This window comes from Actinoplanes sp. KI2 (assembly GCF_025630775.1).
Lineage (GTDB): Bacteria > Actinomycetota > Actinomycetes > Mycobacteriales > Micromonosporaceae > Actinoplanes.
In genome coordinates this window covers 113,031-170,554 of the sequence record NZ_JAOSZE010000001.1, presented here as the reverse complement: position 1 = coordinate 170,554, position 57,524 = coordinate 113,031, and the positions used below count along the sequence as shown (strand labels likewise).

The following is a 57,524-nucleotide window of genomic DNA, read 5'->3' as shown; positions in this document are numbered from 1 at the left end:
ACTATGCGTACGAGCGGGACATCGCGGTCGCCGCCCGGGAGGCGTTCCGGCACGACCACACGGCGCCGCTGGTCACCCTGGCCGGGGCGCTGCGCGCGTGCAGCCCGCCGGCCGCCGAGTTCGGCTGGCTGTCCGAACCGGGCGCGCCCGGCGGCAACTACGCGAAGATCGACCGGCTGCGCGACTGCCTGGAGCGGTACGCGAGCCGGCGGCCGCTGCTGGTGGTGATCGACGACGCGCACTGGATGGACGAGCTCAGCGCCCTCGCCGTACGGGAACTGGTTCCTGCTCTTGCTTCTTCGCCGGTTCGCTGGCTGTTCGCCGGCCGCGAGCAGCCGGCCGAGCTCGACGCCCCGGGGCGGCAGACGCTGGACTGGCTCGTCGAGCGGGCCACCACGATCCGCCTGGACGTGCTCGACGACGAGGCGACCGCGCAGCTGTGCGAGGACCGGATCGGCGCCGCCGTGGACAACACCGTGCTGGCCCTGGCGGCCGGCTGCGGCGGTCACCCGCTGCGCCTGGAGAAGCTGCTGTCCGCGCTGCTCAGCACCGATCAGATCATGGTCGCCGACCGGGTCGCGACGGTGGTCGGCGAGGACCTGCCGTCGAGCTTCGTCGCCACCGTACGCGAGATCATGGGCACCCTCCCGCCGGAGGCGCAGTGGCTGCTGCGGGCGACGTCGGTGCTGGACCGTCCGTTCACCATCGAGGCCGCGGCCCGGCTGATGGGCCGCGAGCCGGTCGCCCTGTTCGGCCTGATCGACCAGGTGACCGCGGCCGGCCTGCTGGTCGAGGACGCCGACGGCCTGGTCTTCCAGCACGATCTCGTGCATCAGGCGGTGCGCAGCACGCTGAGCGGCTCGGTGGCCCGGCACCTGCATCGGGAGGCCGCCGAGATGTCCCGCGAGCAGGGCCTGCCGCCCGCGGAGATCGCCGAACACCTCTTGCGTACGGGCCCGGCCGGTACCCGGGCCGCGGTGGACATGCTGCGCGACACCGCCGCGACGGTCGCCGTGACCGCCCCGGGCGCGGCCGCCGACCTGATGCTGCAGGCGCTGGCCGCGGTCGGCGAGCACGATCCGGCCCGGCCCGCGATGGTCGCCGAGGCGGTCGGCCTGCTCGCCTCGGCCGCGCGGGTTTCCCTGGCGCAGCAGCTGGGCGAGGAGGCGCTGCGCACCGGCCTCGCCCCGCAGACCCGCACGGCGCTGCAGCTGGGCCTCGCCGAGGCGTCCAAACACGCCGGCCAGAACGCCAGGGCCGCCGCGTACGCCGACGACGGCCTGAGCGAACCGGCCGCGCCGATGCCGACCCGGGCCAAGCTGCATGCGGTTCGCGCGCACGCCGCCTTCTATCTGGACGACTACCCGGGCGCGGACGCGGCCGGTGCGGAAGCGGCCCGGATCGGCCGGGTGCATGATCCCGGCGCGGCCGTCTTCGGGCTCACCGCGCGCAGCCTGGTCGCGCAGGCCGACGGGCGGATGGCCGACGCGCTCGCGCACGCGGCCGCCGCCACCGAGCTGGCCGACACGACCGGCGGCGAGGCGCTGCACCGGCATCCGCGAATCTGGCTGGCCAACGCGCTGACCTCGCTGGACCGCTTCGACGAGGCCGAGCAGACGCTGCGCCGCGGACGGCGGGAGGCCGAGAGCCTGGGCACCGGGTGGGCGCGCCCGCTGCTGCACTACTACGCGGCGGCGTTGCTGACGCTGCGCGGCCGGCTGGACGAGGCGGTGGCCGAGGCGGACGCCGGGGTGACCGTCGCCGAGCAGGTCACCGCGTACGCGTTGACCGTGCCGCTGCTGGGCATCCTGGCCAAGCTCGCCGTGCTGCGCGGCGAGCTGGACCAAGCGCGCTGGTGCCTGGACCGGATGACCGGCCTGCTCGGCACCGGGATCACCGCGCCGCCCGAGGACGTGGCGTGGCCCCGGGCCAAGCTGCTGATCGCCGAGGGCTCGCTCGAGGAGGCCTTCGCGCTGCTCACCCAGGTGTACGAGCGGCCGACGCTGGTCGCGCTGGAGCCGCGGGCCGCCGCCACCCTGGTCGGCCTGGCCGTGCAGGTCGGCGACCGGGACCGGGCGGCCGCGGTGGTCGAGGCGGCGTCCCGGCTGGCGCAGCGCAATCCGGGCCTGCACGCGGCGGCGGGGGCGGCCGCGCACGCCGCCGGCGTCCTGCATCGGGATCCACAGCAGCTGTGCGCCGCGGTGGACGAGTTCCGGCGGGCCCGCCGGCCGCTCGCGCTGGCCTCGGCGCTGGAGGACGCGGCGCTGCTCGCCCGCGACCACACCGATCAGGCCGCCGTACGGGCCTGGTACGACGAGGCGATGGAGTTGTTCACGGCGGCCGGCGCGCACGGCGCCCGGCGGCAGCTGGAGGACGGGCTCGGCGCCTGGCGCGGCGCGGCGCCCGCCCCGGTCGAGGAGGCCGTGCCCTGCCTGCCGCAGCTGTCCCCGGGCGAGCGGGCGGTCGCGCTGCTGGTCGGGCAGGGCCTGACCAACATCCTGGTGGGCCGGCGGCTGCACCTGTCGCCGCACACCGTGGACAGTCACCTCCGCAAGATCTTCCGGAAGCTGGACCTGCACAGCCGGGTCGAGCTGGCGGCGGTGGTCGCCCGCGAGTGTCTCCACAATCCCGTGGTCACGTGATACCGCGACCGGCCCGTCCACCCCGAGCATGGCGTCATGCCGGATTTTCGTACCCGCGTGCTCGTGGTCGGGGCCGGCCAGTCCGGCTGTGTGCTGGCCCTGGAGCTGGCCCGCAACGGCGTGCCGAGCGTGCTGCTGGAACGGGCCGCCCGCCCGCCCCGGCGCCCGGAGCTCGCCGTGCTGCGCGCCGCCGTGCGCGACTGTCCACTGATCGACCTGCGGGCCGGCTGGACCTTCACCGGCCTGCGGCTCGACCCGGACCGCACGGTGGCGACGGTGATCGACCGGGGGACCCGCGGGCGGCACGTGATCGAGGCCGAGTACCTGGCGGGCTGCGACGGCGGGCAGAGCACCGTACGCCGCAGCCTTGCCGTTGATCTTGAAGACGCGCTTCCGCTCGACGTGTCGCGGATCCTCGAGGTCACGCCGTGGGACGGCGCGCTCGGCATCGCCCGCACCTACCGGCGCGGCACCGCGTTCCTGGTGGGCGAGTCGGCACACCGCTTCCATCCGCCCTCGTCCTCCCCGGACCTGTGCCTCGGGGACGCGGCCGACCTCGGCACGAAGCTCGCGGCCGTGCTGACCGGCGGTGGCTCACCGGGCCTGCTCGACAGCTACGAGGGCGAGCGCCGCCCGCGCGCGGTGCTCGAACGGGAGGCGCTGGTGCGCACGCTCGCCCCCAGGACCACGTGAACACGTGATGCGCGGGGCGCCACCGACCAGCCACGCTCTGTCGGGCAACGACGGGGACAAACGTTAGGGATCGCGATGACGACGGCACCGACGGCACCGGCCGCTACCGAACGCTTCCAGCACACCGTCGTGGCTGGATGGATGAGGCGGCTCTCCGAGAATCCGTCGCCGCGCCGCAACCACTGGCACACCAAGCTGATCTACTACCGGGCCGCCGCCGAGGTGCTCGCGTCGCCGCCCCGCTCCCCGCTGAACTGGCGTTGCATCGTCGATGCGGTCGGTTCGCGCGGCTGCCGCAGCACGTTCTACGAGGTCGCCGGCGCGCACGCCCGGCACCGGATGGTCGACGAGCTGATCAACGACGGGAGCTCGGACTCGATCCAGATCGCGCTGCGCTACCTGCGGTCCGACCCGGTCGAGCAACTCATCGACGAGACCAAGGTGTGGCTGTTCTGGCCGTACCGGCAACGGCTTCTGCCCGCCCTGGCGACGCTGCCGGCGGACGAGGCGGAGGCACGGTTGGGCGAGGCGCTGACCGCCTGGTCGGACCGGTACCCGGCGGTGGCCCGGGCGGTCGAGCACACGCCGCCGGCCTGCGCGGTGGAGGACCTCACGGTGATCCACGAAGGACGGCTCTCCGGCACCCAGGCCACCCAGCGCCTGACCGGCCGACTGAGCAGGTGCTGAGCCCTAGGCGGCCAGCAGGGCCATGTCGGTCTTGAGGCGCTGCTCGTCGGCCGGGCCGACGCCGTACGCGCGCAGCGCCGTGGAGACTCGCCGAGCCACGGCGGCGGCCTCGTCGATCGGGCACCGGGCGGACAGCTCCAGCAGGTACGAGCCGTCCGGGTAGTGCCAGCGCTCGGCACGCATCCCGTGCTGGAGACCGCGCAACTTGACGCTCTGGCAGCGCACGTTGATCGGCCCGTAGACGACGAGGTGGCCGAGGCTGACGGCGGGCGCGTACTGGGCGAGCAGTCTGCGCTGGCCGGGCGAGAGCAGCCTGGTCAGCGGCCGGCCCGCGGCGATCGTCTTGGCCACGGCGCCCCGGCCGAGCCGCTCCTTGAGCGCGCCCGAGCAGACCGCATGCCCCGGCAGGGCGTCGATCTCCATCTGGAACCGGTCGGCCTGCCGCAGCCAGCGCGGCACCCGGCCGGGCACGACCGGCCGGAGCTTCACCGCGGCATCGTCCCGGCGGTCCTTCCGGTCCCGGAATCGGATGATCACGCCGTGCCGGTAGAGGTCGAGGCCGGGAGTGTCGAGGAAGTAGACGCGCCGAGCCGGGCCGGGCGACCGGTCGAGGCCCAGCGAGCTGCCGTCGTGCGTGGGCACGACCAGCTTGAGCTCGACCTGGTCGGCCTGCCGCGCCAGGGCCAGCAGCGGGTCAGGCTGCCAGAATCCCGTCTTCACTTTCCTCGCGCCTCTCCGCCTCATGCGGGAGCCGCTTACCCCCGTACACCAGCCGTTAACCTTACGGCAACCACATGGTCGCTCCAAGGATCGCGATCGGACGCGCGCCAGTTGTGGCAGCTGAACGACGGCGAGCAGACCCGGGCTCACCAGGTCGATCACCGCACACGCCGATACCGGCCGGGACCCGAACGTGAGTTCGATTACCGGCCGGTACCCGGGCGGTTCGCTACGGCTGGATCGGCAGGATGGCGCAGGTGGAGATCGCCGGGACACCGGCCAGCCGCAGGGCCAGCCAGTCGATCGCCGTGCCCTGGTCGGCGAGCAGCGGTCCGGCGTGGTTCAGCAGCGGGTCGCCCGCGTCCGGCAGGACGATCGGGGCATACACGACGTCGCCGTCGCGCTTGCACCACTCGGCGGCCATCGTGCGGGCCTGGGCGTGCGGCACCAGGTTGTCGCTGATGCCGGTGGCCACCCGGACGACCCCGGCCGGCTTCCGGGTGCCGATCAGCTGATCGCCGAGGAACGCCCGGAGATTCGGCTCGGCCTGGATGACGTCGGTGACCGACTGGCCGGTCGTCGTCCACGCGGAACTGTGCTTGCCGAAGTAGCCCAGGATCGCGTCGCCGGCGCACATCGTGGACAGGTCCTTGAACGCGGCCCGGCCGGCGTCGTTGAGGTACTTGTCGAGCAGCGGTTGCAACGCCGGCCTCGACTGGACGAAACCGTTGACCGACCAGGCCAGCGCGCCGATCAGTTCGGTGCCGTCGATCGCGGCGGTGACCGCGGCGAGGTCGGCGGGCGGCGCGCCCGCGTAGGTGGCCGTCAGGTTGACGTCGGGCGCGTAGGTCGGCTGGAGCTCGGCCGCCGAGGCGGTCGCGCCGCCGCCCTGGCTGTAGCCGTAGAGGCCGACCGGGGAGTCCGCGGTGATCGAGGTGTTCGGGAGCGCCTTGGCCGCGCGGGCGGCGTCCAGCACGGCATGCCCCTCGTCCAGGCGATTGACGTACGTGTGCAGCCGGTCGGTCGTGCCCAGGCCCACGTAGTCGGTCTCGACGACGGCGATGCCCTTCAGGAGCATCCGATACATGGCCAGGACCTCGTACCCGATCGAGACGGTGGTCTGGTTGTCCTCCGTCCCGACGATGAGGCCGCGCTGCAGGGCGAGCGAGGTGGAGCACTGGTCGCCCTGGCCCATCGTGCCGGGCGCGAGGACCACCAGCGGCCGCGGGCCGAACCCGGCCCACGGCACGGCCGGCTCGAGGTAGGCGCCGGTCACGGCGACCGGGCCGCCGTTCGAGTCGGTGGACTTGTACATGATCCGGGTCGCGGTCCCCGGAAGGGTGGAGTCGATGCCCGGCAGGGACAGCGCGAGCGGAAGTGCCTCGCTGCGGATCAGCGCGCCGTCGGCCGCCGGCAGCGTGGCCGGCGGGGTGTAGAAGGCGGGGATGGTGATGCCACGGGAGGTGACCGTGGCGTGCGCGGGGAGCGGGGCGAAACCCACCGCGACCGCGGCGGCGAGCAGGACGACGGGGATTCGGGTACGCAGGGACATGTACGGCCTCCAAAGGGGCTCTGCCTGCGCTTATGCCCGCCGGTGTCTGCGGGCCGGCGCAGTTACCGGACGGTAACCACGCGAAACGAGACGTTCCAGAGGCCGGAACTCTCACTCCGGCCGATCAACCGCCTGCCCACAGGGGCACCTTCGCCGTGCGTACGGGAAGCAACTCATTTACACGGATGAATTTATCTTTTAACATCCCGTACGAAAGGGCTCGCACATTTTCGATCAAAAGTGCACGCAGGAGGTCTCCGTGGATCGTCGTACGCTCCTGGCCTCGGCGGCCGTCGTGGCAGCCACCGCTCCCTTCGCCGGCGCCGGTCGTGCACTGGCCGCCACCCCCGGATACGTCACCAACCGCGCGCCCCTGCGGCCCGACGCCTTCCTGCGGCTGCCACCGGGCGCCACCAAGGCGGGCGGTTGGCTGGCCACTCAGCTCGGCTACCAGCTGAACGGGATCAACGGGCGGATGACCGAGATCTCGCACTTCCTCCAGTACGACACCACCGGCTGGATCCACCCCGATCTCGTCGGATGGGAGGAACTCCCGTACTGGCTGAAGGGGTTTTCGAGTCTCGGCTACGTCACCGGCGACGCACGGGTGCAGACCGAGACCGCGAAGTGGGTCAACGGCGTGCTCGCGACGCAGGCGAGCGACGGCTTCTTCGGCCCGGCCGGGCTGCGCACCAGCCTGAACGGCGGGCCGGATTTCTGGCCGCACATGCCGATGCTGCACGCGCTGCGGACGTACGGGGAATTCACCGCCGACGCCCGCATCGTGCCGTTCTTCACGCGGTTCTTCCAGTTCGTGAACGCGCAGGGCCCGAGCGCCTTCAACCAGAGCTGGGGCAGCCAGCGCTGGGCCGACACGCTCGAGGTGGTGTTCTGGACGTACAACCGGACCGGCGACGCGTTCCTGCTCGACCTGGCCCGGAAGATCCACACCAACTCGGCGAACTACCTCGACAACCTGCCGTCGCTGCACAACGTCAACCTGGCGCAAGGGTTCCGCGAGCCGGCCGTGTACTCGGTGCTCAGCGGCGACGCTTCGCACCGCCAGGCGAGCTATCACGACTACAACACCATCATTTCCTCGTACGGGCAGTTCGCCGGCGGCGGATTCGCGGGTGACGAGAACGCCCGCCCCGGGTTCGGCGACCCGCGCCAGGGGTTCGAGACCTGCGGAATCGTCGAGTTCATGGCGAGTCACGAGATCCTCACCCGGATCACCGGCGACCCGGTCTGGGGCGACCGCACCGAGAACCTGGCGTTCAACTCGCTGCCCGCGGCGCTCGACCCGCAGCAGCGCGGCATCCACTACATCACCAGTGCCAACAGCATCGCGCTGCTGGATCGGCCGGGGCACGCCGGGCAGTTCCAGAACGGGTTCGCGATGCAGGCGTACATGCTCGGCATCGACAACTACCGGTGCTGCCCGCACAACTACGGCATGGGCTGGCCCTACTACGTCGAGGAGATGTGGGTGGCCACCCCGGACGGCGGGCTCGCGGCGACCCTGCACGGGCCGGCCACGGTGACCGCGAAGGTCGGGGCCGGCACCACGGTGTCGATCAGGGCGGACACGACCTACCCGTTCGGGGACACCATCACGTACGCCGTGACGACGCCCGCGCCGACGGCGTTTCCGCTGTACCTGCGTGTGCCGGGATGGTGTGCGAACCCGGCGCTCACGGTGAACGGCGTCTCCTACCCGGCGGCGGCCGGTCCCGCGTACGCGAAGATCAGCCGAACCTGGTCGACCGGCGACAAGATCGTCCTGAGGTTGCCCATGCAGGCGCGGACCCGCACGTGGACCGCCAACCACAGGTCGGTGTCGGTGGACTTCGGCGCGCTCACCTTCGCCCTGGCGATCACCGAGAACTGGTCGCAGACGGGCGGCTCGGCGACCTGGCCGACCCGCGAGGTGCGGCCCGGATCGGCGTGGAACTACGGGCTCGACGGCGCGACCCAGTTCGCGGTGACGACCGGCCTCGGCAACGTCAACGACCCGTTCACCCCCGCGTCCGCGCCCATCAAGATCACGACGCCGGCCCGGAAGATACCCGCCTGGCAGGCGGACGCCGACACGATCGTCACGCCGTTGCAGGACAGTCCGACGCCGTCCAGCGAGCCGGTCGAGCAGATCACGCTGATCCCGATGGGCGCGGCCCGGCTGCGGATCACCTCGTTCCCGACGATCGGCGCGGGCACGCCGTGGCAGACCGCCGCAGTCGCGTTCCGCATCCAGAACCAGAACAGCGGCAAGGTGCTCGGCGTCGACGGCATGTCCACCGCGAACAGCGCCCGGGTGGTGCAGTTCAGCGACAACGGCACCGCCGACCACCTCTGGCGGCTCGTCGACAACGGCGACGGCTGGGTAAAGATCCAGAACGTCAATTCGGGCAAGCTGATCGGTGTCGACGGCATGTCCACCGCCGACTCGGCCCAGGTGGTGCAGTTCGAGGACAACGGTACGGCCGACCACCTGTGGCAGGTGCTCGACAACGGCACCGGCTACGTCCGGATCAAGAACAGGAACTCCGGCCGGGTACTGGCGGTCGCCGGCATGTCGACGGCCGACTCGGCGAACGTCGTGCAGTTCGCCGACAACGGCACGGCCGATCACAACTGGCGGCTGATCCCCGACGGCGCCGTGAAGCTCCAGGCCACCCACTCGAACCAGGTGCTGGCGATCAACAACATGTCCACCGCGAACGGCGCCCAGCTCCAGCAGTACCCGCCGGTCGGCTCGGCCGACCACGTCTGGAACCTCCAGGACGCGGGCGGCGGCTACGTCAAAATCGTCAGCACCATGGACGGCAAGTGCGTCGACATCTCCGGCCAGTCCACGGCGGATGGCGCGAAGGCCGTCCAGTGGGACTACCTGGGCGGCACCAACCAGCAATGGCGGCTGGCCTGGTCGGCACCGAACGTCTTCGCTCTGGTGGCCCGGCACAGCGGCAAGGTCCTCGAGGTGCAGGGCCAGTCGACGGCCAACAGCGCCGACGTCGGCCAGTGGTCCGACCTGGGCCTGGCCAATCAGCGCTGGCGCATCATCCCCGGGTAGCGCTGGCCGGTGTGAGCCAGCGGTCCAGTTCGGCGAGGACGTTCTCGATCTGTGGATAGAGCGAGTCGGCTATCTCGGCCGGGGCCTGACCGTCGCGGGCCCGGCGCCCCGACTCGCTGATGAGGATCTGGAACAGGCCGGCCAGCGCGATGCCCTGCAGCCGCGCGATCTCCGGTGCGATCGGGCTGGTTTCGCTGATGACCGTCGTCAGCGCGGCGGCCTGGCGGTCGGTCATCTCCAGGGCCAGCCGGTTGACCGCCGGGCTGATGGCCGCGAGATAGCCGAGGTTGCCGCGGGCATTCTCCGGCGGCATGTCGCGGATCGCCGAGACCGTCTGCAGGACGAAGTCACGGATCGCGACGGCCGGGCTGATGCCCGCCGGCCGGGCGCGGATCAGGTCGATCAGTTGCTGCTGTATCTGCTGTTCGCGGTCGGTGACCAGCTGTTCCTTGGTCGGGAAGTAGTTGTAGAGCGTCTGCTCCGCCACCTCGGCCGCGCGCGCGATCTCGCTGACCGTCACCTGCTCGTAGCCCCGCTCGGCGAACAATCTGGCCGCGGTCTCGGCGATGAGCCGGCGGGTGCGCGCCTTTTTGCGGTCACGAAGTCCGGGTTCAGCCACCTCGGCAGTGTATCAAGCCACAAACTTAGTGCTCACTCTAAGAATGTTGTACGCTCTAGGCATGAGCCTGATAGCTTCCGACAACTCCGCGTCGTTGCGGACGTCCTGGGTGGCCCTGGCCGGGCTGTCCGCGGTCTTCCTGTTCGAGATGCTGGACAACTCGATCCTGAACGTCGCGCTGCCCACGATCGGCCGCGAGCTGCACGCCTCGACGGTCGGCCTGCAATGGGTGACCGGCGCGTACGCGGTGGTGTTCGGCGGGCTGATGCTGGCGTTCGGCGCGATCGCCGATCGGTTCGGCCGCCGCCGCGTCATGCTCGTCGGGCTGGTGCTGCTCGGCGCCGCGAGCCTGGCGACCGCCTTCGTCACCACCGCCGAGCAACTCATCGCCGTGCGAGTGGTGACGGGCGTCGCGGCGGCGATGACCACCCCCGGCTCGATCGCGCTGGCCTTCCGCCTGTTCGCCGACGACAACCTGCGGGTACGGGCGATGACCCTGATCACCACCGTCGGCCTGGTCGGGCTCGCGATCGGACCGACCGTGGGTGGTCTCGTGCTCGCCGTCGCCCCCTGGCAGGTCCTGCTGCTGGCGAACGTGCCGATCGCCGCCCTGGCTTTCATCGGCATCCGGTCCGGCATCGCCGCCGACCAGGCCGCCGACCTCCATCGCGACCCGGTCGACATCCCCGGTGCGGTGCTGGGCACGGCGACGATCGTGCTCGCGCTCGTCGCGCCCACCCTGTTCGTGAACGAGGGCAGCGGCTCGTGGGCGCCGTGGGCGGCCACCGCCGCGGCCGTCGCGGTGGCGATCGCCTTCGTCCGGCGCGAGCGCTCGACCCGCTACCCACTGCTCGACCTGCGGCTCGTCGCCCGCCCGCTGGTCTCCGCCGGCCTGGCCTACAAGGCCGCGACCGGACTGGCGGTCGCCGGCCTGGGCTACATGGTGACCCTGCAGCTGCAACTGGACTGGGGATGGTCGCCCACCCTCGCCGCCATCGGGATGCTGCCGCAGGTCATCGTCCTGATCGCGGCCGGCCCGGTGGTCAACAGGTTCGTGGAGCTCGTCGGTCTCGAGCGGTCCGCATGGCTCAGCTCGGTCGCGGTCGTGGGCGGGCTCGCCGTCTACAGTCTGCTGGGCCGCTTCGGGTACGTCTGGGTCGCGATCTCGCTCGCGCTGGTTGCCGCCGCGATCCGCGTGGTCGGGGTCGTCGCGGGCGTCAACGTGCTGCGGGGCCTGCCGGAGAATCGGACCTCGATCGGCGCGGCCCTGGTCGACACCGCCTCCGAGGTGACCTCCGCCGTCGGCATCGCCATCACCGGCACCATCCTGGCCGCCCTGTTCACCGGCGCCATCACCGCACCGGGCTGGAGCGCATCCCAGACCGTCCAGTTCCAGAACGCGGTGACCCTCGCCGGTCTGGTGCTCACCGCCGTCGCCGCCGCGCTCGTCGGGTGGGCGATCCGCCGTACTCGAAACGCCGCCGGCAACGGGACGAGGCCGTGACCCTGGCTCGACAGGTCACGGCCTCGTGTGCCCAAATCCGCGAAGTTGCCGGCGACAACGTCCTTGTGCCGGCGCGATGTCTTGTCCTTGCGCGATGTCTTGTCCTTGCGCGATGTCTTGTCCTTGCGCGCGGTCTTGTCCTTGCGCGCGGTCTTGTCCTTGCGCGCGGTGGGGGCGGCCCGCGAAAGCGCTGCTGACGCGGGCCGGCCCCCACTCCCACACCCGCGGCTGTCAGGCCTGGGAGGAACCCCGGTGGTAGCCACCGTTCCCGGAACCGCTGCCGGGGCCGGACCCGCCGCCGGTCGGGTGGTTGGCCGGCTTGTGGTGGTGCTTCTTCGAAGGCGCGGTGACGACGATGACCTTCGTCGTCTGGACCACGGGCGGGGTGTCGTAAAGGCCGAGACCACCACCCGGGTACCCGATGCCGCCGACACCACCGTAGAACGGGCCGCCGAAGTCGCCGCCCCCGAAAAACGGGCCGCCGATGCCGCCGCCGAAGCCGCCGCCCCCGAAAAACGCGTTTCCGAAGCCCGGCCCATCGCACGGCAGGTTCTTCGGCGCCGCCTGGGCGGCCGTTACCGGCAGAAAAAGCGCACCGGCGGAAACTGCGCCGGCGAAAGCCACCTTGAGCAACGTTGACGACATGTTGCACCTCTTCTCACTCGACGAATGAACGACGATTTGCCGAATCGTCCAGCCCGCTAAACGATCACGGGTGCCGCGGAGATGCGCGACAAAATCGCGGTTGCCACCATGGTGAGGTACCGGATTCACTCATTCGAGGGTTGACGCGGAGGCCAGCAGGGCTCGGGGAGCGTGTGCGTCGTTGGGCCGTCCGTCCATATTGGTCGATTGATCCGTCGGTTGACGGGTCCTGGAGCCTGCATCGCCAAACGCGATACCGCCGGGCACGACCAATGCCCGGCGGTATCGGATGAGACCACAACGATTCTTACCGAAAGCTCGCGGCTATGTGCCTCCTGGTTTCAGGTTGTCCGCCAATGCGCGGTGACCGTCAGCGATCAGTGGTGGCCCGGACCGCCGTGACCCGGACCGCCAGGACCGCCGTGACCCGGTCCACCCGGACCGCCGTGACCCGGTCCACCCGGACCGCCGTGGCCGGGACCGCCGTGGCCCGGGAAGCCGTGGCCCGGGAAGCCGTGGCCCGGGAAGCCGTGGCCCGGGAAGCCGACACCCGGCCGGCACACGCCCGGCCAGATCGGACGGAACCGGATCGGGAATCCGTTGATGGCGCGGAACGGGATCCCGAAGCCGAGCCGGTCCCAGTTGTCGTAGCTGGCGACCTGCAGTGCCCACGCGCCGCGCCGCAGGCCGATGCGGACCGGGCTGCAGTTGTGGGCGTCCCAGTTGCCGACCCGCTCGCCGAAGTTGCCCGCGAGCTCGCAACCGCCCAGCGTCCGGTAGTAGCCGACGATCTGCTCGCCGTCGCGCCAGAAGATCTGGTGGGCGTTCGTCGACTTGCTTTCCGGAACGCTGTTCGCGGTCGCCGCGTTAGCCGGCCCGGCGCCGGTGGCCAGCGCGGCGAGCAGGCCGAAGCCGCCCATGGTCAGGATACGGGTGAGCTTCTTCATCGCGATTCCTTTCTCAGTGATTCGCGGTGCATTTCGAGGGGGAAAACCCGATTCGCACTACGTCGGTTGTCACCGGAACGACCGCTGACGAATGACCGTTCGTATGACTGCCTTGGCCGCGTTCACCCGGAGAAGGTAGTATCTGTCCGGTTATCCGAGGGCTGCTTGCGTTTAAGAGCGGTTTGCCGTTAATTCGCCGACTACTCTTTCGATGTAGTACGAACGGGTCATTCCGGCGACTGATCGCTCCGCGGGGACCGGCCCTCCGGATCGCAGCCGGCACCCGAAATTGCGCCGGCCACCGACCGAGCGATGGTCGCTTCCGGTAGTTCCTAACCCGAAATGGTGGCAGATCCGCGGTGCGCGCCATTGCATTGCGCTCGGCGCGATGATAGCGGCTCACCAAAAGCCGGAAATAGATAGCCGTGACGAGACATGCCGCTTCTGGCATGTTTAAAGCAGAGGAAAAGAGCTCCGGGGATATCCTATTAAATTCGGGTGTATTCCGGACCGGCTGGCTTGGGGCGAGGCAGGGCCGAGCCACCGGGCCAGCAGAACGCGACGAGGAATCGAACGCCATGGATGACAGCAACATCGTCATGGAACACAGCAACATCGCTCTTCCCGTTCGATGGCGAGCGGCTTACCGGGCAGCGCTGGCCATGCTGGAGAGTGACCAGCCGTACAGCGACCCGTCGGACCCCGTCGCCCGCGCCCGAGTGCAGCGTCTGCGCACCGATACCCGCAGATGGATTCGCGACCAGAAGCGGCTCGCCTCGGCCGGCCTCCTCACCCCGGTCCAGACCTTCTTCATGGCGCAGATCCCGGACAACTGGCGAGAGATCGACCTGCGCCGTCGCCATCGTCGGCGATCGTGAGCTGGACCACGACACGTCGCGGTTCCGACCCTGGAGCTATCGAGCCGCCCGGCTCTCCTCCGGAGAACCGACCGGTCCGCCGGGCATCTGCGCTTCGAGCTCCGGCACCTGATCGGCGTCGTGCCGGTCGTTCCAGAGCGCGCGCAGTTGAGCATGCATGAACGAGGCGAGCCGTTGCCGATAGTCGGCGTCGAAGATCCCTAACGCCTCGATCTGCTTGTGCAACGCCTCCCGCTTGATCTCCAGGCTCCCCACGGCGTCGTCGTAACGCTGCCGCGCCTGAAGATCCAACTGCTCGGCACGGTCGCGTCCCTCCGCCACGATCCGTTCGGCCTCGTCGCGCGCGTCGGCGAGCAGCGACGCCGCCTGCCGCCGGATCTCGGTGGCCTGCGCCTCGGCTTCGCGATGGCGAAGCTCGACGGCGGCCCGAGCCTCCTCCAGGAGCCGATCCGCCTCGCAGCGGACCTTCTCGAGGTACGAATCGGCCTCGACCCGGATCTGGTCGGCCGAGTACCTCGCTTCGGATCGGACCGTCTGCGCGTGCCGGGTTGCCGCGGTGATGTGACTCTCGGCCGTGCGCTGGGCCAGCGCCAGAACCTGAAGCGCTTCGTCGGGCGACATCACGATCTCTGCTTCGGCGGGCGTGGCCGGCGGCTCCTGCTGTGGCGGAGTCGGCACCGTCTCCGGCGTGGCTCTGGCCGAAACCTCCGGCGTGACTCGCGCCGAAACCTCCGGCGTAGCTCGCGCCGAAACCTCCGGCGTGACTCGCGGCGAAACCTCCGGCGTGGCTCTTGCCGAAACCAGGACGGCCGCACTGCCGACGGCGCTGCCGACGGTACTGCGATGGTGCGTTGCCTTGACGCGTTCGACCGTCTGATTGTCAGTCACAACAGTTCTCCATGCTCCTGGACGAGGCGGGTGCGATGATCTCCCGGTGCGGTGGCGGAACGCGCGTCACGATCCGCGTCCATCGGGCAGATAGCCGCTGTAGTAGACCGCGCCGGGCCCCGCCATCAACGGTTCGGCGGGTGCGGCGATGTGCTCCGGCCACCTGCTCCGGCCGCGCGCGCAAAGCCTGATCAGTGCGACGTACTTGATCGGAATGACGAACAGGAGGTGGTAGACCGCCTCGGCCGGCGTGAGCAGTAGCCACGTCGTGAGCTTCCGCCCGCGACTCGTCGCCGGGTCCTCGATCAGGTAGAGCGCCGTCGCGGCGTACCTCAGCAGGAGATAGAGCGCTACATAGAGGACGATCGTCGCCGCCGGGACGCCGTGCCATCCGTTCGTCGCGAGGGAGGTCAGCGCATAGCCGGTGGCCACCGGAACGACGGCGAGGTGGGCCAGCCCGAACAGACGGCAACGCACCCCGCGGCGCGAGTCCGCGCTGGTCAACGCGAGCCGGAGCAGGCGCCACCACGACGTCGACCAGCTCAGTCGCCGGCGGTAGGCGGTCGGGACGTGAGCGGCCGACGAGGTCCACGCGACCGCGTTGCTCACCCCCACGACCGCACCTGCGAGGGCGGCGTCCATGGCCAGGCGGCGACTGTCGGCGTAACCGCCCCCGGCGAGATGGCGGCGCCGGTGCTGGAACGGAATGGCGGCACGATAGAGAACGGGCGCGTCCGAAACGGTCTTGAGTAGACACACGGATGACCACCCCGCCACCGAGATGGCGGAGAGGGCGCCGAGGTTCAGGTCGGAGATCCGGCTCAGCAGGTTCCGCCGAGGGTCGCGGTCGATCACCAGGCCGGTGGTCGCGGTGACCCGGGCGCGGGAAAAGGCCCTGAGCTGACGCTCCACCGAACGCTCGGCGAGCACGCAGGCGCCGTCGACGATCAGGACGAAGTCCCAGTCCTCCGGTTGGAGCCGGTCGAGAACGTAGCCCGCGGCGGCGTGCCCACCGCCGTGCCTCGTGCGGTGCCAGCGGACCCGGGAATGCGAGAACGGCCGCACCGGCAGCTCCGTCGAGCCGTCATCGACAACATGCACCTCCTTGACCACCACGCCGCGCTGATTCAGGATCGACCAGACACAGGCGTTCAGATCGTCGTCGTCCTGCTCGTGGGCCGGGACGATCGCGACGATCCGGCCGGTTGCCGTCGGCTGAGGACGTACCCGGCCGTTCTTGAAGAAGGTGTAGACAAGGAACAGCAGCGCCGCGTTTCCGATCCACCAGACGCCGAGTGCCGCCGGGTCCGAGATCACGTGATAGATGTATCGGGTCGCCATGACCAGAGCGAGGAGAACAATTCCCGCGATCGGCGCGTAGGTCAGCCGGCCGTGCCGGGCAGGGAACCCGGCAAACGGCAGGGACGGTCGTCCACGGATCGCGGAGCGGATCGCGACGACGATGGCGGCGAACGTTCCGATCGGAGCCGAGACCAGACCGCCCGACGGGATTTCCGGCGCGGCGTCCTTGATCGGGTCGAGAGTTTGCACTGAACCGGTCGAGCCGGCGTCGGGATCCATGCGCGAAACCTTTCGGATCGAGGGAATGGGAGCGGCGACCACCCGGCGATGGCAGCGCGGGGCGCGCCGCCGAACCGCATCGGCGTGCTGGCGTCCCGCCGCCCGCGGGCGGTGAAGTCTCGGCGCGAATGCTGGCAAAATTGCGCAAAATTGGCAAAGTGAATCCGCCCGTTCACGGAAGATTCAGCCTTTCAGTGCCGGATTCGTGCACTTTGGAATCAACCGGCTACGAGGGCTCTCGTCCGAACATACGATTGTTGCCTTCCGATCAGGCGAACGCGCCCGTCGGTCCCCTTGCCCCCACGGATCGACGGCCTTTCGATAGGCGGTGAACTCACGCCCTACGCTGTTGGGATTAATGCTTATGGTTGGACCTCGGTGAAGGGTCGGCGAAGGCAACGACGCGTACCGCTGAATGCCGACGTATATGTCCTTCGGTTGTTCAGGTTGGGCCTGCGGCCAGCGAGCCGTGATCCGAACAACCGAGGGAGCCGCGCCATGCGAGAAGCCAACCTCACCGAGGGCCGCACCGGCCCCGCCGACGGGCGCCCAGGCCTTGAGCTCGGATATGCCGCAGACGGCTGGCGACCGCTCGCGCAGCAGCTCGCGGCACGTTTCGCGCCGACCGGCGGCAGCGACGAAGGAATGATCCAGGCCGCCATCGGGGTGATTCTGGTCGTCGAACGCCGCCTCGGTTCGCGGGGGCCGGAACTCACCTCATTGGTGGTGCCCCTGGTCATCAGGGCCCTGCGCCGGCACCGACGCGAGCAGTTCCGGCGGCGGCCGGAGTCCACCCGGCCGTTCCTTGCCCTCCAAGCGGCGATCGCGGCAGCCGAGAGTGAGTTGTTCGGGCGCTTCCGCCGGTCCCCCACGATCTACGAGCTCGCGGGCCACCTGGGCGTGGCCGAGCATCAGGTCATCGCCGGGCTGGAGGCTGGATGGTCCGCCGGTTCAAGCGTGAAAGCCGCATGATGCCCACGTCCGCGGTCGGCCGATCGGTCAGCCACCGGTGAACCTGCGACCGAGGTCTCCCGTTGTCGAATACAAGTTTTTCCTCATGCAAGAAGCGGTTCGTGAAGTGATGGAGCCATTGCTTATCGGCCACCCTTAACCGGCGGCGCCGGCGGTGCGCCGAGAATCGCGACGCGAACCACCCGGGGGTTTCCGAATCCGGCTGACGGGAATCCCCGGTTCAAAACTCATGTTGCGCATCGAATGACGCCGCGGCCCTCGACAACTCCATCGGGAAACATCCAGGTACGACGTAACAGGTGAACGATGACCGCCCCCGGGAACAACCTCTTCTTCCTCGCCCTCACGTTCAGTATCTTCATTTCCGGCGCGTACGCGCTCGGGCGGATCCATCAGTGGCACAAGAACGGTCTCGACCGGGATGAGGAGTACCGCCGCGGGTACGACAAGGCCTCGCTCTCGATCCTCGACATGATGGCCCGCCAGAGCCGGGCCGGCGCCGGGCAGGGTGCGACCGTCACCCCGCTCGCCGGCCGCACTCGTGCTCGCCTGCACGGGCGTCACGCACGCTCCGCCGATCGGCCGCGGCCCTACCCGCTGCCGCGCGAGGAATGCGATCGCACGGGCACCTGAGCAGCGGCACCTGAGCGCGGCACCTCGCGCCGGCCCGGCAAAGACCTTCCTGGACCGTCCGACAATGCGAAATACCTCCTCGCGGAATCGGGCGGCGAAAAGGGTGGCCCTCCTTCACGAACCGGGAGGGCCACCCTTTTTTGCACGACCCCGGGGAAATGCGGCGCCTGGCCGCCCACCCCAAGGACACTGGGATGATCGGCGGAGAGCACGGCACGAAAGTCGAGCGCAGGTGTCGCTGGCGGCATTTCACAACGTCGTTTTCGCACCTTAGGATAATCCGATGTCGACCGTTGACAGCAATGCCTTGCACATCATCGCGTACATCCTGATTTCGATGCTGTGCGCCTATTGCGGCGGACGCATCCATCAGTGGTACACGCACAGCATGGATCGCGACAGATCATTCCGGGAGGGATACCACAACGGCTATCACTCTCTGTTCGCTGTCGCCGCCCGTAACACTCAATCCACGCCCGGGCCGCCGACCCCGCTCGGCCAGACAACCAGGCCCGGCCTGCCCCCGAGGCCGTTCGCGACGGAGGCAAGGTGGACCCGGCCGCCTTCTGGGCCTGACACGGCCGCCCCGGAACAGCCGGAGCGGCCGTGTTTCCTCAGGTAACTACCCCTGCACCGGCACGGCCGCGCTGGTCGCCGAGCCATCGGCGTATCCCGGGCGTATCGCGATCACCGTGACGGTGATCTTCTGCCCGCGCATCGCGGTGGTCAAGGGGAGCGTCGCCGTCGTGGTGCCGAGGAGCTTGCCGTTCGCCCGCCACTGGTAGCGGTACGAGTCGACCGCCGGCTTCCATGTGCCGGTCGTGGCCTGGACGGTGTTGCCGACCCGGGCGGTGCCGGTGATTTTGGGCAGTGTCGTGGCCACCGGGGCGGGGCCCTTCGAGACGGCGGCCGTGGCGGCCGACTTTGCGGTCGCCGAGGTGTAGCCGGACTTCGCCGCGGTCACCGAGACGGACAGCCGCTTGCCGAGGTCGGCCGCCTTGATCACGTACGTCGTGCCGGTGGCACCGTCGATCGGCGTGCCGCCCGCCGCCCACTGGTAGGTGAACGCCGTCGCCTTCGGGTTCCACGTGCCGGTCGACGACGTCAGCTTCGACCCGACCACGGCGGTGCCGGTGATCGTGGGCGCCCTAACGGCCTTGAGCGCCGGCTGGGCGACGATCGTGAAGGCGTTGTTGAGCGTGACCGCGTCGTTGTATCCGTCCGGTTGGACTGTCACGGCGGCCGGACCGGTTGCCGCCGAGGTCAGGTTGACCGTGGCGGTGAGGGTGCGGTGGTCGGAGGACACGCCGGTGATCGTTCCGCTCCGGTAGCCGCCGTCGGACAGGCCCACCGTGACGTAGTTGCCGGTATTGAAGCCCGAGCCGGTGATGGTGATGGTGCGTTCCCCGCCCGTCATGACCGTGGTCGGCGACACCGAGGTCACGGTCACCGGATCGGCCGCGATGGTGAAGCTGTAGTACGTCTCGCTCGAGCCGGTGCCGCTCGCGGTCTGAGTGGTCACGTGCAGGTTGAAGTAGCCGGACGTCGGCGGCGTCCAGGACACGGCAGCCGTGCCGTCCGCGCCGACCGGAACCTCAGCCTTGTAGATATCGGTGCCGTCGATCGAGTAGATGAACTTGGTCGCACCGGCCTGCTGCGCCTTGAAGGTGAACGTGCCCGCTGCGATGTGGCCCAAGCCGCGCGTCGGGAAGTCCGTCGACGTGACCACGGGCCCGTCGGTGACCCCCCACGACGTGCTGCCTTGGTCGGTGTGCACGCCGGCGGCGTTGCGTGCGATCACGGTGACGAACGTGTACTGCGCCTTCGTGACGGTGAACTTGAACGTCGCGGTGCCGTCCGCCGCAGCCGGGACGATCTGCTTCGTCGTCTCGTCGTTGTTCAGGACCGCTTCGAACTCGGTCGGGTTCACCATCTCGGTACGCGCGACGATCGTCGCGGTCGTGCCGACGACGTCACCGCCGGTCCGAGTGAGCGTGGGGTTGGCGCCCCACACACTGAAGGACAGCCAGCGCGGCTCTGAAAGGGTGCCGTCGGCGCTGCGTGCCTGCACGTTGGCGCCCACCGTGTCCTCGTTGGTGTTGTCGGCGGTCCACACCAGGTCGGCGGACCCGTCGGCGCCGGCCGCGATCGTGGTCTTCGCGGACTCGGACGAGTCGCGGGCGACGTTCCAATAGACATACGACGTCACGTTGCCGGTTCGCGGAGTGAGGTGGAAGCTCAGCGAGGACCCGAGGTAGACGGCCCGGTTGAGGTCACCGGTGACGCCGGGCCCGTTGTCGACGTAGAACGGATACGCCTGCTCCGGGTGCACCACGCCGTCGCCGGCGATGTTGCGGACGTAAAGGGTCTGGTGGCCGGCCTTGGTCGGCGCGATCATCACGCTGGCCTTGCCGTCGGCGTCGGCAGCAACCGTACCGGAGGGGCCGTCCCGGTCGATGTGCCACGCGAACGAGGTGGTGTTCGCGATGCTGGACGTGAAGTCGAAGTCGCCCGGCACGCCGACGTTGTAGTTGAGGTCGCCGACACCTTCGCCGTTCTGGTAAGCCGCGGAAAAGACGAACGGCCGAGTCTCGCGGACATAGAACGCGTAGTCCTGCCGGTCCGCGTAGTTGCCGGCGCGGTCGATCGCATAGACCGTCAGCGAGGTGGCACCGGCGGTGCGCGGTGTCCAACTGATCGTCGCCGGGCCTCCCACCCGGGTGGCCTGGACGGTCTGCTCACCGGTGCCGGAGCCGGAGTCGACGCTGTCGAAGAAGCTGTATTTGTAGCTGACGATGTCGTCCGAGGCGGGGGTGAAGGTGAACGAGCCCGCGACGCCGATCTCGCCGCTGGGGGTGCTCGAGTCACCAGCGGGATATTCGGTCGAGGAGACGGCCGGCGCCGCGCCGCCGCTGCGGTCGACGGTGTAGTAGCAGGTGTCGCTCCACGCCGAAGCCTGGGAACCGTTGACCACCCGCACCTTCCAGGCGTACGTCACTCCATCCAGCTGCCGAGACGGGTCCTCGAGCTGAACGCCGACTTTGCCGTCCGACGCCCACGCCCGGTCGCTCCAATCCTGCGGCTGACCCGGCTTGGTGGCGTCCCAGACCTGGAAGTCGGCGGTCGAATCGGCGTTCCAGGCGGACGCGTCATAGCTGCCGCCGAGCACGACGGCCTGGGCGTCGTTGAGCCGCGCCGGGCTCAGGTAGGGCCCGGGCGCCGACCCGGCGCACGCCAGGCCGGCAGTGGTGAGCCCGGTCGGCCCGCCGGCCGCGGCGAGAGCCGCCGTGCTGCCGAAGCCCGCTGCCGCACCGCAGCCGAGCGCCGAGGCAACTACCAGCGAAAACATGCGCCTGTAGGCGCGCGAGTGCGCACGCATGCATTCCCCCGTTGAAAAATCGATGGGCCTCTACCGGGCCCGAACGGCGAGAAGCATATAGGCACACACCAACATTGAGAACGGCCTCATGAGGCCTTCAAGGCACGCGAAGCACGAGCCTTGCACTGCGACTACTACTCCGCGGTCCAGAGCCGTCCCACTTGGACCAGGTCGGCGTCGGCGCGGTCCACCACGAGGATGGTTTCGCCGGTTCGCTGAGTACGCGGCGTCGGATGGTCCACACCCAGGACGTGGATCGTTTGTCCGCTTGCGTCGTCGCGCAGGCGAGGGACGCTGACGAAGTCGCCGTTGCGGGTCGATCCGACCGCGATGAGCCCGCCGCGGGTGGGAATGTCGAAGACCTCGTTGACGTGAAACTGTATTGCTGTCATGACGAGTTGTTCCTATACCGTTCCAGGGCAGGTATCTCGTTTCCGTACGCCTGGTCTTCCAGCTCGGAGGGTGTGTAGGCGCCGGCTTCCATGTGGTCGAGGCGGTCACCTCTGGGACCTCCTCCGGTCCCTATCCGCTGAAATACCACCGCCGTCCGTGGCTGTCCTGGACAGCGACATCTTCGCTGTGGACAGCTTCACACTGACATGAACGCCAGTTCCCCCGATTCCCCGGCGACTGCACTGGAACTCGTGGCACAACAACCTGGTCCCTCGATCCGGCCCGCCACATCGCGACATCGTTCTCGCTCTGTCAGGCGCGGGTAAGCACGGTGCCGTCGCGGATGGAGTCGGCGAGTTCGGCGTCGATAGCGACGGTGGTCTTTCCCGGTTGGCTGTGCAGTTCGATGGACCGAATCACGGCGGAAACCCGGACACGTCACCCGGTGCCACGATCAGCTTGTCGCCAATGTGTAGCTCGCCGTCTTCGAGGCGGCCGGTCACGAGGACCCACGGTCTGCTCGGGATGCGGTGCACGTTCTCGACGATGAGACGAGTCATGCATGGTCTCCCCTCCACGTCACGACGAAGCCGTCCTCGGCCGCGTACGCCTCATCCTCCAACGGTCCCGTCACGCTCGTGACACGCCCATGCTGATATTGGACGACGTGCACGCTTTCGTGACCGAGCGTTCGTACCAATGTTTCCTCGTCTTGGAAGGCGGCCGGTCCGAGCTGCACGCCGAACGAGTCGGTTCGGGCCAGGTCGTCGAGTTTGCCGTTCAGCCGGCGCAGGCTGTTCAATAACGCCCGTACGAAGCCCTGGATCTTGTCGACCCGCTTCGCGACCAGGGTGGCAACTGGCCGATGACCACCGGGGTGCCGATGCCCAGCGTCAGGCCTTCCTCGGCCAGCCACCGGCCGGACATGTCAACATCGGCTCGCGGTGACACCGCCCCGCCGAACGCGCTGCCATCGACACGTGCCCGCTGACACGCCGCGACACGGCTGCCGCTACATCGAAGAATGCCAATTGACAGGGCGTCCGCCGCCGACGACTTCAGGCTGGCTGTCATTGAGCTCGGTACCTAGCCGGCGCTCAAAGTCAAGCGATCGTCAGAGCATGCGAGCTGACAGAACTCTCACAACGGCGCACTTCACGAGTTCTGTGAGACCGCCGTGGTAGAGGAGCCCTTAACTGACTCGGTCAAGGCACTGACCTGCCCTGTCAGACGTTGTGAGACTTCTGTGAGATCGGCAGGTGTTCGCCAGGGCTGACAAACACCGGTTTGAGGGTGCCGGCGCACCACCGCTACGGGTAGGTGCGCCGATCGGACTGTCTCTCGTGACAGGAGCACCCTCGTCGTAAACACCGACAACATCAACAAGGGCAACGGCGGCGTCTGGACTGAGGCGCGTATCCGCGCCCTCGGCGCCGTCACCGACCTGCCGACCGCCGGGCGCATCTTCGGGCTTGGCCGGTCACTGGCGTACGAACTCGCCAAGCACGATCAGTTCCCGGCCCCGGTGCTACGCGTCGGCACCCGCCACCGCGTACCCGTCGCCGGGATCCTCACGGCCCTCGGCCTACCCGCCGCCGGTGACTTGACCCCGGCGGCGCAGTCGAGCGTCGATCAACTGGGCGCGATCAGAAGCACGGCCACCCACAACGACACCGACCGGGGAGAACCGTGATCAGCGAAGGATCGATCACCAAACGCTGCACCTGCAAGGACCCGACTATAGGCAAACGGCTCAACGCCAGCTTCCCGAAGCTGCGCCGACCGGGCGGCTCGTGGAGCACCATCCACGGCACCTGGGCTACCAACTCGAGCTGCCAACCGCACCGGGACGCAGCCGCCGGCAACTGCGCCGCGGCGGGCTCGACAGCCGCGACGCCGCCCGCTCTGAACTCGATCATTCCCGGTCGCTGCTTGCCCTGGCGAGCGGCGACGAGCACCTCGCGGTGCAGCTCGGCGACCTGCTGGACACCGGGTTTTTCTTCGTCCGGCCGGACGGGCAGCCGTGGCGTCGCAGATCGTCAGTGACCGCTTCGACTACCTCGTCACCGCGAGCGGCCTGCCGCCGGTGCGGCTGCACGACCTGCGCCACTGTGTCGCCACCTATCTGCGCCACGGCGGCGCCGACATGAAAGAGATCCAAGAGGTGCTCGGGCACTCCACGATCGGGCTCACCTCAGACACCTACACCTCCGTCATCTTGGAACTTCGGCGGCCAAACGCGGACGCTGCCGCCAACCTCATCCCGCGTAGGGCGGGATAACGCCATCACGCCGAGGGGTGCGGGAAGCCTCTTGGCGATGCCAGCTCGTGCGCAGCGGCATGTCCGACACGGCGAGCGAGATGAACCGGCAGTTTACGGCGAGCAGGTGTCCCACGCGTCGGTCGCCGAATATGGCGTGGGTCCGGTCGTCGCGGCCCTCCGTTCGGGCCTTTGTCGCCGAGATTAACGTGGACCTATGGCGATAGACGATCTGCCTCTGCCGGTGGTGAATCTCCTCAACGTGCTCGGAGTGCCCTGGCCCTACATCGACGAGGACCAGGTTCGCAGCTTCGCAACTTTGACGCGGCAGTTCGCCACGGCGGTGCGAACGACGCACGAGGACGCCACCCGCACCATCGCGGACCTCGCCGTCGCTTATCAGGGTTCCGCGACGGACGCGATGAGCTCGGGCTGGGCAAAGCTGTCCGGCCGCCACGTCGACGAAATCATCGACGGCAGCCACGTCCTGGCCGACGCGCTGGATGTCGCGGCCGGATACATCGTCGCGCAAAAGCTCGAAGCCATCGCCGTTCTCGTGGGCATGGCGGCCGCGTTCGCCGGTGACCAGGTCGCCGCAGTCGCCACCTTCGGGATCGCGGAGGTCGCGGTTCCAGCGATCATCGAGGGCGCCGAGCGCATCGTGAAGTCGCTGGTCATGGACCTCGAACAGTTCGTCGCCGGCAAGGTGATCGAGGCAGCCGCGGAACCACTGTTCCAGAAGATCGAAGACGCGTTCGCCGGCCTCGACTGGTCCAGGTCGGGCGCCGGGGTGGAGCCGGCGGCCAGCGTGTCGTTGGACGCCGAGGCCGCGCTCGCCCATGTAGCCAAGCTGGAGGAGCACGCCGAAACGATCCGCGGCCACGGGACGCAGTTCCGTACGGCGATCGCGGGTCTCGGCTTCTGATGGCCGGCGGCACTCTTCGCGAGATCCTCGCCAGACTGGGACAGCGTGCGGGTGAGACCGTCGAACGCATCTCCGAGAAGGTCGGCGGAACCTTGCGCGAAGGAGCAGGGCACGCCAGAGACGCCGTGCACAACCTGAGCAAGGCCGATCGTGGGGCCGGGGAGCGTCTGAAGCTGGCCGGCCGATCGCCGCGCGAGCGCTTCACTACGGCGCTGGACGAGCGGGGGCAGACTGCCTACTCCGGTAGCGAACTGGACGATATCCGGGCGCACGGTGATCGTCTCGGTATGACCCCGGAGGAGAGCGCCGACTTCGTCAAAGCAGGCGCCATTCCGAAGACGGGGAAGAAGTATCCGACCCCCCGGCTGCGGATCGAGCCAGACGAGCTCAAGGCTCAGATGGACAACTGGGCTACCGAGGTCAAACCTCGGGGTTATCCGTACCACTTCGAAAGCGCGGAGCAATTCGAGGAGTTCGGTGGAAAACTCAACGAGTTGAGCGAGCAATACGGCCTGCCTCGGGGCAGAACCATCGTGCAGGGTTCCGCACTGCGCACGCCGGCGGCCAAGGATGTCGATGTCGCCGTCATCGTTCCGGATGAGGAGTTCGACAACTATGCGGCTCAGTGCGCGGACGGCATCACCGCCCGAGCTCGTCCGCGCAACCAGGCGGGCCTACTCGCCGACCTCGAAGACCACGCACAGAAGGGCTTCGTTCCGCAGTACATGTTCGACCGACCGGCCGGCGCCACGGAAACGTTCGGGCAGGCGTCGCACCGCCTGCTCGAGGAGTACGGCGTTCCCGACCTGGACTTCTCCGTGATGAAACAATCCAGCGCGATGGCTCTTTACCCGCACCTCGACATCACCAGGGAGCAGCGATGAACGACCGTTCCTACCGCTTCTTCCGCGAATGGGTGCCCACCCCGGAATCTCAACTCCCGGAACACCTGGCGACAAGCCTTCCCGCGTACGCTCGGGGTGTCTTCGCCCCTGACGGGACGCTTCTGTGGACGGAGATGTTTACCCGCAAAGGTCTGGTGCGCATCGAGTACCGCAGCCCGATGGAAGCTCTCCCCGGCGTGCCTTTTGACTTGCGCTTTCCCGCTGGTGTGCTAGGCGACCTGCAATGGTCGGTCCTGCGCAGGTACGACGCGCATGGCGAACTTGTCGGATTCACGGTGCAATTGCAGGACGGCACCGAGCGCGCCGTGTTGGAGGTGTCGTACGACCGCGGGGGCGGCCTGGAGGGCACCACGAAATTCGGGTACGACGCGTCCGGCGATCTGCGTTACCTCTTCGACTATGACCATGACGGCAAGCTCGTCGACCTCTACGATCGGATCGAGGCGAACAGCCCCCGCTTCGAGGTGATACTCAACCAGCTGGTCGACCGCGCCTTCTACACCCAAGGCAGCACATTGCCCGTCGCCTACTCCTCCGAGCAGGCCGACATCCCAGGCACGATCGTCCGGCACGAGCTCGACCGCCCAGACCCCGTCCTCCCCTTGACCGGGCCCAGATGAGTCGCACGGTCGTCGTCGGCGACATCCACGGATGCTTCGACGAACTCGTCGAGCTGCTCGATGCCCTCCAGCTGCAGCCGGACGACGTTCTGGTGGCCGCCGGCGACGTGGTCGACAGGGGTCCTTCGCCCGGCAAGGTGGTCGATTTCTTGCGTTCCCGGACACACACTGTCGTGATCATGGGCAATCACGAGCGCAAACACGTACGCGGCATCTTCTCGTACGCGCAGGAGATCACGCGCCTGCAAATGGGTGACCACTACGCCCCGGCGGTCGAATGGATGAGCACCCTGCCGTACTTCTTCGAGAACGAGCACATCCGCGTCGTGCACGCCGCCATGATCCCGGGAATCCCCCTCGCCTATCAGAAGGAGGAGATCCTCTGCGGCTCGACCAGCGGCGAGAAGGAGCTGCAGACGCTCTTCCCGGGGCAACGGTGGTACGACCGGTACACCGACGCCAAGCCGGTCGCGTTCGGCCATCACGTAGTCGGGCCGTCGCCGATGATCCTCGACGGCCGGGTCTTCGGCCTCGACACCGGAGCCTGCCACGGCGGCCGCCTAACCGCACTGAGCGTCCCCGACTTCACGATTCACTCGGTCGAAGCGCGGGCCGACCACTGGTCCGTCGTCAAGCGCCAGTGGCAGCTGCCCGTTCTCAAGCAGAAGGATTGGCTCGACTTCACCTGGACCGAGCTGGACGAAACGATCGCCCGGTTCTCCGCCGATCCCGCCGCCCGTCGCTGGCTGGTCGAGGTCTCGGCCTGGGCGGCAGAACTGAGGGCACTGATCCCGGCGCTGGCCGCTGCGGCGCAGATGCTCGCCGACGAGCTCTCCACCGAGCAGATCCGGGCCCACCCCGCCGCGGCTATCCTCTTTCAGGCGCGGAACGGCCGGCTCAATCTGGACCGTCAATGCTCGACGCCCCGCAAGACCATCACCCTCGCGACCGCACTGGACCTAGCCACACCAGATCTGCCGAATTGACCAGATCAGGCAGAGCCGCGGTGGCCTACTTGGAACGATTTCTTCAGCGAACCTGGGAAAAGTAAGGAGACCCGGTGTTCGAGCCTGACAAGAGCCGGTCACTCGAAGAGATCGAGGACGACCGCTGGGGCGACCCGCCGGCCGACGCGACCCGTTTGGTCACCACGGCGTACGCGCTGCGCAAACGTCCCGTCGGCGCACTCGACGCTGAAGGGCTGCGGCTGCTCATCTCGCAGCAGATCGGGCTCGACACCCTCGTCCCGCTGGCGCTCGACCAGGTCGAGCAGGATCCACTTGCCGAGGGCGACTTCTATCCGGGAGACCTCCTTGACGCCCTGATCCGGCGCGTACCCGACTCTTACTGGCAGGCGCACGAAGATCAACGTACGCGCGTGCGCACCGTGGCCCAGGCTCTGGACCCGGAGGAGACCTTCGACGTTCTATACAACCGCGCCACCGAATTCCTCCGTCGATAGAGCTACGCCAAACGGCCGGAGCGCCACGCGCCGGGCCTCCCTGCCAGCGGGAGGTCCGGCGACGCTGCCACGGCGGGGTCCGGCTCGCGAACCGTTCGCCATGGTGCCGACCGGGAGCCCGGCGGGTGCACGAACAGTCGCTCCGCTGTCGCAACGGTCAAGTCGACCGCAACAAGAGCGACGGCGGACGTAAAGGCACTGGTCAGCACGCGTATAGAGGAACGGCGGAGCACCATCGGAGCACTACGGTCCCGGATTCCGGAAGCGGAACCACCGCACCGTGGGGTTTCCGGGGCTCGGCCCCAGAGCAGAAATGCCGAGTGGCCCCGGTCCGCGCATTCCGCGGACAGAGGCCACTTGGACACTCGGCGCGCCCGAAGGGACTCGAACCCCTAACCTTCTGATCCGTAGTCAGATGCTCTATCCATTGAGCTACGGGCGCTCAGTGCTCCGCCAGCATACACACCGGCCTTACACGCGGAGACTCCGGGATTCGAACCCGGGAGGGGCTTTAAAACCCCAACCGCATTAGCAGTGCGGCGCCATAGACCAGACTAGGCGAAGTCTCCACGGCAGCCCGCAAGCTGCCGACGCTTGAGGATACCGGACCCGGTCACGGCCACACAAAGAGGTTGCCCACCTCGCGCGCGGCGGGCTTGCGCACCGGACTCCAGCAGGTGAAACGCGAGCTTTACGACTAGGCTGCGTCGGCATGGAGGAGAAGCCGCCCAGCGAGCGTCGCGGTCGTTCCGTCCGGCCCGCGTTCAGCGCGCCCGCGGAGCCCGCGCCGAAGGATAAGCCGTCCGCTCCGGCGCCGCGCCGACCTGCGAAGTCGGCGCCGGCGGTCATGTTTCAGCCGCCGAGTGTCGAGAATCACCCGGGCGAGGGTTCGGGCCGTTCCTCCACGAAACCGCCTTCCCGTACGCGGCGGAACTCCGCCGCTGGATCTGGACAAAACACCGAATCGTCGCAGGAAGCAAGCGAGCCTCGGCCCCAGGACGAGGGCGAGGGCCAACGGGAGATCCCGAACCAGAGCGGCTCGCCGAAGACCGAGCCCGCTGCCGAGGCGCCGGCACCCCCGACTACACCGGTGCCGGACGGCGATGCCGCGGCGCCGGACAGGCGCGCTCCGGTAAAGAAGGCAGCACCCGCGAAGAAGGCGGCCGCAGCCAAGAAGGCCGTCCCCGCCAAGAAGGCCGTCCCCGCCAAGAAGGCCGTCCCCGCCAAGAAGGCCGCGCCGGTCAAGAAGGCCGCCCCGGCCAAGCGGGCCCCTCGCAAGACCGCCCCGGCCAAAGCCGCCGCGCCCGAAATCGAGTCCGTCGCGCCCGTTACGCCTGTCGAGCCGGTCACGTCTGCCGCGCCGGACGCGGCTGTAGAGCCGATCGAGCCGGTCGAGCCCCAGACTCCGCCGACCGAGCCAGAGGCCGCCGCCACATCACCAACGCCCCAGCCCGCGCAAACCGAGCCCGTGCAACCCGACCTCCCAGAGCCCGAGCCTGCCGCCACGCACCCGGCCCGCGAGCAAGCCGCCCCCGAGCCCTCGGCCCCCGAGCCCCGCACCTCCGAGCACGCCGCCCAGGAGCACGCGACCCCCGAGCCCCCCACCCCAACAGCCGACCGCCCCACCCGCACCGAGCCCGGACCCACCCTGACAGCCGCCAACCCCGGCCACGCCCCCGAGCTCCTGGCCCTGGCCGCCGTCCAGACCATCGGCCCGCGGGCCCGCGACTGGTCCACCCGCACCCGCGCGGCCTACCCCACCGCCTCCGATCGCGCCCTGGCCCGCCTGGCACGGCAGCAGTTCACCCGCTTCGGCAGCCTGGCCGGCGTCGTCGGCGCGGTCGCCGGCTCGTATGCGCCGATCACCCTGCTCGGCACGACCCCGATTGCGCACGCGGAGATCGTGTTGCACCTGGCCGCGGCGTACGGTCTGGATCCCACCGACCCGCAGCGCGCCGCGGACCTGCTGGTCCTCACCCGCGTTCACCCGACGAGGTCGGCTGCCGAGGCGGCCCTCGCCGAGGGCCGCGGCGTCAGCGGCTCGGTCTGGCGGCTCGGCCGCACGATCGCCAGCCGGACCGGCGGCTGGGCGGCCCTGCGCCTGGTGAACCGCTACTTCCCCGGCACGAGCCTGCTTGCGACCGCGTTGACCAGCACGGCTTCGGCGCAGATGATCGCCGCCCGGGCAGAGGAGTACTACAAAAAAGAGGCGTACGACAAGAACTAGACCCAGCTCAGCCACGAATGCGGCAGCAGCGCATAGCCCACGAACGCCGCGATATCCAGGATGCTGTGCGCCACGATCAACGGCATCACCCGCTTGAACCGCAGGAAGAACAGCGCGAACACCACCCCCATCACCGCGTTCCCGACGAACGCCCCGTACCCCTGATAGAGGTGGTACGACCCCCGCAGCACCGCGGACGCCACCACGATCCACCCCAGCGGCACCTCCAGCGACCACAGCCGGACGATCAGGTAGCCGACCACGATCACCTCCTCGAGCACCGCGTTCTGCACGGCCGCCATGATCAGTACCGGTACCGTCCACCAGGCCGACTGCAGCCCCGACGGCACGATCCGGGCGTTCAGGCCGGCCAGCTGCGCCACGTACACCAGAAGCAGCCCGGGAATCCCGATGCAGGCGGCGAGCAACGTTCCCCAGCCCAGGTCGAAGCCGGGCCGGTCGGCCGTGAGGCCGAGGGTCCGGCGCACCGGGATCTGGTCGCGCATCAGCAGATAGAGCGCGAGCGCCACCGGCACCAGGTCGAAGAAGATCCCGAGCAGCTGGTACGTGAGGTCCAGGTACGGCCGCGCCGACTGGGACGCGTTGAGCACCGCGGCCTGCTGGGAGAGCGGCTTGCCGGCGGTCAGCTTGGCGACCAGCGACACCACGGCGTAGACGGCCGACTGACCCAGCGACAACAGCAGCACGATGACGATTTCGACGGTGAGCACGCGCCGCGTGGGCTGGGCTCGATCAAGGGTCACGCCGACCACTCTAGGATCGATCACTCGAAGGAGGGCGCTCGCTAAGCACAAACGGACCTATCCGGGCAAGCGACGCGCCGCAGACTGAGATGAGTCGCACTTTTCGTGCGTCGGCTACCCGATGGAAATGCCCAGGCTGAACCCCATGGGAGACCTCGCACGCTTGCTCAAAGAGAGCTGGAGCCTCGTCGAGGAGCATCAGGAGAAGGTCGCCGGTTACTTCTACGCTCGGATGTTCCTTTCCTACCCGAACCTACGCGAGCTGTTCCCGGTGCAGATGGACCTGCAGCGCTCCCGCCTGCTGCACGCGATCGTGACCGCGGTGCAGACCCTGGACGACCCGGAGAAGTTCGACGACTACCTGCGCGGACTGGGCCGGGATCACCGCAAGTTCCACGTGGAACCGGCACACTACGAGGTGGTCGGGGGCGCGTTGATCGAGTCGATGCGGACGTACGCCGGCGAGCAGTGGAGCATCGAGTACGACCAGGCCTGGGCCGATGCGTACGCGGTGATCGCGGCCCGGATGCTCGCCGGCGCGGACGCCGACCCGAACCCGCCCTACTGGTACGCGGAGGTGGTCGCGCACGACCGCCGCTCCCAGGACATCGCCGTCTTCACCGTCCAGCCGCTCCAGCAGCTCGAGTTCCGCGCCGGCCAGTACCTGAGCATCGAGACGCCGAAGTACCAGCCGCGGCTCTGGCGCACGTACTCGATCGCCAACGCTCCCCGCCGGGACAACACCCTGGAGTTCCACGTCCGCGCGGTCGGCGCCGGCTGGGTGTCCAGCGCGCTGGTCCGCCGGCTCGCGATCGGCGACATGATCAAGCTGGCCGCGCCGATGGGCTCGATGACCCTGGACCGGCGCTCGACCCGGGACGCGGTGTTCATCGCCGGCGGCACCGGGCTCGCGCCGATCAAGTCGCTGCTGGAGGAGCTGACCCGGTACAACCGGACCCGCTGGGTGCACGTCTTCTTCGGCGCGCGCAACCGGGAGGACCTCTACGACCTGGCCGACCTCAACCGGCTCGCGGCCCGCTACCCCTGGCTGTCGGTGGTCACCGCCTGCAGCGAGGATCCGACCTTCCCCGGCGAGCAGGGCAACATCTCCGATGTGGTCGCCCGGTACGGCCCGTGGAGTGATCACGACTTCTTCGTGTCCGGCTCCGGCCAGATGGTCAAGTCGACGCTGAAGACGCTCGCCGAGCTGCAGGTGCCATCAATCCGGATAAAGTACGACAGCTTCTCGGACGTGGACTAGTAATCCCAGGGCTTCCCGGTCTGCCGGTACACCGCGACCGGCACCAGGTTCGACTCCGCGCTCATCCGGTCCACATACAACCGGCCCTCGAGGTGGTCGATCTCATGCGCCACCAGCCGGGCCATCGCCCGCTCGAACGACGTGATCACCCGGGTCCCGTCGTAGCGGGCGTGCTCGACGTCCACCCGTAACGGGCGGCGCACCAGGCCGCGGTAGTCGAAGAACGACAGGCATCCCTCGTACTGCTCGTCCCGCTCGATCGACTCGCCGACCACCCGCGGGTTGAGCAGCACGATCGGCTCGGCGCCCGGCTCCGGGCCGCGCACCACGGCGGCCGCCACCGACCGGCCGATCTGGGGCGCGGCCAGCCCCACGCCCTTGCTGAAGTCGTGCAGGTCCTCGAGTCGACGCAGGGCGCCGAGCAGCGCGCTCACCGCCTCGCGTGCCGCGCCCTCCTCACGCGGCAGCTGGAAGTGCCGGGCGCGCTGGCGGAGCAGGTCGGAGCCGCGCTGCACGATGCCGATCCCGCGCATCTGCTGCGAGGCACGCGGCCGGCCGTTCTGCTCGGCAGGAGCGAACTCGGCGTACGACGGCGCCCCCGGCCCCCGGAACCGCCACTCCAGCCGGTAGCGCGCGTTCAGCTGCGGCGCGTCGGTCGACCACTCGAAGATCGCCCGGTGCCGTTCCTCGTGCCGCTCCAGCGGGGTCCGCACCGGCACCTCCGCTGCGAGCGACGTCTCCACGCCCCAGACCTGCGGGTCGAACCCGGCCGGGAAGTCGAGCCGCACGGTCAGCCGGCGGGTCGGCAGGCGCACCGCCCGCTGGAACCACTGCCCCCACTTCTCGATGCCGACCGAGTACGCGTACTCGATCACCGTCCGCTCGCCCGGGTAGAGCGGGAACTGCCCCCGGTCGTTGGCGAACAGCAGCCAGACCTCCTTGGCCGCGTCCCGGTCGAGCTTGACCCGCCAGTGCATGCGCTCGCTGGCCGCCCCCTCGCCGGCCAGCGCCTCGAGCGCCATCTCGTCGAAGGTCAGCGGGTGCTCCCGGTGGTGCCGGTTGGAGCCGGCCGGGTCGTGCGGGTAGCGGTCCACGGCGATCTTCACGAGGTACCGCGTGACGGGCTCGGCGCCCGCGTTGTAGAGGTTGCGCCGCACCCGGCAGCGGTAGAGGTCGTCCTCGTACCGCAGCTCGGCGACCTCCTGCTCGACGATCAGCCCGGTGCCGGGCGGCAGCCACTGGACCGGCACCGGCGGGTCGCGGTGGAAGGCCGACCCGCGGGCGTGGCGAAGCTCGTCGTACTCCTGGAAGCGTTGCCAGATCACCCCGCCGGCGGCCAGCACCGCTTCGGCCCGGCGGGCGAAGTCTTCGGTCGGCTTATGTCGCCGCCCCTCGACATGGCTCACATAGGAAGGGTCGAACCCCATGCGCGCGGCAAGCTGCTTCTTGCTCATCCCGCGCTCGACTCGCCAGTGCGCCAGCGCCGTCACAAATTGGTCAGCGGCCCGCTCGACGGGCGAGGTGGTCATCATCGATGTCCCCTTCGCGACGAGAACTTCAGTGTCCCCGCCGCGTCATGTCCGCAAGGTGCTAGTAGCGCTTTGCCGACAGGTACCTTGACAAATCCGGCAACGCATCAACGCCGAGTTAGGCAACCCTTGCCGAGGGTATTCGTCCGAAAGAACGGGGTTGCAGGTATTGGTTAGGCTACCCTTAGAGGTGTACGGTAGGTCGTCTCGAGCCGGACAACGATGACGTTTGACGAGGTGGAAGCGGTGACCATCATCTATATGTTGCCGCGGAGTGGCAGCAGTCGGTGACCACAGCCCTCGAAACGCGATCGCTCCGGCCGCTCTCCCCGATCACCGCCACACTGCGCGCGATGTTCGGCACCAGCACCGCGATCCCCGGCCTCGCCCCCGACCTCCTGGTCACCGACACCGCCGCCTGGCGGCCGACGTCGCTGCTGGCCGGCGACGGTCTGACACTGCTGCTGGAGTCGGCCGGCGCCCGCTGGAAGGCGCAGCCGCACGCCGCCGCGGCGCTCGCCTGGAAGGCGTACACCTATTGGCTGGCCCTGCCCGCCGTGCTCGGTTACGCCTCGGCCCGTCGCATCCCGTTGCTGACCAGCACGAACGTGCTCATGCACTTCCGTGACTCGCGCCCGCTGGTCACCCTCGGCCTGCACCCCGGCACCCCGATCGCGGTGCTACCCACCGACCCGCTCGCGTTGTCGAACCTTCCGCAGATCCGCGTGGTCCCCGACGAGGACGCGCTGCTCGCCGAGCTTCGCCGGTCGCTTCTCGACGAGCACCTCACCCCGCTGCTCAACAGCATCCACGACCGCGTCCGCCTGGGCAAACGCACCCTGCTCGGCTCGCTGTCCTCCGGCGTCGCCTACGGCATCCTGCGCTCGGCCGACGCCCTCCCCGGCTCCTCCGCCGAGACGATCGGCCGCCTGCATCGCGCCCTCGGCGTCGAGGAGCTGATCGAGCTGGTCCCCGATCAGTCCGGCCGGCTCGACGTCCAACGCAAGACCTGCTGCCTGGCCTTCACCCTGCCCACCCCGAAGATCTGTCAAGGCTGCTGCATCAAAGACGTATGGTGAAGTTCAAGATCAAAGTTCAAAGATACGGGATTTACGTCGAGTCCCGCTTTGACGAGCCCGGCACCGTCGTTGGTCACTCTCCTCGCGCGGCCGCCGGGTTGTCCTGCATGGCCAACGCCTAATACCGCGTGCCGGTCGGCGGTGGCACCTCGTTCAGCGTGGCAAGGTCCTCATCGGACAACCTGATCGCCGCGGCGCCGGCGTTGTCGTGCAGGTACTTCGGCGTCTTCGTGCCCGGGATCGGGATCACCCGGGGCCCCTGGGCGAGCACCCACGCGAGCGCCACCTGCGCCGGCGTGACGTTTCGCCGGGCGGCCACCTCGCGGACCCGGCCGACGATCGCCAGGTTGGCCTCGATCGCCTCGCGCTGGAAGCGAGGCAGGCGGCGGCGGAAGTCGTCCTCGGGCAGGTCGTCGAAGGACGCGAACCGGCCGGCCAGGAAGCCCCGGCCGAGCGGCGAGAACGGCAGGAACGCGATCCCCTGCTCGGCGCAGTAGGGCAGCACCGCCTCCAGCGGATCGCGGGTCCACAGCGAAAGCTCGGACTGCACCGACGCCACCGGGTGCACGGCCTGCGCCCGCTTGATCTCGTCGACGGTCACCTCGGAGAGCCCGATCCGGCGGGCCTTGCCGGCCGCGACCGCCTCGGCCATCGCACCCCAGGACTCCTCGATCGGCACCTCCGGGTCGACCCGGTGCAGCTGGTAGAGGTCGACGTGGTCGGTCCGCAGGCGGCGGAGACTGCCGTCGATCGACTCGCGGATGTACTCGGGGCGGCCGTTGCGGACCGCGCCCGGGGAGTTGCCGCCGGGCGTCGAGCCGAGCGCGGTGACCAGGCCGACCTTGGTGGCCAGCACGGCCCGGTCGCGGTGCCCGCCGGACAGCGCGCGGCCGACCAGCTCCTCGTTGTCGTGCGGCCCGTACACGTCGGCGGTGTCGATCAGTGTCATGCCCAGGTCGAGCGCCTGATGGATGACCGCGATCGAGGTGGCGTCGTCCCGGGCGGCCGCCATGTCGTACGCGTGGGTCATGCCCATGCAGCCAAGACCGATCACCCCGACCTCGGGGCCGTTGTCGCCAAGAGTGGTCGTACGCATGCCCCTATCCTTTCGCTACTGCGCGACAGCCACTACGAGATAAACGGTGAACCCGGCCACCACCGGCCCCGCCGCCAACCGGCCCAGCCAGGCCGCCGCGACCGCGTCCAGCAGCACGCCCGCCTCGACCGCCCGGTCGGTGTTGCGCCGCAGGCCGAGAATCCGGTCGGCGGTGCCGAAGTCGCGGAACAGCACCGGGATCGGCTCGACCGAGCGCACCCGGAAGCCGGCCCGGACGCACAGCCGGGGCAGCTCGCGCCCGATCGTGGCGTTCCGCACCCGGCCGGCGACGAACCTGGCGAACGCCCGGCTGGTCGCCACGTCGTCGTCGGCCACCGCGAGGGTGTCCCAGTCCGGCTCGGCCGTCCCGAACAGCCCGCCCGGCCGCAGCACCCGGCGCACCTCGCCGACCGCCGACTGTGGATCGCGTACGTGCTGAAGCATGCGATCGGCCCGGGCCCGATCCACCGACGCGTCCGCGAACGGCAGGTCGTGGATGTCCCCCGCCCGCACCTCGACGCCGGCCGTGGCGGCGTGCCGCCGGCGCGCCTCGGCCAGCATCAACGGATCCCGGTCGACACCGATCACCGACCCGCCCGGCCCGACCGCGTCGGCGAGCCGGCCCAGATCGGTGCCCGGCCCGCAGCCCACATCCAGCACGATCTGCCCCGGGTGCAGGTCGAGCCCGACCACCGAGCGGCGCTTGTAGTCGACCCCGACATCCGTGGCCGCGGCCGTGTCCATGTAGCTGATCTGATCGGTCATCCGCCCACCGAAACACAGCGGTTCCGCCGGTTGGTGAAGCTCCTGTGCAGATCCCGTGATCACCCGGTCGACGCTACGTCCGGCCGGCCGATCCTGGCAGGTTCGGGCATCACCGGGCGCCGGGGGCCCTGCGCCGGGCGCAGGTGCCACACCAGCAGGCCGATCAGCAGCAGCGTCATCAGCGGGGCGCCCGGGAACTTCACGAAACGCGCCAGCCCGCTGCCGTCGGCGAGCACCAGCAGCGGTCCGGCCGTGGCCGTTGCCATGATCAGCCCGGTGCGGATGGTGGTGGCGGCGAGCAGGGCCAGCGGCCAGTACGCGTACCAGGGGTGGAAGTAGGGCGCGAGCGCCACCGTGGCGGACAGCGCGAGGGCGGCCCCGCGCAGCGCCGAGGCGCCCGCGTCGGCGGCCCGCCCGGCCGGGCCGCCCAGCCGGTTGAGGAAGCGGCCGGTCGCGCCCAGCCGGTCGCCGGACCCACCCCACCGCGCGCTGCGCCAGCAGAGCGCGACGACGAGCAGCACGAACAGCAGGAACGCCAGCACGCGGACCACCGGCACCGCGTCGAAGTCGGCGTAGACCAGCCTGCCCAGGTACGTCGCGGTCATCCCGACCGCGGTCGGCGGCGAGGTGAACTGCACCAGGTCCCTGGTGTCGACCATGGCGCCGACCCAGCCGTAGCCGAGGCCGGAAGCGATCGTCACGCCGAGCATGGCCGCCGCCGCGCCGCCGCCGACCAGGCCGCCGGCGAGCAGCGCCTGCCGCCACCGGTACGGCCGCGCCAGCACGAGCAGCACCGCGAACGGGACCACCACGATCGCGGTCACCTTGATCGCCACGGCGAGCCCGAGCAGCAGCCCGCCCACGACCAGACATCCCCACCCGTCCCGCCCCACCGCCGCTCCGGGCCGCAGCCCCGCTGCCGCCGCGCCGACCGAGCGGGCAGAGAGGGCCGCGCCGCCCGAGCGTGCGGAGCGTGCCGCGCCGAGCGCGCCGGTGGAGCGGGCCGCGCCGAGCGCGCCGGTGGAGCGGGCCGCGCCGAGCGCGCCGGTGGAGCGGGCCGCGCCGAGCGCGCCGGTGGAGCGGGCCGCGCCGAACGGGCCGGCCGGGTCGAGTGGCGCGCCCAGCGTGACCAGCGCCAAACCGGCGACGACCAGGCCGATCATCAGCGCGTCGTTGTGTGCCCCGCCGATCAGGTGCACGCCGACCAGCGGACCGGCCAGCGCCACCCACCACGCCCGGGCCGGCGGGATGCCGCAGCGCCGGGCCAGCACCGGCAGACCGGCCGCGACGCCGACCAGGCCGAGCAGCGTGAGCAGCCGAAAGAACACGACAATCAGGACGAGTGAACCGCCGGCGACCCGCACCCCGGCCGCGGACAGCAGCACGAACAGCGGCCCGTACGGCGCCGCCGTGTCCCGCCAGATCGGCGAGACGCCGTCGATCCACGGGCAGTCCAGCGCGTCGATCCCGTGCGTGTAGGGACTGATCCCGTGCGCGTACAGATAGCCCTGGCAGGCGTACGAATACACGTCGCGGCTGCCGTCGGGCGGGATGACCAGGAACGGCGCCGCCCACAGCGCCGCCGTGCGCAGCGCCCAGCGACCGGACGGGACACGGTCCCGGGCCGCCCACCACGCGTACCCGAAGATCGCCGTGCCCACCAGCCAGCCGAGGAGAATGCCGGGGCCGTGGGGGCCCGTCGCGATGGTCAGCGGCGTGGCCGCGAGATTGCCGTGCGGCAGCGCCCCGCCGAGCCAGGCGACGACGGCGAGGAGCACCGCGGCGGCGAGGCCGAGGTACCGGAGCTGGACGAGGCGCGCCACCCACCGATGCTCACGAACCTAGGTGTCCGGGAGGCCGGGATGGGGGAAACGCCAGGGGGCGGTCCGGCGACCGCCACCCCACTCAGGAGATGTCGGGGCCGGTGAGCACGGTGTTCGGGTCGTCCACCAGGCTGCGCACGTCCCAGACCCAGGCGCCACCGTTCCACGTCGGCTCGAAGCCCAGCAGATCGCTCATCATGCGCAGCATCTCGATGTCGCGGACCTGGGGCGTCATCATGATCACGCCGGCCTTCCAGTACCGGAGATCGGCGAGGGTCATCTCCCGGCGCGTGTCGGTGATCTCCGGGATCGGGTTGCCCTTCTTGATCGATGCCATCAGCCCGCTGGTCGGCCGCCACGGCGGCTCGAAGATCGCCGTGTGGTCGTTCGGGTTCAGCGGGTTCTGGGCGGGCAGCAGTGCGTACGCCCCGGCGATCCGCATGTCCTGGCCCGTGGCGGCGCTCCACCGCAGCGGGTCGGAGTAGCTCGAATCCGGCAGCGGCAGGGTGACCACGGTGTGGTCGTCGTCGACGTACTTCTTCCACTCGCCGGACGAGATGAAGGCCGGGGTCGGCGTGAGCGGCGCGGTCCTGACCGGGGTGGGCGCCAGCGGAACCAGCGCCATGGCCACCGCCGTGATCATCGCGAGCCGGACCGGGCCGCGGGCGGACGGCTGCGCCTTCATCAGCTCGCCGGCCCGCTGCACGCCGAGCGCGAGCAGGATGCCGACGACCGGCGCGATGGCCATGGCCCAGCGGGTCGGCACGGCGGAGTTCAGCACCGGGACGCTGTGCAATACCGCCCAGATGCCCGGAACACCGGTGTTGATCCCATTGACGAAAATTCGCGGCCCGAGGGACATCGCGGCGTACAGCAGGGCCACGATCCCGAGTGCGACAACGACCGCCCGGCGACGCATCCAGACGATCAGGCCGAAGAACAGAATGACCAGGCCCCAGCCGAAGAACGCGTTCTCCTCCTGCACATTCTGGGCCAGCCGCTCGGCGACCGCCGAGTTACCGGCGACCGACCGGGTGGAATATGCGGTGAACGAGCCGAGGTCGGCCCCGAAGTTACGGACGAACTGCGGCAGCCCGTGATAGCTCTGCGGCCCGAAAAACTGAACGGACAGCGGATAGGCGAGTACCGCAACGGCCACTGTCGCCGTGACCAGTAGACCGCGCAGGAAAACGCGCGCCTCACCGCGGTGCCGCTTGCGCCGGACCACCGCCATGATGGCGCAGAAGACGCCCAGGCCGACCGCGGTCATGAACAGGATCTCGAGGTTGATGAAGGCCTGCCAGACCAGCAGGCCGGCCAGGATCAGCCCGTTGCGCAGGGCACGTCCCTCGCGGAGCCGCAGCGTGCGCCAGATGATCAGCGGGACCAGGAATTGCGAGACGATGTTCGGGTGGCCGCCGGCGTGCGACACCATGCTCGGTGCGAATGTGCAGAACAGAGCGCCCACCCAAGCGGCGAGCCGAGAACGCACGAACTGCCGGGACAGCACGAAATACCACGAGATACCGGTGAGCGACAACGCGAGAGTGAGAAATACGTTGAACGCCACATGTGGCCCGAACAACAGGGTCACCGGAGTCAGCGGCAGTGAAACGGCCAACACCGAGGTGTTGGCCATCATGTTCACCCCATCGGGGTAATTCATGCGATCCGAGAAGAACGGATAGGCGCCGTCGGAGATGACTCTCGCTCCGTGCGCAAGCATCCACTCAAAGAAAGCCTGATCCTGCGGGTCGGTGGCCGAACCATGATCAGGATTGAGCCATAGCGAGGATGTGACGTAGAGCGCTACAGCGACGAAAGTCACTGTTGCAAGAACGTCCCGCCAGTTGAGCCGGCGCCACACCCGCAGCCGGCGGCCGACCTTCTCCTGCTGCTCAGGGGCGGCCTCGACATCGGGTACGGGAGAGACCGGCGCGACCGTGTCGACACCCGCATCCAGGGCCCGCAGCTCGGCGTCCAGATCCTCGGGGTCGGTCACTTGACGGGGCGGCAGAACGTTGCCGCCGGCCGACTGGCCTGTCGAGTCAATACCCGTAATCGTCATAGCATCGGCGAGCCTAACCGAGGTTGGTAACGTTGTTGTGTCGAGCGGGCCATGCGTGATCGAGCCGATATGAACGTTGTATTCCGGGCATCCGCAGGTCGGCCCGACATGCTCGCCAACCTCCCCGTGTACCCCGACCGCCTATGTCTCAATCAGGCAAATAATGCGTGGCCGGGGGCCGCTCAACTTTCGGATTCGGGTCTCGGATGGTTAACTCGTTCGGTCCCGCTGTCAGCTTCGATCCGGCAAGACGAGGGAACCTTACTTATGGCAGACATCACTGGAGACCAGCGGATCCAGTCCGAAGTGCTCGAGGGCCTTGCCACGGCCGTGAACCACCGCCGGTGGTTCGTCGAGCTCGCGCTCCCGTACCTGGGAGACAACCCGATCGAGATCGGCAGCGGTCTCGGCGACTACGCGATCGAGTGGGCTGAGCACCTTCCGCGGTTCACGGCGACCGAAGCCGACCCCGACCGGCTCGTGCAGCTCAAGGAGCGCATGGCCAGCTATCCGAACATCGACGTTCGCGAGATGCTGCTGCCCGCGGCCGACGCGAACGGCGAGTACAGCGCCGCCGTCTCGTACAACGTGCTCGAGCACATCGAGGACCACGTCGGCGCGCTGCGCAGCATGGCCGAGCTGGTCCGCCCGGGTGGCCGGGTCATCCTGATCGTGCCGGCCTTCATGTTCGCGATGAGCCAGGTCGACGTCGCCACCGGCCACATCCGGCGCTACACCAAGAAGTCGATGCGCGCCGCGATGAGCGAGGCCGGTCTCGAGATCGAGAAGCTGCACTACGCCAACGCGCTCGGCCTCATCGGGTACTACGGCGCCACCAGCATCTTCAAGCTGGCGCCGAAGGAGGGCCCGATGGTCAAGGTGTACGACTCGCTCGTGCTCCCGGTGACCAAGTTCGCCGAGCAGGTGGTGAAGCCGCCGTTCGGCCAGTCCGTCTTCGTGGTGGCACGCACCCCGCGCTGACGACGACCTACTCCACGGACAAAGCGGCACGGGACACGATACGCAAGGCCGCCGGGCGAACCCGGCGGCCTTTGTCGTGCGCGCTGTCAGCCGCGGACCTGATAGGTCGGGCGGATGGTGGCCCGGGCCAGGGTGTGGAAGGCCAGGTTGAACCCGACGTACGCCGGGGAGGCGTCCGGGCTGACCTCGATCTTGTCGACGTCGAGCGCGTGCACCGCGAAGATGTACCGGTGCGGCCGGTCGGCCGGCGGCGGCGCGGAACCGCCGTAGTTGCGCTCGCCGTAGTCGTTCCGGACGCAGAACGCACCGCCGGGCAGCGGGTCGACGCCGCGCTCGAGCTCGGTCACGCCGGCCGGCAGGTTGACCAGGACCCAGTGCCAGAACCCGCTGCCGGTCGGGGCGTCGGGGTCGAAGCAGGTCACCACGAAGCCGCGCGTCTCGGCCGGGAAGCCGGACCAGGCGAGCTGGGGTGAGACGTTCTTACCGCCCACGCTGGGGTGGGTGAACATGTCGTCGAGCTGCTGTCCGTCGGTCATGTCCGAGCTGGTCACCGTGAACGACGGGACCGGGGGAAGTAGATCGTACGGATCCGGGTGAACCGGGCGGTCGAGACTCATAACGGTGTCCTCCGGCGAGATGGTGGAAAACCTTCTCCGCATTCCCAAACCATGCCGAGCGTAACCGCTCGGGATGATCGCCAGCGGATACCCCCGCCGTCACCCGTCCGGGTAGCCGCACAGCGCGTGCGGGCGGGTGCCGGGGTACGGGGCCATGCTTCTGTCTGACATCCGACCGGGTGTGTGCGGCAGAGATCCCCGCGCCTGGTGGCGATCACGCAAGTCGGCACTCGCTTTGGAGGCGGGTGCCGACTGCTGTGTGGGGTCTTCCCCGCGCTGTCAGAGGCCGAACATCGGCAGACAGGGCTCAAGACCCTCGATCCGCACCGGGACGGCGCGCGCCTTCGCCCACGCCCCCCGGTCGAGTCGCAGGCGCCGGCCGATCATCGGGGTGCCGCGGATCACGTGCCGCGAGATGCCGTCGTCGGCGTAGCCGAGCTTCCGGGAGACCGCATACGAGGCATGGTTGTCCTCGAAAGCCTCCGACGTGGCAAACCGCGCGCCCAGCCCGGTGAACGCCAGTTCGAGGACGGCCGCCCGCATCTCGGTGCCGATGCCACGGCCCTGCTCGGCACGGCCCAGCCAGGAGCCCGTGCCGACCTCGCGCAGCGTGGCGAACGAGGTCGCCTCCAGGCCCTGGGTGCCGACCACCCCGGCCGTCCGCGATCGCCACGAAATTCAACGACCAATTCTCGGTACGCCACCCGGCCCAGGCGGACCACTGCCACTGCAGCACGCTCGCGGCGACTCGCTCCGGCGGCGCGTCGGTCCATTCCGCGACGAACGGCTGCACGGCCGGATCGTGCACGCCGCCGGCCGCGAGCGCGGCCAACTCGGCGAGCGCATCCAGACCCGGCACCCGCAATTCCAGCCGCGGCGTATGCAGCACCAGACCGAACAGCGGCCATTGGTCGGCAATCATGAGCGCGATTATCTCCGGCCCCGGGACCGGCGATCAATGCATTTAGATGCGCTCGATCCGCAATCCGGAATACATCTCCCGATAGACGACTCCGGTGCGATGGTTACCCGCGTCGATCATCATGCCGTGTCCCATGTAGATGCCGACATGCCCGTGGCCCACCACCAGATCGCCGGCCCGGGCCTCGCCACGCGAGATGCTGCGCGCGCGGGCGGCCTGCTCGCTGGAGGAGTGCGGGAGGTGGATGCCGACCTTGGCGTACGCGGACATCGTGAGCCCGGAGCAGTCGAAGCCGCCGTCCCCCGCGCCGCCGCTGCGGTAGCGCTTGCCGAGCTGCGATCGGGCATAGGCGACGACCGCGCTCAGGTTCCCGGCCCGCATCTCGCGGTGCCGGCCTGGACCGGTGCCATGCCGAGCTCCGCCGCCGTGCCGGGTGGCCCGGCCGTCATGCCGGCCGGCCGGGTGCGAGTGCGCCGAGCGGGCACCGCGGGACTCGAACCGGCGCCGCGAATCCGCCGAGGCGGCGCGCGCGGTGCGGGTCGGCCGATCGGTGGAGGGCGTGGCCTTGTGACGGACGCCGGCCGTCCGGCCCGCCGCGGTACGGAGCGTGGACCGCATCGTGCGGGAGGCCCGCTGGGCCTCCACCGCACGCGCCAGGAGGGCGGCCTCCGGGTCGATCCGGGCCGATTCGGCGCGATCCGCGTCGGCCACCGGCGGGGTGTGCGACGAGGCGTGCGGCGCGGCAGCGCTGGCCTGCTCGAGAGGTTCTATGGCCGGCGTGACGACGGCCAGCACGATAGCGCCGACGGTCAGCGCCCGGCGCGCGGACGAACGGTGCAGCGTTGCCTCCGTGGTCGGCCCGGGGCTCTCACGCGAATCCCACCGACGCGGCATAACATTCGGCCGCGCCTGCGCCGCCCGTCGATGGGCGGCAATGGGAACCCGGACTACTGGTCATTTCCGTCGATCATGCCAACACACAACGGGATTCCTTTGGGGCCGAATTCCTACAATCAACCCCACCTCTTCGGAAAAAGAATGCGTTTTGAGGTGTAAATAGCCGCCCGTCGATTCCAGAAATGGCACTCCATCCCGGGCGTGTCACTGTCCGTATCGTGCCCGTTCACGTTTCGTGCGGGCCGAGCCGATAAGTCAGACCTATACCGGCACCCCGGGGTCAGGGCAGCAGCAGTACCTTGCCGACGTGTTCGCTGGACTCCACCAGCTCGTGCGCCTCCTGCGCGGCCGCGAGCGGCAGCGCGTCGTGCACGATCGGCTTGATCGCGCCGGCCTCGACCAGCGGCCACACCGCACCACGCACGCCGGCCACGATGCGGGCCTTGTCGTCGAGCCCACGAGCCCGCAGGCCGGTCGCCGAAATGCGACCGCGCTTGGCCATCAGCAGCCCGAGATCGAGCTCTGCCGAGCGGCCACCCTGGAAGCCGATGATGGCGAGCCGGCCGTCGGGCGCGAGCACCTCGATGTTGCGCCGCAAGTATTTCGCACCAACGATATCGAGCACCACATCGGCGCCACGGCCGCCGGTGAAGTCCTTTGTGGCCGCTACGAAGTCGTCGGTCGTGTAGTCGACGACCAGGTCGGCGCCGAGCCCGGCCAGAACGTCGTGTTTGGACGCCCGCGCCGTGGCGACCACCGTCGCGCCGAGCGCCTTGCCGAGCTGGATGGCGAACGTGCCGATGCCGCTGCCGCCGCCGTGCACCAGCAGCGTCTCGCCCTTGTGCAGGCGGGCGAGGTCCACCACGTTCGACCAGACCGTGCAGGCGACCTCGGGCAGGGCGGCCGCTTCCCGCAGCGACAGGCCGGTCGGCACGGGGAGAAGCTGACCGGCCGGCACGGCGACCCGCTCCGCATAACCGCCGCCGGCCAGCAGCGCGGCCACCCGCTCGCCGACGTGGTGCCCGCTCACCCCGGCACCGACCGCGCTGATCACGCCGGCGCACTCGAGCCCCGGATATTCCGAGGCGCCGGGCGGGGGTGGATAGAAGCCCTGCCGCTGGGACACGTCGGCGCGGTTGACCCCGGCGGCCGTGACGTCGACGACCACCTCGCCCTCGCCGGCCACCGGGTCGGGCACCTCGCGCAGGACGAGCCGTTTGTCTTCGATCACGATCGCGTGCATGGGTTCAGCTTGCCCGACGGGTGTGACAAGAAACGAGGGGGCCCGCGAGCGGCACCCACCACCGCTCGCGAGCCCCCGGCCGGTGCCGGATCAGCCCTTGTAGGCGCCGATGATCTTCGTGTACTGGTACGCCGACTGCGTCACACCGCTGCACGTGTCGTCGTTCGGGTAGCCGCCGGAGCACTGCCGGTCGCGGTTCAACGACCAGAAGGTGAGCCGGGCGATGCCATGCTGCTGCGCGTACGCGGTGATGGTCTGCATGTCGGCGAGGGTGACCACCGCGCCCTCATCGGTGATGCCGTTCATCGAGGAGATGCCGACGTGCTTGTACGCGTCGGCGTCGGACCACCCGTAGGCGGTCTTGAGCCGGTTCTTCAGCCCGTCGGCCGCCTGGACGGTCAGCGCGCCCTGGTTGTTGCCGGTGCTGCCCCAGTCGAAGGTCATGATGCCCCAGCCGTCGACCACCAGCCCGGCCGACGCGGCCCGGTTGATCAGCGAGCTGTCCGGGCCGGTGGTGCCGCTGCCGAGCGTGATGTAGGTGGTGATGCCCGGGTTGTTGGCCTTGATCGTCTTGAGGGCGTCGACCGTCTTCTGCTGGTCGGCCGCGGTGTTGTACGGCGTACCCTCGATGTCGATGTCGATGGCCCTGAGGCCGTACGCACTGATCACCTTCTGATAGGCCGCGGCCAGCGCGGACGCGCTCGAGCAGTAATGCTCGAGCCAGGGGCCGGCGGCCCCGCCGAACGACACCACCACGTCGCCGCCGTTGGCCCGGATCGTGTTGATCGCGGCCTGGTCCTGCCCGCCGGCCAGCGCGCGGCTGCCGTCCCACTTCGGGTCGCAGGTGCCGCTGTTCAGCATGAACGCCATGGTGAACCACTTGACGCCGGTCGCGTTGGTGACCGTGGTCAGGTTCGGCGGGTTGCCCCAGCCGGTGTAGTAGTACGGCGCGACGGCCTTGGCGCCCGGCCCGCCACCGCCGGTCGGCGGCGTGGTGGTCGGCGGCGTCGTGCTCCCGCCGAAGGTCCACTTCTGGTTCGACGTGCCGGTGCAGGTCCACAGCTGGAGCTTCGCCCCGTCCGCGGTGTTCCGGTCCTTGACGTCGAGGCACTTACCGTTCGAGTTGATCAGCGAGCCGCCGGAGAGGCTCCACTTCTGGGTCGCCACCGAGTCGTAGCAGTCCCACATGTGCACGACCGCGCCGTCCGCCGCGGAGTTGTTCGCGACGTCGAGGCACTTGCCCTTGATCTGCACCGAGCCGTTGTCGGCCAAGGTCACGGTCTGGTTGGCCGAGCCCGCATAACAGGTCCACAGCTGCGGCTGCGTCCCGTTGGCGGTGTTGCCGCCGGTGAGATCGAGACATTTGCCGTCGAGCGAGCTCACCAGCGGTCCGGCACTTGCCGCCGACGCGGTGGTGATGCCCAGGATGCCCATCGTGGCGACGACCGCCAGGCTGGACACGATCACGATGAGCCGCCTCATGCCGGCACCGTCCACTTCTGGTTGGCGGCGCCGGTGCAGGTCCAGATCTGCAGCTTCGCACCGTTGGCGGTGTTGTTGTCCTTGACGTCCAGGCACTTGCCGGACGCGGAGTTGATCAGAGCGCCGCCGGAGGCGGACCACTTCTGCGTGGTGACCGTCGAAATGCAATCCCACAGGTGTACGACGCCGCCGTCCGATGTGGAGTTGTTGGCGACGTCGAGGCACTTGCCGAGGCCCCGGACCGTCCCGTCGGCGCCGACCGTCCACTGCTGGTTGGCGTTACCGGCGGTGCAGTCCCACAGCTGCGGCTGGTTGCCGTTGGCCGTCGAGCCGTCGGTCACGTCGAGGCATTTGCCACCGAGCCCGGTGATCGTGCCTGTTTTGTCCCCGGTCCCGCCGCCGCTGCCTTGCGTGCCGCTCCAGGTGAAGGTGGCACTCGTCTTGGTGGGGAGGCTGTACGTGAAGGACTGCCCGCCCCAGTTGACCTTGATCGACTGGGTGCTGCCGCTGGTGTTGTACGCGATCAGCGCCTTCGACCCGTCGCCGTTCTTGAAGGCGACGTTCGGCACCGTCCCGTTGGCCGTCGAGTCGATCCGCACCGCGCCCGGCTTCACGAACTTGGTGAGGTGACCCATCGTGTAGTACTCGACCGTGTAGTCGACCTGCCCGCGCCGGCTGTCGTTGCGGTGCACGGTGACCAGGCCGGTACAGGTGCCGCAGCCGCCGTTGTGCGGCCCCATCGCCTCGTCCACGGCGAGCGACCACTTGGTCCAGCTACGACCCCAGTTGCGGAAGTAGTCGATCAGGTCGCCCATGTCCTCGGCCTGCTGGTTCGACACCCAGGTGCCGCCGGAGTGCTCGGTCATGTACGCGTTCACCGACGGGTACTGGTTGTGCACGGTGGTCGCGGTCGACGGCGAGCCGGCGTAGTCGTGCCACGCGATGCCGCCGAAGTTGGGGTGGTTGCGAATCGCGGTGTCGGCCAGCAGCGGCGCGACCCACGTGTCGTACGTGTCGAAGTTCCAGTCCCCGACCAGGAGTTTCGTGCTGAGCCCGGCGTTCTGCAGGGCCGGCAGCAGGTTGGTCTTGGCGAAGTACTGCAGCCCCGAGGTGTTCCACTGCATCGACGGGTAGCCGGCGCAGCAACCGGGCTCGTTCTGCTCGGTCACGTACCGGATCGGCACGCCCTGCGCCTGATAGCCCTGGATGTACTTCACGAAATACTGGGCGTACGTGCCGTAGTACTGCGACTGAAGGTAGCCCTGGCTGTAGGCGTTGTTGTCCTTCATCCACGGCGGCGCCGACCACGGCGAGCCCATCACGAACATCGAGGGATTGAGGCCGTACGCCTGCTTGGTGAGCGCCATGATGTCGGCGTCCCGCGAGAGCGAGAAGTCGTTCAGGTCGCAGCAGGTCGTGTCGTACGAGTAGCTGTTCTGTGCCAGGTCGGACGACCCGATGACGTTGCGCAGGGCGCTGACGCCGATGCCACCGCTGTTGCTGAACAGCTTGGTCAGCACATCGTTCTGGGTCGCGGCCGACAGAGCGCCACTTCCCTTGATGTCGAAGGCGGCGGTGTCGGTCATCGACGCGCCGGCACCCTCGAACGGCTGGTAGGTGGTGTTCTCGTTGACGGTGATCGTCTGGTTCGCGCTACCGCTGCTGCCCGCGAACGCGATCGGGGTCTGCTGCTGGAGCCCGCGGGTGACGGTGCGCCCGCCGGAGTCGCTGGTCGTGGTCAGGTAGACGTTGACCGTCTCGCCCGCCGCATACGCCTGGGGAGCGACCGCGAGGCTGGCGACGATCGCCACCGCGCAGGCCGCGACGAGCAGCGGTCTCTTCTTGGGGATGGACATGGGGGGATCTCCCTTGCCTTAGGTGGGGGCCCTGGCCGGGATTGGTAAGGTGCTGAACAATAAACACCCGCGTCGATGCCTTGTCAATGGGCAACGGTTCGGCTCGCCGCCACGTTCTTCCAGCTCAGACCCTTGTTAATCGCCTTGATAAAAGTTTCGGCGGAGAGCCGTTGCCCGATGCGGGACAGGGTCTGGCAAACTGGGAGCGCAGCACCGGGAGGGCTCGCCTAGTGGCCGATGGCGCTGGTCTTGAAAACCAGTAAGGGGAAACTCTTCGTGGGTTCGAATCCCACGCCCTCCGCTCGATCACGAGCAGCGACGACGGCCGCTGACCCCGACACGCAAGGGTCAACGGCCGCCGCCGACAGTCACCGGCCGCCGCCGAGTCAACGCCCGAATCCTGGCGCTGCCCACCGCCTGCTGAATCGATACCCAGGCTCGCACGTAGTCTTTGCCGGCAAGGGCTGGCGGGTTCTTACTGTGCGACGAGATCCGATGGGCGAGAACAGCTACGTCATAGGGGCAGCTGAGCACGGCACCGATGATCTAGGATCCTCGCACCTTGGCTGACCCCGGAGGACCCGCATGTCTCGCTCCGCCTGGCTGACCCGTGTCGGTGTCGTCCTGCTCGCCGCCGGCGCGCTCGGCTGGCCCGCCGCGCCGTCGTCGGCCGCCGGCACCGCCGGTGTGGCCTCGGTCTACAACGTCACCAAGGTGATTTACGACGGCGGCAGCAGCCAGGTCAACAACGTCGTGGTGACCCGCTCGGGCAACACCGTCACCTTCGACGACCGCGTGGCCATCAAGCCCGGTACGGGGTGCAAGGCCGTCAGCGGCGACAAGACCAAGGTCCGCTGCACCACCACGAAGGCGCCCACCGCGGTCTACGTCTACCTCAACGACGGCAACGACTACCTGCGCAACGACTCCGGCCTGGCCATGTACGCCACCGGCGGCTCGGGCAACGACATCATGGTCGGCGGCAGCTCGGCCGATCACCTGCTGGGCGAGATGGGCAACGACACGCTGCTCGGCATGGCCGGCAACGACAACCTCGACGGCTTCAACGGCGATGACACGCTCTGGGGCGGCGACGGCAACGACGCTCTCTACGGCTGGTGGGACAACGACACCCTGCACGGCGGCAACGGCAACGACTTCCTGCAAGGCCTTGACGGCAACGACAAGCTGTATGGCGACGCCGGCGCGGACAGCCTGACGGGCGGTAGGGGCAGCGACCGCCTCGAGGGCGGCGCCGGAGACGACTACCTCTCGGGCGACGACCCCCGTGAAAGCAGCACCGTCTGGGCGGACGTCATGCTCGGCGGCCCCGGCCGTGACGGTGTCGACTACGAGTTCTACAGCAAGCCCGTGACGGTCGACCTCGACGGCGCCACCGGCGACGACGGCCAGGCCGGAGAGCACGACACCGTGGGCGCCGACGTCGAGCAGCTCGTGGGCGGCAGCGGCGCCGACCACCTCACCGGCAACGCCGCGGCCAACGGCATCAACGGCGGGAACGGTAACGACGTCATCCACGGCCTCGGCGGCAACGACACCCTCAGCGGGGACGAGGGCCGCGACACGGTTTACGGCGACGACGGCGACGACCTGATCTTCGGCCAGGACGAGGTCGAGGTCGCCGACCACCTCGACGGCGGCGCCAACGCGACGGCCGGCGACGAATGCCAGCCGGGCACCGCCGACACGACGATCAACTGCGAGAGTTGAGCCGAGGAGAAGTCGCCCGCTACCAGCCTCGGCCGCGGGCGCCTCGGTTCGGCTCGGCCCGCACCGGTGGGCGTTGAATTCGCGGCCGCGACCCCTCGGGCCGCCTCCGTCCCCGCGCCGGTCGAGGGGTTGAGGTGGCGGCGTTCGGGCTGGTCAGCGCCCCGGCGGCAAGCAAGGCCATGCCGTAGGCGCGAAGATGCATCTTCACGTCAAGATCTCCCCGTAGACAGGGGCGACGCTACCGGATTTTCGGCACCCCGTGGGGTCAGCGATTCGGCGTGACCGCCGCCAGCAGCTCCGGTGCCCGCTTGTCCAGCAGGTCGGCGGCGATGTTGGCGCCGATCAGATACGCCGCTGTGCCGTACGCCACGCCGACCGGCAGTCCGATCCACAGCCACACCGGCCCGAGCACCAACGCCACGACCTGCAACGGCAGGCTGACCACGATCGCGCCCAGCAATACCGAGATGGCGAGCAGCCCCTTCGCCGGCCCGCCACCGGACGACATCGCGAACGGGTTGCTCGACGCCGGGAACGCGTACGCCGCACGCACCGAGACCGGCAACACCAACCCCAGCCCCACCCCGTACGCGGCAATGAGCAGCCCGAACGTGCTCGGTATCCGGCCGGGGTTCCCGGCCAGCGCGCCCACCACAGTCGACACCACGACCAGCAGCGGCAGCGTGTAGACGGCGTGCGCCGCCGCGCGGGAGCCGATCTCGACGCGTCCGGGAATGCCGGCGGCGAGGTTCGTGGCGTACGCGCTGCTGTCGAAACCGAACTGGTTGACCAGGCCCAGCGCGGCCAGCGCCCCGACGAAGACGACCATCGCACCCGGCGAGCCGTCGCTGATCGTCACGCTGATCGGCAGGAACAGCCCGGCCATCGTGAACGTGATCAGACCGGCCCGCCGCCGCGTCTCGCGCCACCAGTAGCGCACCTCGCGGGACACCAGCGCCCCGAACCGGGTGCCCGGCATCCGCGGCAACAGCAGCAGGTCGACCGGGTTTCGCGAGGCCGTGGTGCCGCGCCGGCCCGCGGCGACGGTGCCGATCATCGCGTTCTCCAGGGTGCTGCTCCACCACCGCAGCAGACCGCCGATGGCGGCCAGGGTGATCAGCAACTTCAGCGGGGCGGCCCACCACCGCCCCGCGGCGATTTCCAGACCGATTCCGTACGGCGCGCCCAACGGCGTCCACCCCACCACCTCGGCCACGGCCCTGACCTTGGCCCAATCGGCTCGCTGGGCACCGGCCAGCACCGCGAGCTGGAGCGGTCCGATCGCCGCCGCGAACATGGCCAGCACGATCGTGGCCAGGTCGCGGGACCGGCGCGATCGGAGGCCGGTGGCGAACGCGCTGGTCACCGCCCGGCTCAGCGACACGCACAGCAGCAGCCCGCAGAGCACCCCGGCGAGCTCGCCCAGCGCCGCCCCGACCCCGCCGAGGCTGCCCGCGGTCTCCACCATCCCTCCCATGGCGACCAGCGTGGCCAGCGCGGGCAGCCCGACGAGCGCGGCCGCCGACAGCCCCCGGATCAGGGTGCTGCGGCGCAGCGGAAGCAGGGCGAAGCGGGCCGGGTCGAGCGACTCGTCGACGCCGAAGAAGACCAGCGGCAGGAACAGCCAGCCGAGCACGATGGCGGCACCGCCGAGCGGAAGCAGGATCGCCGCCGCGCCGGGACGCTGGGCCACCCCGGGGATCGCGAAGATCGCGTACCCGCTGATCGCGAAGATGCCGGAGAGCACCGCCCCGGCGACGAACAGCGCGATCCGGGCCGGCCGGCCGCGCAGGCCGTTGGCCAGCAGCCGCAGCTTGAGCCGGACGAAGGGCGCGACTCCCGGAGGACCGGTCACAGCCAGGCCAGCTCGGAGCCGGTGGCCACCCGGCCGCCGACGACCTGGACGAACACCTCTTCCAGCGAGCGGTCGCCGCGCACCCGGTCGAGCGGGCCGTGCAGCCTCAGCACCCCGTCGGAGAGGATCGCCACGTGGTCGCAGAGGCGCTCGACCACCTCCATCACGTGACTGGAGAAGACGACGGTGCCGCCGCCGGCCACGTACCGCTGGAGGATGTCGCGGATCAGCGCGGCCGAGACCGGGTCGACCGCCTCGAACGGCTCGTCGAGCACGAGCAGCCGCGGGGCGTGCAGCAGCGCACAGGCCAGGCCGATCTTCTTCTTCATGCCGGCCGAGTAGTCGACCACCAGGGTGCGGTTGCCTGTGCCGAGCTCGAGCACCTCGAGCAGCTCACGGGCGCGCTGGTCGACCGTCGCCCGGTCCATGCCGCGCAGCAGGCCGTGATAGGCCAGCAGCTCCGGACCGGTGAGCCGGTCGAACAGGCGCACGCCGTCGGGCAGCACGCCGAGTCTCGCCTTGGCGGCCGCCGGGTCGGCCCACACGTCGTACCCCAGCAGGAAAGCCTGACCGGCATCCGGCCGCAGGAGGCCGACGGCCATGGAGAGCGTCGTGGTCTTGCCGGCCCCGTTGGGGCCGAGGAGGCCGTAGAACGAGCCGGCCGGCACGTCGAGGCTGACCTGGCTGACCGCAAGCTTCGTGTCGAAGTGTTTGACCAGGCCCCGCAGCGACATGGCCGCGGCCTGCTCACCCTGGCGTTGCGCGGGCGCCGTCATGACCCGACGGTAGCGGGCGGCCTCCAGCCCGGACCACCCCCCGTTACGGAGTGATCCGGGCTGCGGGCTCAGCCGACCTTTTCGATGATGGCGTGCCGGATGAGGAACTTGCCGGGCTCGCGGACCTGCTCGAAGGCGGCGTTGTTGAGCAGGACGCAGCTGCCCGACGTGGTCTGGACCTTCACGGTGGTGCTCTTCTTGTTGTCCAGGTTCGTCACCTTGAGGACGGTGCCGATCGGGAAGGTGCCGCTGGAGGCGAAGGGCGCGCCGCCCTCGCCGGAGAGCGTGACCGTGGAGCCCTTGCAGACGACCTGACCGGCGCCGGTGCCGGCGTTGTTCCCGGCGTTGTTCCCGGCGTTGTTTCCGGCGGCGGGCGCCGTGGTGGCCGGCGCGGGGGCGGGTGCGGTGGTCTTCGGCGGCTTCGCGGGATTTGCCGGCTTCGCCGGGGCACCCGCCGCGGCGCCCGGTACCTCGGCAGCCACGTTGGCCGTGCAACCCGCGACCGCCCGGCGCTGGTTGATCAGGTCGACGACCGCCTGCCGATTCGCGATCCGCGCGTCCGACAGGGCGTCCGGGGTGGCCCGCTGCCCCGCGATGAACTGCAGGTTCTGTCGCAACGCCTGGTCGAGACCGATGCAGTTCTCCCCGGCGCTGCTCACCCCCGTACTGATCGCATATGCCCCACCGGCCAGCGCCAGCGCGACCCCGCCGATCAGCAGCTTCCGCGTACGCCCGGACATCGAATTCTGCCGGTACCGCCTCATGTCCCGCTCCTTCGCTCGGTGGTTGCCCCTTGGTACGCGGCGTCCACCCGAGCGGGATCGGGGGTCTTACCTTAAACATCCTTAAATACGCAGCGACTCCGGAGCGTGCAGCCGAAGCATGGTCGCGCCCACATCGTGCGGCACCCGCCGGCTGGTCAGCAGCGACCCGACGATCATCACCAGGAACGCGAGCGGCACCGTCCAGGCCGCCGGCTGCCCGATCAGCTGGGCGGCCCACCCGTCCAGCGGCGGCCCGAGCACGGTGACCAGCACCGCCACCATCGCCGCGCCGCCGCCGATCAGGATGCCGGCCGCCGCGCCCAGATCCGTCAGCCCGCGCCACCAGATGCCCAGCACGAGCAGCGGGCAGAAGCTGGACGCCGCCACCGCGAAGGCGAGCCCGACGACCCGCGAGACGTCCATGGTGGAGACGAAGACCGACAGCGTGACCGGCACGACCGCGGCCAGCAGGGTGGCCACCCGGAAGTCCCGGACCGACCCGCCACGGCCGGCCCGCAGCACGTCCGTGAAGACCACCCCGGCGACGCTGGTGAGCAGCCCCGACGAGGTGGAGAGGAAGGCCGCCAGCGCCCCGGCGGTGACCAGCGCGCCGAGCAGCCGGCCGAGGTGTCCGCTGCCGAGCGCCGCCTCGGGCAGGGTGAGCACGACCGCGTCCGTGTGCCCGGTCATCAGCAGTTGCGGGGTGTAGACCCGGCCGAGCACGCCGTACAGCGTCGGCAGCAGATAGAACAGGCCCACCAGGGCAAGAACGACCAGGGTGGTACGCCGGGCCGACCCGCCGTCCGGGTTGGTGTAGAAGCGGACCAGCACGTGTGGCAGCCCCATCGTGCCCAGGAACGTCGCCAGGATCAGCGAGTACGTGGCGAACAGCGTCCGGTCGCCGCCCGGCAGCAGCCAGTCCGGCCCGGAGCGGACGTCGACCGTGCTGACCTGCGGCACCGGGTCACCCTCGTCGTAGTGCAGAACCTGCCCCTTGGCGACCTCGACCCCGTCGACGGTCGCGTCCTGCTCGAGGACGACCGCGGTGGCCGCCGGGAAGACGGCGCCAGCCGGCGGGTTGACGGCCGGACGGCCGTCCGACTGCCACTGCAGAACCAGGAAGATCACCGGTACGGCGAGGGCCGTCAGCTTCAGCCAGTACTGGAACGCCTGCACGAAGGTGATCGCCCGCATCCCGCCGAGCGCCACATTCGCGGTCACCACCACGCCGACCAGCAACGCTCCCCACACGTACGAGCCGCCGGTGACCGTGGTGAAGGTCAGTCCCGCCCCCTGCAGCTGCGGCACCAGGTAGAGGCATCCGATGAAGACCACGAACAGGCTGGCCAGCCGCCGCAGCGTCGTCGAGCGCAGCCGCACCTGGCAGAAGTCGGGCAGGGTGAACGCGCCCGAGCGACGCAGCGGCGCGGCCACGAACAGCAGCAGCGCCAGGTAACCGGCGGCGAACCCGACCGGGTACCAGAGGACGTCCACGCCGTACCGCAAAATCAGCCCGGCCACCCCCAGGAAGGAGGCGGCCGACAGATACTCGCCGCTGATCGCGGCCGCGTTCCAGGACGGGGAGATCGCCCGCGACGCGACCAGGAAGTCCGAGGTGGTACGGGCGAAGCGCAGCCCGTACGCGCCGATGCCGACGGTCACCACGATCACCAGGATCAAGCCCGGGACCAGGTACGGGTTCACCGCTCGGGCTTCCGGATCAGCGCGATGAAGTCCTGCTCGTTGCGTTCGGCCCAGTGCACGTATGCCCAGCCGACGCCGACCAGGAACGGAAACGACAGCACGCCGAGCAGCACCCAGGGCAGGTTGACGCCGAACACCTTGAGCGTGCCGACCGCGGGCGCGGCCACGAACAGCAACGGCAGCGCGCCCAGCCCCGTCACCACCACCAGCGCGAGGCGGAGGGCGAGCGCGAGCTGGGCGCGGACCAGGCCTTTCACCAGCGCCTCGCCCACCGGCGTCTGTTCCGCGAGGTCCGCATGGCTGCGGTCGGCGGGGCGGCGCTGGGCGGCGACCTCACCCAGCACCACCCGCGTACGTTCCGGAGTCCCGTCCCCGCCCATGCCCGGAGTCTTCCGGTCTCCCGGGGGATGTCAAGAGCAGCGGTAGGCGGGGTCGGACAGTTCCGTCGCGATGACCTTGCGAGCCTGTTGACGGCCGAGGTTCCAGCCGCGCCAGTCGTCCGGTGCCCCCGCCAGGTCGAAGTTGATGCGCGAGAGCACGCAGGCCCGGCGGTCCGGGGACAGCCCGCTCAGCCCCGGCACCACGTCCGGCGAGAGCGTGCCCAGGTAGTCGAGGTCGACCGTCCGGTTCTGCCGGATGTTGTGTTCGGCGATCATCCGGTCCGGGTTCGCGGCGGCCAGGCCGAGCAGCGCCAGCACTCCCGCCGCGATCGCGACTCGGGGAAGCCAGGGCGCCCTGATGCGTACGCCCGCGACCAGAACCAGCATCAGCACCAGGCCGAACCAGGCCTCGCAGCACGCCACCAGCAGACGCAGCCGGGTGAGGCCGTAGGTGTCGGCGTAGAGGTTCATCCGATGCAGCGCCGAACCCACGATGACCAGCGTCAAGGCGGCAAGCGCGCCGAGCACGACGCGGATTGTCGTACGGTCGGCGGGCTGGGCGCGCGGCGCCCAGCGGGCCGCGCCGGCCAGCACGATCAGGGTCAGCGCGGTGACGAACGAGAGCTGCCAGAAGCCCGATCGGGCGTACTCGGCATAGGTCAGCCCGTTGGTCTGCAGCACGTGCCGGTTGCCGCCGAAGAGCACGGTGAGCTGCACCGTGACGAAGCCGGCGAACAGCAGCACGAGCAGGCCGAGCGGGACCGCCCATTCGAATCGGTTGACCTTGCGGCCCTCGGTGGCGTCCAGTGCGGACAGGTCGGGCGGCCCGGCACGCAGGAACGCGGCGCCGCCCAGCCCGAGTGTCGCGATCGCGAAGACGAAGATCCAGCGGACGGTGGTGGGCAGGCTGACCTCCGGCGAGAGCCGCTCGAGCGCCCCGGCGAACGCGGCGTCGGCCGAGGCGAACAGCGCACCGAAGACGACCAGCAGCGTGAGCGAGACCGCGACGGTGGCGGCGACCCGGACGTTCGCGGCGGCCTCGACCGGTTTGCGCACCCGGGCCGCGGTCCGGGTCAGCCAGGGCAGCGAGCGGAAGGCGGCGGCCACCGGCATCGTGTAGCCGGCCGCGATGCTGCGCAGCGAGCGGCCGCCGGCCAGGGCGAGCGAGCCGGTGAGGGTGGCGGTCGCCAGGCAGAGCAGGAACAGCCAGCCGGCCGAGCGGACCGTGCCGACCCCGATCAGCGCGACGGTCGCGAGGGCCCACCCGTAACGGTCCGGGCGCGAGCGCACGGGCGGGCGGACGACCAGCGGCGCCGGGGCGTCCGGATGCGGCCGGGCGGGAATCGCGCCCGCCATGATCAGCGCGGCGACGCCGGCCACGGCGGCGACCAGCCAGCCGATCCCGGCCCGGTCCAGGGGCAGGCTGATCGCGGCCACCACGGCGGCGCCGGCGATCGCCAGGACTCCGCCGACGGTGGCCGGCTGGCCGGCGCCCGGCCAATGACGCCCCCAGGGCGTGCCGGTCGGCCACGGCCCGTGCACCGGCGAGGGATAGAGGGGCGGCCGTGAGAGGACCGGTGGCGGAGTAGACACGTTATACCTCCATATTTCCGGTGTTTTCCGGGCAGGCTGATAGGGCCCGGTGAGGTCCGGGCTTGCCGTACGGGATCGGTCAGGCGGGCTGCTGAAGCGGCAGCGTCACGTGGATGTGGCAGCCATGCTGGGC

Annotated in this window: 49 protein-coding genes and 3 tRNA genes (2 of these 52 cut by a window edge); 20 read left to right on the top strand and 32 right to left on the bottom strand. The window is 69.6% G+C overall.

What is annotated here, in order from left to right; all coding sequences use genetic code 11:
* The 3 genes from ODJ79_RS00770 to ODJ79_RS00760 all read left to right on the top strand — a co-directional run.
* Positions 1-2,642 carry the 3' portion of an AAA family ATPase gene (locus ODJ79_RS00770; protein WP_263021297.1) on the top strand. It extends 145 nt beyond the left edge of the window, so only the last 2,642 of its 2,787 coding nucleotides appear in the window; its start codon lies beyond the left edge, outside the window; the stop codon is at positions 2,640-2,642.
* 36 nt (positions 2,643-2,678) lie between these two features.
* Entirely contained in the window at positions 2,679-3,335 is a 657-nt protein-coding gene (locus ODJ79_RS00765) for an FAD-dependent monooxygenase (protein WP_263021296.1), read from the top strand.
* A 75-nt stretch (positions 3,336-3,410) separates the two neighbouring features.
* Positions 3,411-4,022 carry a hypothetical protein gene (locus tag ODJ79_RS00760; protein WP_263021295.1) on the top strand — a complete coding sequence of 204 codons (612 nt, stop codon included), beginning with the start codon at positions 3,411-3,413 and terminating at the stop codon, positions 4,020-4,022.
* A gap of 3 nt (positions 4,023-4,025) precedes the next feature.
* Here ODJ79_RS00760 and ODJ79_RS00755 read toward each other — a convergent pair whose 3' ends face one another.
* Positions 4,026-4,742: a hypothetical protein gene (locus ODJ79_RS00755; RefSeq protein ID WP_263021294.1), complete on the bottom strand. Its 717-nt coding sequence runs from the start codon at positions 4,740-4,742 to the stop codon at positions 4,026-4,028.
* A 229-nt stretch (positions 4,743-4,971) separates the two neighbouring features.
* Positions 4,972-6,294: a lipase family protein gene (locus ODJ79_RS00750; protein ID WP_263021293.1), complete on the bottom strand. Its 1,323-nt coding sequence runs from the start codon at positions 6,292-6,294 to the stop codon at positions 4,972-4,974.
* 259 nt (positions 6,295-6,553) lie between these two features.
* Here ODJ79_RS00750 and ODJ79_RS00745 point away from each other — a divergent pair, with 259 nt between their 5' ends.
* Positions 6,554-9,367, top strand: coding sequence for an RICIN domain-containing protein (locus ODJ79_RS00745; protein WP_263021292.1), 2,814 nt, complete (start codon positions 6,554-6,556; stop codon positions 9,365-9,367).
* On the opposite strand, the gene ODJ79_RS00740 is transcribed toward ODJ79_RS00745, so the two are convergent.
* Entirely contained in the window at positions 9,354-9,986 is a 633-nt protein-coding gene (locus ODJ79_RS00740) for a TetR/AcrR family transcriptional regulator (RefSeq protein WP_263021291.1), read from the bottom strand. The two genes, ODJ79_RS00745 and ODJ79_RS00740, sit on opposite strands and share 14 nt — an antisense overlap.
* 61 nt (positions 9,987-10,047) lie before the next feature.
* Here ODJ79_RS00740 and ODJ79_RS00735 point away from each other — a divergent pair, with 61 nt between their 5' ends.
* Positions 10,048-11,490, top strand: coding sequence for an MFS transporter (locus ODJ79_RS00735; RefSeq protein ID WP_263021290.1), 1,443 nt, complete (start codon positions 10,048-10,050; stop codon positions 11,488-11,490).
* Positions 11,491-11,721: 231 nt separating this feature from the next.
* Here ODJ79_RS00735 and ODJ79_RS00730 read toward each other — a convergent pair whose 3' ends face one another.
* Both ODJ79_RS00730 and ODJ79_RS00725 read right to left on the bottom strand, forming a co-directional pair.
* The gene (locus ODJ79_RS00730; RefSeq protein ID WP_263021289.1) at positions 11,722-12,264 is read right to left on the bottom strand and encodes a hypothetical protein; all 543 of its coding nucleotides are present in this window, start codon (positions 12,262-12,264) and stop codon (positions 11,722-11,724) included.
* A 248-nt stretch (positions 12,265-12,512) separates the two neighbouring features.
* The gene (locus ODJ79_RS00725) at positions 12,513-13,082 is read right to left on the bottom strand and encodes a hypothetical protein (protein ID WP_263021288.1); all 570 of its coding nucleotides are present in this window, start codon (positions 13,080-13,082) and stop codon (positions 12,513-12,515) included.
* Positions 13,083-13,660: 578 nt separating this feature from the next.
* Between ODJ79_RS00725 and ODJ79_RS00720 the strand changes: the two genes are divergently transcribed.
* On the top strand, positions 13,661-13,960 hold the full coding sequence (locus ODJ79_RS00720) for a hypothetical protein (protein WP_263021287.1): 300 nt from the start codon (positions 13,661-13,663) through the stop codon (positions 13,958-13,960).
* A gap of 36 nt (positions 13,961-13,996) precedes the next feature.
* Here ODJ79_RS00720 and ODJ79_RS00715 read toward each other — a convergent pair whose 3' ends face one another.
* Complete coding sequence (locus tag ODJ79_RS00715; RefSeq protein WP_263021286.1) at positions 13,997-14,848, bottom strand: hypothetical protein; 852 nt, start codon at positions 14,846-14,848, stop codon at positions 13,997-13,999.
* A 66-nt stretch (positions 14,849-14,914) separates the two neighbouring features.
* Positions 14,915-16,429, bottom strand: coding sequence for a glycosyltransferase (locus ODJ79_RS00710; protein ID WP_263021285.1), 1,515 nt, complete (start codon positions 16,427-16,429; stop codon positions 14,915-14,917).
* A 498-nt stretch (positions 16,430-16,927) separates the two neighbouring features.
* Between ODJ79_RS00710 and ODJ79_RS00705 the strand changes: the two genes are divergently transcribed.
* Both ODJ79_RS00705 and ODJ79_RS00700 read left to right on the top strand, forming a co-directional pair.
* Positions 16,928-17,401 carry a hypothetical protein gene (locus tag ODJ79_RS00705; RefSeq protein ID WP_263021284.1) on the top strand — a complete coding sequence of 158 codons (474 nt, stop codon included), beginning with the start codon at positions 16,928-16,930 and terminating at the stop codon, positions 17,399-17,401.
* Between the two features lie 306 nt (positions 17,402-17,707).
* The gene (locus ODJ79_RS00700; protein WP_263021283.1) at positions 17,708-18,034 is read left to right on the top strand and encodes a hypothetical protein; all 327 of its coding nucleotides are present in this window, start codon (positions 17,708-17,710) and stop codon (positions 18,032-18,034) included.
* 622 nt (positions 18,035-18,656) lie between these two features.
* On the opposite strand, the gene ODJ79_RS00695 is transcribed toward ODJ79_RS00700, so the two are convergent.
* From ODJ79_RS00695 to ODJ79_RS00680, 4 genes are all read right to left on the bottom strand, one after another.
* The gene (locus ODJ79_RS00695; protein ID WP_263021282.1) at positions 18,657-21,383 is read right to left on the bottom strand and encodes an IPT/TIG domain-containing protein; all 2,727 of its coding nucleotides are present in this window, start codon (positions 21,381-21,383) and stop codon (positions 18,657-18,659) included.
* A 164-nt stretch (positions 21,384-21,547) separates the two neighbouring features.
* The gene (locus ODJ79_RS00690) at positions 21,548-21,805 is read right to left on the bottom strand and encodes a hypothetical protein (RefSeq protein ID WP_263021281.1); all 258 of its coding nucleotides are present in this window, start codon (positions 21,803-21,805) and stop codon (positions 21,548-21,550) included.
* A 417-nt stretch (positions 21,806-22,222) separates the two neighbouring features.
* Entirely contained in the window at positions 22,223-22,366 is a 144-nt protein-coding gene (locus ODJ79_RS00685; RefSeq protein WP_263021280.1) for a hypothetical protein, read from the bottom strand.
* Positions 22,363-22,608: a hypothetical protein gene (locus tag ODJ79_RS00680; RefSeq protein WP_263021279.1), complete on the bottom strand. Its 246-nt coding sequence runs from the start codon at positions 22,606-22,608 to the stop codon at positions 22,363-22,365. Before ODJ79_RS00680 ends, ODJ79_RS00685 begins: the two co-directional genes overlap by 4 nt.
* A 1,221-nt stretch (positions 22,609-23,829) precedes the next feature.
* Between ODJ79_RS00680 and ODJ79_RS00675 the strand changes: the two genes are divergently transcribed.
* The 6 genes from ODJ79_RS00675 (at position 23,830) to ODJ79_RS00650 (ending at position 27,978) form a co-directional block, all read left to right on the top strand.
* On the top strand, positions 23,830-24,087 hold the full coding sequence (locus ODJ79_RS00675; protein ID WP_263021278.1) for a tyrosine-type recombinase/integrase: 258 nt from the start codon (positions 23,830-23,832) through the stop codon (positions 24,085-24,087).
* A gap of 196 nt (positions 24,088-24,283) precedes the next feature.
* Positions 24,284-24,991: a hypothetical protein gene (locus tag ODJ79_RS00670; protein ID WP_263021277.1), complete on the top strand. Its 708-nt coding sequence runs from the start codon at positions 24,284-24,286 to the stop codon at positions 24,989-24,991.
* Positions 24,991-25,875 carry a hypothetical protein gene (locus ODJ79_RS00665; protein ID WP_263021276.1) on the top strand — a complete coding sequence of 295 codons (885 nt, stop codon included), beginning with the start codon at positions 24,991-24,993 and terminating at the stop codon, positions 25,873-25,875. The genes ODJ79_RS00670 and ODJ79_RS00665 overlap by 1 nt, the downstream gene beginning before the upstream one ends.
* A complete protein-coding gene (locus ODJ79_RS00660) occupies positions 25,872-26,516 on the top strand; it encodes a hypothetical protein (protein WP_263021275.1) in 645 nt (214 codons plus the stop codon). The genes ODJ79_RS00665 and ODJ79_RS00660 overlap by 4 nt, the downstream gene beginning before the upstream one ends.
* Positions 26,513-27,502: a metallophosphoesterase family protein gene (locus tag ODJ79_RS00655; protein WP_263021274.1), complete on the top strand. Its 990-nt coding sequence runs from the start codon at positions 26,513-26,515 to the stop codon at positions 27,500-27,502. The genes ODJ79_RS00660 and ODJ79_RS00655 overlap by 4 nt, the downstream gene beginning before the upstream one ends.
* Before the next feature lie 74 nt (positions 27,503-27,576).
* The gene (locus tag ODJ79_RS00650) at positions 27,577-27,978 is read left to right on the top strand and encodes a contact-dependent growth inhibition system immunity protein (protein WP_263021273.1); all 402 of its coding nucleotides are present in this window, start codon (positions 27,577-27,579) and stop codon (positions 27,976-27,978) included.
* Between the two features lie 369 nt (positions 27,979-28,347).
* Here the strand turns inward: ODJ79_RS00650 and ODJ79_RS00645 are convergent.
* Together ODJ79_RS00645 and ODJ79_RS00640 are read right to left on the bottom strand one after the other, a co-directional pair.
* Positions 28,348-28,420, bottom strand: a tRNA-Arg gene (locus ODJ79_RS00645).
* A 36-nt stretch (positions 28,421-28,456) separates the two neighbouring features.
* Positions 28,457-28,547 (bottom strand) — tRNA-Ser (locus ODJ79_RS00640).
* Between the two features lie 521 nt (positions 28,548-29,068).
* On the opposite strand from ODJ79_RS00640, the gene ODJ79_RS00635 reads away from it, so the two are divergent.
* A complete protein-coding gene (locus ODJ79_RS00635) occupies positions 29,069-30,205 on the top strand; it encodes a hypothetical protein (RefSeq protein ID WP_263021272.1) in 1,137 nt (378 codons plus the stop codon).
* Here ODJ79_RS00635 and ODJ79_RS00630 read toward each other — a convergent pair.
* A complete protein-coding gene (locus ODJ79_RS00630) occupies positions 30,202-30,969 on the bottom strand; it encodes a CPBP family intramembrane glutamic endopeptidase (RefSeq protein WP_263021271.1) in 768 nt (255 codons plus the stop codon). The genes ODJ79_RS00635 and ODJ79_RS00630 overlap by 4 nt on opposite strands.
* A 145-nt stretch (positions 30,970-31,114) precedes the next feature.
* Between ODJ79_RS00630 and ODJ79_RS00625 the strand changes: the two genes are divergently transcribed.
* The gene (locus ODJ79_RS00625) at positions 31,115-32,230 is read left to right on the top strand and encodes a globin domain-containing protein (protein WP_263021270.1); all 1,116 of its coding nucleotides are present in this window, start codon (positions 31,115-31,117) and stop codon (positions 32,228-32,230) included.
* Here the strand turns inward: ODJ79_RS00625 and ODJ79_RS00620 are convergent.
* Positions 32,227-33,759 (bottom strand): peptide deformylase, encoded by a 1,533-nt coding sequence (locus ODJ79_RS00620; protein ID WP_263021269.1) that lies wholly within the window; start codon positions 33,757-33,759, stop codon positions 32,227-32,229. The two genes, ODJ79_RS00625 and ODJ79_RS00620, sit on opposite strands and share 4 nt — an antisense overlap.
* Positions 33,760-34,112: 353 nt before the next feature.
* Here ODJ79_RS00620 and ODJ79_RS00615 point away from each other — a divergent pair, with 353 nt between their 5' ends.
* The gene (locus ODJ79_RS00615; RefSeq protein WP_263021462.1) at positions 34,113-34,838 is read left to right on the top strand and encodes a hypothetical protein; all 726 of its coding nucleotides are present in this window, start codon (positions 34,113-34,115) and stop codon (positions 34,836-34,838) included.
* Positions 34,839-34,956: 118 nt separating this feature from the next.
* Here ODJ79_RS00615 and ODJ79_RS00610 read toward each other — a convergent pair whose 3' ends face one another.
* The 4 genes from ODJ79_RS00610 to ODJ79_RS00595 form a co-directional block, all read right to left on the bottom strand.
* The gene (locus ODJ79_RS00610; protein ID WP_263021268.1) at positions 34,957-35,934 is read right to left on the bottom strand and encodes an aldo/keto reductase; all 978 of its coding nucleotides are present in this window, start codon (positions 35,932-35,934) and stop codon (positions 34,957-34,959) included.
* 15 nt (positions 35,935-35,949) lie between these two features.
* Positions 35,950-36,699 carry a methyltransferase domain-containing protein gene (locus ODJ79_RS00605; RefSeq protein WP_263021267.1) on the bottom strand — a complete coding sequence of 250 codons (750 nt, stop codon included), beginning with the start codon at positions 36,697-36,699 and terminating at the stop codon, positions 35,950-35,952.
* A gap of 59 nt (positions 36,700-36,758) precedes the next feature.
* Entirely contained in the window at positions 36,759-38,522 is a 1,764-nt protein-coding gene (gene mptB, locus ODJ79_RS00600) for a polyprenol phosphomannose-dependent alpha 1,6 mannosyltransferase MptB (protein ID WP_263021266.1), read from the bottom strand.
* An 82-nt stretch (positions 38,523-38,604) separates the two neighbouring features.
* Positions 38,605-40,188: a hypothetical protein gene (locus ODJ79_RS00595; protein WP_263021265.1), complete on the bottom strand. Its 1,584-nt coding sequence runs from the start codon at positions 40,186-40,188 to the stop codon at positions 38,605-38,607.
* Positions 40,189-40,857: 669 nt separating this feature from the next.
* On the opposite strand from ODJ79_RS00595, the gene ODJ79_RS00590 reads away from it, so the two are divergent.
* Positions 40,858-41,571, top strand: coding sequence for a class I SAM-dependent methyltransferase (locus tag ODJ79_RS00590; RefSeq protein WP_263021264.1), 714 nt, complete (start codon positions 40,858-40,860; stop codon positions 41,569-41,571).
* Between the two features lie 86 nt (positions 41,572-41,657).
* Here the strand turns inward: ODJ79_RS00590 and ODJ79_RS00585 are convergent, their stop codons facing one another.
* The 6 genes from ODJ79_RS00585 to ODJ79_RS00560 form a co-directional block, all read right to left on the bottom strand.
* Positions 41,658-42,188, bottom strand: coding sequence for a YbhB/YbcL family Raf kinase inhibitor-like protein (locus tag ODJ79_RS00585; protein ID WP_263021263.1), 531 nt, complete (start codon positions 42,186-42,188; stop codon positions 41,658-41,660).
* 279 nt (positions 42,189-42,467) lie between these two features.
* A complete protein-coding gene (locus ODJ79_RS00580; RefSeq protein WP_263021262.1) occupies positions 42,468-42,839 on the bottom strand; it encodes a GNAT family N-acetyltransferase in 372 nt (123 codons plus the stop codon).
* A 313-nt stretch (positions 42,840-43,152) separates the two neighbouring features.
* Positions 43,153-43,905, bottom strand: coding sequence for a C40 family peptidase (locus ODJ79_RS00575; protein WP_263021261.1), 753 nt, complete (start codon positions 43,903-43,905; stop codon positions 43,153-43,155).
* A gap of 382 nt (positions 43,906-44,287) precedes the next feature.
* Positions 44,288-45,250, bottom strand: coding sequence for an NAD(P)H-quinone oxidoreductase (locus ODJ79_RS00570; RefSeq protein WP_263021260.1), 963 nt, complete (start codon positions 45,248-45,250; stop codon positions 44,288-44,290).
* 90 nt (positions 45,251-45,340) lie between these two features.
* Positions 45,341-46,732 carry a ricin-type beta-trefoil lectin domain protein gene (locus ODJ79_RS00565; RefSeq protein WP_263021259.1) on the bottom strand — a complete coding sequence of 464 codons (1,392 nt, stop codon included), beginning with the start codon at positions 46,730-46,732 and terminating at the stop codon, positions 45,341-45,343.
* A complete protein-coding gene (locus tag ODJ79_RS00560) occupies positions 46,729-48,588 on the bottom strand; it encodes an RICIN domain-containing protein (RefSeq protein WP_263021258.1) in 1,860 nt (619 codons plus the stop codon). The genes ODJ79_RS00565 and ODJ79_RS00560 overlap by 4 nt, the downstream gene beginning before the upstream one ends.
* A 216-nt stretch (positions 48,589-48,804) precedes the next feature.
* Between ODJ79_RS00560 and ODJ79_RS00555 the strand changes: the two genes are divergently transcribed.
* Both ODJ79_RS00555 and ODJ79_RS46960 read left to right on the top strand, forming a co-directional pair.
* A tRNA-Ser gene (locus ODJ79_RS00555) sits at positions 48,805-48,889 on the top strand.
* Between the two features lie 284 nt (positions 48,890-49,173).
* On the top strand, positions 49,174-50,319 hold the full coding sequence (locus ODJ79_RS46960) for a calcium-binding protein (protein ID WP_317620621.1): 1,146 nt from the start codon (positions 49,174-49,176) through the stop codon (positions 50,317-50,319).
* Between the two features lie 265 nt (positions 50,320-50,584).
* Here the strand turns inward: ODJ79_RS46960 and ODJ79_RS00540 are convergent, their stop codons facing one another.
* From ODJ79_RS00540 to ODJ79_RS00510, 7 genes are all read right to left on the bottom strand, one after another.
* Positions 50,585-52,174, bottom strand: coding sequence for an ABC transporter permease (locus ODJ79_RS00540; protein ID WP_263021257.1), 1,590 nt, complete (start codon positions 52,172-52,174; stop codon positions 50,585-50,587).
* Positions 52,171-52,950, bottom strand: a complete 780-nt coding sequence (locus ODJ79_RS00535) for an ABC transporter ATP-binding protein (protein ID WP_263021256.1) — start codon at positions 52,948-52,950, stop codon at positions 52,171-52,173. Before ODJ79_RS00535 ends, ODJ79_RS00540 begins: the two co-directional genes overlap by 4 nt.
* Before the next feature lie 68 nt (positions 52,951-53,018).
* Positions 53,019-53,714, bottom strand: a complete 696-nt coding sequence (locus ODJ79_RS00530; protein ID WP_263021255.1) for a septal ring lytic transglycosylase RlpA family protein — start codon at positions 53,712-53,714, stop codon at positions 53,019-53,021.
* A gap of 81 nt (positions 53,715-53,795) precedes the next feature.
* Entirely contained in the window at positions 53,796-55,418 is a 1,623-nt protein-coding gene (locus ODJ79_RS00525) for a cation acetate symporter (RefSeq protein WP_263021254.1), read from the bottom strand.
* Complete coding sequence (locus tag ODJ79_RS00520; RefSeq protein WP_263021253.1) at positions 55,415-55,798, bottom strand: hypothetical protein; 384 nt, start codon at positions 55,796-55,798, stop codon at positions 55,415-55,417. Before ODJ79_RS00520 ends, ODJ79_RS00525 begins: the two co-directional genes overlap by 4 nt.
* Positions 55,799-55,828: 30 nt before the next feature.
* The gene (locus ODJ79_RS00515) at positions 55,829-57,391 is read right to left on the bottom strand and encodes a DUF4153 domain-containing protein (protein ID WP_263021252.1); all 1,563 of its coding nucleotides are present in this window, start codon (positions 57,389-57,391) and stop codon (positions 55,829-55,831) included.
* Between the two features lie 79 nt (positions 57,392-57,470).
* A protein-coding gene (locus ODJ79_RS00510; RefSeq protein WP_263021251.1) for a sensor histidine kinase crosses the window boundary here: on the bottom strand, positions 57,471-57,524 show its end. The gene runs 966 nt beyond the window's last position; 54 of the gene's 1,020 nt are visible here — the last part of the coding sequence; its start codon lies off the right edge, out of view — the gene reads right to left on this strand; its stop codon occupies positions 57,471-57,473.

What these genes read in the sequence shown, in the direction of transcription:
- ODJ79_RS00765 (WP_263021296.1), top strand. Translation starts at nt 2,679, where the DNA reads ATGCCGGATTTTCGTACCCGCGTGCTCGTGGTCGGGGCCGGCCAGTCC.
- ODJ79_RS00760 (WP_263021295.1), top strand. Translation starts at nt 3,411, where the DNA reads ATGACGACGGCACCGACGGCACCGGCCGCTACCGAACGCTTCCAGCAC.
- ODJ79_RS00750 (WP_263021293.1), bottom strand. Translation starts at nt 6,294, where the DNA reads ATGTCCCTGCGTACCCGAATCCCCGTCGTCCTGCTCGCCGCCGCGGTC.
- ODJ79_RS00735 (WP_263021290.1), top strand. Translation starts at nt 10,048, where the DNA reads ATGAGCCTGATAGCTTCCGACAACTCCGCGTCGTTGCGGACGTCCTGG.
- ODJ79_RS00725 (WP_263021288.1), bottom strand. Translation starts at nt 13,082, where the DNA reads ATGAAGAAGCTCACCCGTATCCTGACCATGGGCGGCTTCGGCCTGCTC.
- ODJ79_RS00720 (WP_263021287.1), top strand. Translation starts at nt 13,661, where the DNA reads ATGGATGACAGCAACATCGTCATGGAACACAGCAACATCGCTCTTCCC.
- ODJ79_RS00710 (WP_263021285.1), bottom strand. Translation starts at nt 16,429, where the DNA reads ATGGATCCCGACGCCGGCTCGACCGGTTCAGTGCAAACTCTCGACCCG.
- ODJ79_RS00705 (WP_263021284.1), top strand. Translation starts at nt 16,928, where the DNA reads ATGCGAGAAGCCAACCTCACCGAGGGCCGCACCGGCCCCGCCGACGGG.
- ODJ79_RS00700 (WP_263021283.1), top strand. Translation starts at nt 17,708, where the DNA reads ATGACCGCCCCCGGGAACAACCTCTTCTTCCTCGCCCTCACGTTCAGT.
- ODJ79_RS00695 (WP_263021282.1), bottom strand. Translation starts at nt 21,383, where the DNA reads ATGTTTTCGCTGGTAGTTGCCTCGGCGCTCGGCTGCGGTGCGGCAGCG.
- ODJ79_RS00690 (WP_263021281.1), bottom strand. Translation starts at nt 21,805, where the DNA reads ATGACAGCAATACAGTTTCACGTCAACGAGGTCTTCGACATTCCCACC.
- ODJ79_RS00685 (WP_263021280.1), bottom strand. Translation starts at nt 22,366, where the DNA reads ATGACTCGTCTCATCGTCGAGAACGTGCACCGCATCCCGAGCAGACCG.
- ODJ79_RS00670 (WP_263021277.1), top strand. Translation starts at nt 24,284, where the DNA reads ATGGCGATAGACGATCTGCCTCTGCCGGTGGTGAATCTCCTCAACGTG.
- ODJ79_RS00665 (WP_263021276.1), top strand. Translation starts at nt 24,991, where the DNA reads ATGGCCGGCGGCACTCTTCGCGAGATCCTCGCCAGACTGGGACAGCGT.
- ODJ79_RS00660 (WP_263021275.1), top strand. Translation starts at nt 25,872, where the DNA reads ATGAACGACCGTTCCTACCGCTTCTTCCGCGAATGGGTGCCCACCCCG.
- ODJ79_RS00655 (WP_263021274.1), top strand. Translation starts at nt 26,513, where the DNA reads ATGAGTCGCACGGTCGTCGTCGGCGACATCCACGGATGCTTCGACGAA.
- ODJ79_RS00625 (WP_263021270.1), top strand. Translation starts at nt 31,115, where the DNA reads ATGGGAGACCTCGCACGCTTGCTCAAAGAGAGCTGGAGCCTCGTCGAG.
- ODJ79_RS00620 (WP_263021269.1), bottom strand. Translation starts at nt 33,759, where the DNA reads ATGACCACCTCGCCCGTCGAGCGGGCCGCTGACCAATTTGTGACGGCG.
- ODJ79_RS00615 (WP_263021462.1), top strand. Translation starts at nt 34,113, where the DNA reads ATGTTCGGCACCAGCACCGCGATCCCCGGCCTCGCCCCCGACCTCCTG.
- ODJ79_RS00610 (WP_263021268.1), bottom strand. Translation starts at nt 35,934, where the DNA reads ATGCGTACGACCACTCTTGGCGACAACGGCCCCGAGGTCGGGGTGATC.
- ODJ79_RS00605 (WP_263021267.1), bottom strand. Translation starts at nt 36,699, where the DNA reads ATGACCGATCAGATCAGCTACATGGACACGGCCGCGGCCACGGATGTC.
- ODJ79_RS00595 (WP_263021265.1), bottom strand. Translation starts at nt 40,188, where the DNA reads ATGAATTACCCCGATGGGGTGAACATGATGGCCAACACCTCGGTGTTG.
- ODJ79_RS00590 (WP_263021264.1), top strand. Translation starts at nt 40,858, where the DNA reads ATGGCAGACATCACTGGAGACCAGCGGATCCAGTCCGAAGTGCTCGAG.
- ODJ79_RS00585 (WP_263021263.1), bottom strand. Translation starts at nt 42,188, where the DNA reads ATGAGTCTCGACCGCCCGGTTCACCCGGATCCGTACGATCTACTTCCC.
- ODJ79_RS00570 (WP_263021260.1), bottom strand. Translation starts at nt 45,250, where the DNA reads ATGCACGCGATCGTGATCGAAGACAAACGGCTCGTCCTGCGCGAGGTG.
- ODJ79_RS00565 (WP_263021259.1), bottom strand. Translation starts at nt 46,732, where the DNA reads ATGAGGCGGCTCATCGTGATCGTGTCCAGCCTGGCGGTCGTCGCCACG.
- ODJ79_RS00560 (WP_263021258.1), bottom strand. Translation starts at nt 48,588, where the DNA reads ATGTCCATCCCCAAGAAGAGACCGCTGCTCGTCGCGGCCTGCGCGGTG.
- ODJ79_RS46960 (WP_317620621.1), top strand. Translation starts at nt 49,174, where the DNA reads ATGTCTCGCTCCGCCTGGCTGACCCGTGTCGGTGTCGTCCTGCTCGCC.
- ODJ79_RS00535 (WP_263021256.1), bottom strand. Translation starts at nt 52,950, where the DNA reads ATGACGGCGCCCGCGCAACGCCAGGGTGAGCAGGCCGCGGCCATGTCG.
- ODJ79_RS00530 (WP_263021255.1), bottom strand. Translation starts at nt 53,714, where the DNA reads ATGAGGCGGTACCGGCAGAATTCGATGTCCGGGCGTACGCGGAAGCTG.
- ODJ79_RS00520 (WP_263021253.1), bottom strand. Translation starts at nt 55,798, where the DNA reads ATGGGCGGGGACGGGACTCCGGAACGTACGCGGGTGGTGCTGGGTGAG.